A 57229-nucleotide genomic window follows, 5' to 3' on the forward strand; every position below is an offset into this window, starting at 1 on the left:
TGTTGACCTCGCCGATGCCCTGACTCTGCTCGCTGGCCGATGCGGTGATGTCGCCAATCACGCGGTTGACGCGGCCCACCGAGTCGACGATCTCCGTCATGGTGGTGCCGGCGTCCCCCACCAGGCGCGCACCGGCCTCCACCTTCTCCACGCTGGTGTCGATCAGGGTCTTGATTTCCTTGGCGGCAGCGGCGGAGCGCTGCGCCAGGTTGCGCACTTCGCTGGCCACCACCGCAAAGCCGCGGCCCTGTTCACCCGCACGTGCGGCCTCCACCGCGGCATTGAGCGCGAGGATGTTGGTCTGGAATGCGATGCCGTCGATCACGCCGATGATGTCGGCGATCTTCTTGCTGCTGTCGTTGATGGAGCCCATCGTCTTGACCACCTCGGCCACCACCGAGCCGCCACGGCGCGCCACGTCGGCCGCACTCGATGAGAGCTGCTGAGCCGAGCTGGCCGCACCCGAGCTCTGCGACACATTGCTGGTGAGCTGTTCCATGGAGGCCGCGGTCTGCTGCAGACTGCTGGCCGTTTGCTCGGTGCGGGTGCTCAGGTCTTGCGTGCCGGTGGCGATCTCGCTGGACGCGGTGGCGATCGATTCCGACGAGTCTTTCACACCAGCGATCACGCGGGCGAGCGACTGGTCGGCCTTGCGCAGGTCGGCCACGAGATCGGCGAATTCGTCGCGGCTGCTGGCGGTCTGCACGGTGCCCAGGTGGCCGGCGGCAATGGCCTGCGCAGCGCGTGAGGCGTGCTTCATGCTGGCGGCCATGCTGAGGTAGATGCCCACATACAGGTACACCGAGACGAGCACACCCAGCGTGAGCACGATCAGCAGGAGGTTGCGGTTGAGTGCCGCACTGCTGCCGCGCTCGACCAGCAGCTCGTCGAGCACCACGCGGTTCTGCTCCACCAGGGCCCAGGCGGCATCGATGGTCGGACCCGATGCGGTGAAAACGTCCTGCTGCGACACGGTCACCGCCTCCACGCCGGTGAAGTTTTTGCGGATGAAGCCCAGCAGTTCCTTGGAGCTGGCCTTGAGCGCGTCGAACCGTGCGCTCAAGGCTTTCTCCACCACCGGGTTGGCCAGCATCGACTGGCCCAACAAGGTTTCAACCGAGCCGAAGGTGTCGTTCAGCCGTGCGTCGGTCACTTCATAGAACACCTTGTCCTTGGGCGAGACTGCACCACGGTTCACGTTCATGGTGGCGTAGGCCGCGATGCGCACCGCGATGCCGGCGGTGGATGGTGTGTTGTTCGCCAGCGGGTAGCCGAGGTAGAAGATGTCGGCGTCGGGGTCCTGCGCCAGACCGGACTTGTTGCCCATGTCGCGCATGAAAGCGTAGAGCCGACCGTATTCCGGCGCGTGGGCCGAGAAGGCTTTCTGCGGGAACTCGGCGTCGGCGGGCAGCACGTTGATCTTGGCCTGCAGCTCCTTCCAGCCGTTCTGCAGACCTGCGAACTCCTTCGTCATGTCGAAGAAGGGCAGGGCGTCCTTGACCTGCTGGTCGATCTTGGCGAGCTGCCGATCCACCGCGGCGGCCTGCTTCTTGAAGCCCTCCAGGGCCGCCGGGTCGCCCGGTGTGCCGGTGATGGTGACGCGCCGGCTCTCGATCAGCACCTTGTTCCACTCGACCAGGTCGGCCATCAGTGCCACGGCGACACGTTTGGACTCGATCGCGCTCACCCGTGCGTTGAGGTACTGCGCGGCGGCCAGGCCCAGGACCAGCAACAGCAGCAGCGTGGGCACACCGGCGAGCAAAAATTTCGGGCCCAGTCGCAGGCGGGCCATCAGGGCGGAGGCGGGGGCAAAGAAGGCATTCATGGATGTTCGGGCACAAAAGGTTGTGTGACTTGCAACCGTTTGATCTGACAAGCAGGGCCAGGCGGTTGCCTCTCAAGGCAGACCCCTTGTTTGTCGGCCATTGGCGCCCGAACTGAAGCGCTGAAAAGCGCCGGAATTCCCCCCAACGTCCTTCAGGCGGTGTGGGCGGGGTCCGCGAAGCAGACCATGGGCAGCGCGTCTTCGAAGCCCGCGAGCGCGCCGTCGATGCTCTGGATGAAGTCGCTCGGGGGGCCCTGGCGTGCCAGCAGGCGGAAGGCCTGGTACATGATGCCGTTGGAGCTGCGCACCACCGTGTCGAACAGGTCCGTCGGAAAACCGGTGCCGGTGCGCAGCAAGGGGTTGATGCCGCCCTGATCGAAGTCATCCAGCGCTTCGCTGTACGCGTCGTTGATCGCCAGCAGCGGCTGGACCAGACCGGCCAGGCCCGGTTCGTTCGCGAGGCGCTCCTTCAGGTCGTGCACCATGCGCCCGGTGGTGGGCAACTTGAGCGCACCGTTCACATCGAGCATGGCGTCGAATTCGCCATCGGCGGCGGCGTAGGCGTACCAGGCCGCGCGCACCATCGCGTCGTACTGCACCTGCAGCATCGCGCAGGCCGCGTTCTGTGCGCCAGTGGCAAACAGGATGCGCAGCGCATAGGCGTGCTCGATGCACAGCTCGCAGGCAAAGGTGGTGGCCAGCGCGCGGTGGCTGTCGCTGCGCTCGGGCATGCGTTCGATGCGCTCGCCCAGTTGCAGGGCAAAGGCTTCGGACTGTTCGAGAAGGACTTGTTCGTAGTTCATGCGCGCATGGTAGCGGCCGGCGCTTTCTCCGCGAACCCCAACCCCGTTGCAGGTGTCGCTTCAGTGGCTTGCCCGGTGCCGGCTGCCCCGCAAAATACGGGTTGGACGGGCCGGCTGTTCGGCCCACTGGATGAAGGCATCAGCATGCAGAAAATCGAAGACTGGTCCGCGCGCGACATCGCCGCCCGGGTGGCGCGGCGCGAACTCACCGCCGAAGCGGTGGCGCGCGCCCTGGTGGAGCGCACGCAGGCGCTGGACCCCGCCATCCTCGCCTGGCAGCACTTCGATGCCGAGCAGGTCATGGCCCAGGCGAAGGCACTGGATGGGGCCGGCGCACAAGGCCCGCTGGCCGGCGTGCCGGTGGCGGTGAAGGACTTGATCGACACCGCCGACATGCCCACCACCTACGGCTCGCCGATCTATGCCGGTCACCGCCCTGCGGTGGACGCGGCCGTGGTGGCCAGCTTGCGCGAGGCCGGCGGCGTGGTCATGGGCAAGACCGTGACCACCGAGTTCGCCACCTTCAAGCCGGGTGTCACCCGCAATCCGCGCGCCACTGCGGAGTCGCCGCGCACGCCGGGGGGATCGTCCAGCGGCTCGGCGGCGGCGGTGGCCTGCGGCATGGTGCCGCTGGCCTTCGGCACGCAGACCGCCGCTTCCATTGTCCGACCCGCAGCGTACTGCGGCGTGGTCGGCTACAAGCCCACCTTCGGCCTGCTGCCCATGGCGGGCATCAAGTCGCTCTCGCCCACGCTGGACACCGCCGGCGTGTTCGCCCGCACCGTGGACGACGCTGCGTTCTTCGTGAGCACGCTCTCGCGCATGGAGCTGGCCACGGGTCCCGTCAAGGGCTGGCGCGTCGGAATCTGCCACACGCCGCATTGGGATCTCGCCTCGGACGACGCACGCCGCGCGTTGCAGCTGGCTGCGCGCCACTTCGACAAGCTGGGTGCCCGCGTGGTCGAGGCGGTGGTGCCCGGTGCCTGGGCGGGGCTGGCGCAGGCGCAGATGGACATCATGGGGTTCGAGGCCTGGGCCGCGTTTGCGCCCGAGCGCAACAGCCACGCCAGTCTGTTCAGCCCGGCGTTTGCCGAGGTGCTGGCCAGCGGCGCTGCCGTGAGCGGCGGCCGGTTGGCCGAGGCCCACGCACTCGCCATCCACGCCCGCGGCGAGATCGAGAACCTGCTGCAACAGGTGGACGTGTTGATCGCGCCGAGCGCCACCGGCGAAGCACCGCAGGGGCTGGACGCCACCGGCAACCCGATCTTCAGCCGCATGTGGAGCCTGCTCGGTGTGCCTTGCGTGCACGTGCCCACGGGCGTGGGCGGTCAGGGCATGCCGGTGGGTGTGACGGTGATCGGGCCGCGCTGGCGAGATGCGAAGGCGCTGAGCGCCTCGCTGGCGCTTGAAGCCGCCGTCAGGGGCTGAGGCTCAGACCGCGCCGGTGGGGTGCGTGGGATCGACCCACAGCACCTGCTCGGGCTTCTCCACCGGCGCAATGTCCAGGTTGACCGCCACCGCCTGGCCGTCGCTGCGGCACAGCACGCACTCCAGCACCTCGGTGGCGCTGGCGTTGATCTCCTGGTGTGGCACGAAGGGGGGCACGTAGATGAAATCACCCGGGCCGGCTTCGGCGGTGAATTCGAGGTGATCGCCCCAGCGCATGCGCGCACGGCCCTTCACCACGTAAATCACGCTCTCCAGTGGTCCGTGGTGGTGGGCGCCGGTCTTGGCATCGGGGTGGATGGTCACCGTGCCGGCCCAGAGCTTCTGCGCGCCCACGCGCGCGAAGTTGATCGCGGCCTTGCGGTCCATGCCCGGGGTCGAGGGCACGTTGCCGTCGAGCTGGTTGCCCGGCACCACGCGCACGCCGTCGTGCTTCCAGGCGGGGGTGTGTTCGTGGGGATGGCTGTGGTCGTGGTGGTGTGACATGGCGTGTCTCCGGGGCGATGGAGGGCCCAGTGTGCCACCGCCCCGCATGCCCGAAAATCAGCGCATTGAATCGCCCCGTTGGAGAAACCGTCTTGCCCCTGCCCGCACCCCAGCCCCGCACCCCCATGCACACCCGCCGCGTCGAGTACCGCGGCTTTCACCGTGCCGATGGCCTGTGGGACATCGAGGGCACATTGCACGACAGCAAGCCACACGACTTCGAGATCCAGGGCGAACGCCGGTGGGCAGCCGGTGAGCCCGTGCACCACATGCACCTGCGCGTCACGGTGGACAACACCATGGTGATCCGCGAGATCGCGGTGGCCATGGATGCGCACCCGCACGGCCCCTGTCCCGAGGCCATGGCGCCCATGCAGCGCCTGGTGGGCGAGGTGCTCGGCAAGGGCTGGCGCCACACCATCCAGCGCCACCTCGGCGGCATCCAGGGTTGCACGCATTTGCGCGAGCTGCTGTTCAATCTCGCCACCGCCGCGTTCCAGACGCGCTCGGATTCGTTCGCTGCCCCCGCCGATGGCAGCCCACCGGGGCACCTGGGCCAGTGCCTGGCCTGGGACTTCCACGGTCCAGTGGTGGAGAAGGTGTATCCGGTGTTCTTCCGCTGGCAGCCGCCGGCCGCAGCGTCCAAGCCCTGAGGCCCGGCAAGCGCGTGCAGGCGCGGCCTCAGCCCGGTGCTGCGCGCATGCGGATGAGGGTGGCGCTGTCGACCCACAGACGCAGGCCCAGCGAGCCCGAGCCTGCGCGGATCGGCAGCTTTCTCAGCGCCATCTCCACCGCCTCGACCTGCGGGCAGGCGGCGCAGGCCTGCACCATCCGCGTCATGAGCCGCTCTTGCGTCTCGTAGAACCCGTCGCGCGCCAGCCGCTCCAGCTCGGCCACCAGGGGGTCGTAGTCAAAGACATGGTCCATGCCGTCCCGTTCGATCAGCACCAGCGAGGGGTCGATCCACAAGGTGAGATCGAGCAAGTGCCGATCGGGCACGGTGTCACCCGGGCCGTAGGTGCCGATGCGGGTGTCCAGTGCGAGGTCGCGCAGTTCCACCGTGCTTCGAACGTTCACAGCCGCGCCCTCACTCAATCCACCAGCGCCGCATACGCCAGGGTTCGGAACAGCGCGCGGTAATGCTCCCGCTGGTTCGGCGCCTGCGCCAGAAAGATGCCGAAGAGGTGTTCGGCCGGATCGACGAAGAAGCTGGTGCCGCCGATGCCGCTCCAGTGGTAGGTGCCCACCGAGCCCGGCATGGGCGCCAGCCCGGCAGCCGTGCGCACCGCAAAGCCCAGACCAAAACCGTGACCGGGCGGCAACAACGATGGGTCGTTGCCGGGAATGGGCCCCAGGTGATCCGCCGTCATGAAGTCCACCGTGCGGGGGCCGAGCAGCCGCACCCCGCCGAGCTCGCCCTTGTTGAGCATGAACTGCAGGAAGCGCGCGTAGTCGGCACCGGTGGACATGAGTCCGCCGCCGCCGCTGTGCAGCGCGGGCGCCTCGCGCGGGTCGATCAGGCGCATCGGAATGCCGCCGTCGGGGTCGTGTGCAAAGGGCTCGGCGATGCGGGCGTGATCGGCCGCAGGCACCGCAAACGCGGTGTCTTTCATGCCCAGCGGCCCGAGGATGGTCTTTTCGAGGTGTTCGGCCAGCGTCTGGCCCGTGACCGCTTCAACCAGCCGGCCCAGCACATCGGTGGCGCGGCTGTAGGCCCACACGCTGCCAGGCTCGAACATCAGCGGCAGGGCCGCAAGTGCCTGGCTGAAATCGGCGTTGCTGCGGGCGCGCGAACCGATGTTGGCCTGTCGGTACATCTGCTGCACCGGCGAGTCGCCGAGGAACTCGTAGGTGAGTCCGGCGGTGTGGCGCAGCAGGTCCTGCACCGTGGCGGCGCGCTGCACGGCGCGCTGCGTCACGCCACCCGGTGTCTGCACCAGCAGTTGCTGGTTTGCAAACTCGCTCAGGTGCAGGTGCACCGGATCGGCCAGTTTGAGGCGGCCCTGTTCGATCAGCATCATCACCGCCACCGAGACGATCGGCTTGGTCATCGAGTAGATGCGGAACACCGCGTCGCGCTTCATGGGAGCGTCGTGCGCCGGGTCGAGCTTGCCGATGGATTCCATGAGGGCGATGCGGCCGTGCCGCGCCAGCACCAGCACCGCGCCGGGCAGGCGGCCACCGTCCACATCGGACTGGAACACGCTCACCAGGTGGCGCATGCGCTCGGGGCACAGGCCCAGGTCGGCCAGCTCGGCCGCAGGCAGGGGCGCGCGCATCTCAGGCTCCGTAGCGTTGGCGCGCCAGCGCGGCGCCCTGTGCGAGCGCTTCGAGCTTGGCCATGGCCACTTCGCGGCTCATGGGCGCGAGACCGCAGTTGGTGCAGGCGATCAGGTGCTGTTTGGGCACGTACTTGAGCGCGAGGCCGATGGTGTCGGCCACCTGCTCGGGCGTTTCGATCACGTCGCTGGCCACATCGATCACACCCACCATCACGTCCTTGCCTTCGAGCAGTTGCATCAGCTCGGGCGGCACGTGCGAGTGGAAACACTCCAGGCTCACCTGCTGGATGCTGCTTTTGGCGAGTGCCGGGAACACCTGCTCGTACTGGCGCCACTCTTCGCCCAGCGTCTGCTTCCAGTCCACGTTGGCCTTGATGCCGTAGCCGTAGCAGATGTGGACAGCGGTGGTGCAGGTCAGGCCGCGCGCGGCCACTTCGAGTGCGGCCACGCCCCACTCGGCGGCTTCTTTCATGTAGACGTTGAAGGCCGGTTCGTCGAACTGGATGATGTCCACACCATCGGCCTGCAGCGCCAGCGCTTCCTGGTTGAGCAGCTCGGCAAAGGCCATGGCCATCTTCACCTTGTCGCCGTAGTAGCGGTCGGCCACGGTGTCCACGATGGTCATGGGACCGGGCAGGGTGAACTTGAGTTTTTTCTTCGTGTGCTTGCGCGCGAGCTGCGCTTCAAACGCGTGCACGCGGCCTTTGAGGCGCAAGGGCGCCACCACCTGCGGCACCTGCGCGTCGTAGCGGTTGTTGCGGATGCCCATGGTCACCTTGTGTTCGAAGTCGATGCCCTCGACCTGCTCCACAAAGCCGTGCACGAAATGCTGGCGCGCCTGCTCGCCGTCACCGATCACGTCCAGGCCCGCGTCCTCCTGCGCCTTGATCCACAGCAGCGTGGCGTCGGCCTTGGCCTGCTGCAGCTCGGGGCCCTGTGTCTTCCACTGCGGCCAGAGTTTTTCGGTTTCGGCCAGCCAGGCGGGTTTGGGCAGGCTGCCTGCGATCGCGGTGTCGAACATGGTGTCTCCGTTTTTTGTGAACAAGCGGTGAAATCTTAATCAGACGGTCCCGTCTTTGCTGTCACAAGGGCTTGGGAGCGTTCAGGCCTGCGGGGCGCCGGCTTGCAGCGCGGGCGCTGCGCGCGCGAAAGCGTCGAGCTGTTCGCAGGTCGCCATGATGCGTTGCACGTGGGGAATGTCGGGCACCTCGATCTTGAAGATGCGCGTCATGACCACGAGGCTGGCCAGGCAGATGTCGGCGAAGGTGGGCGTGTGGCCGTGGCAGAAGGTGCCGGTCTCGGGCTCGCTGGCCAGGCGCTGCTCCAGCGCCTGCAGGCCGGTGCCGAACCACTGGATCTGCCAGGCGCGCCAGGCCGCTTCGTCAAAGCCACCCACGCTGGTGAGGTACTTCTTCACCCGTGGTGTGATGAGCGGATGGGTGTCGGCCGCGAGCAGGGCTGCGAGCGAGCGCACGCGGGCGCGTCCGTGTGCATCGGCCGGCAGCAAGGCGGGTGTGGGATGGGTCTCCTCGATGAATTCGAGGATGGCCAGCGACTGCGTGATGGGGGTGTGCGGCTGCCCGGGCGCGTGGTCGATCAGCGCGGGAATCGCACCCATCGGGTTGAGCCGGAGGTAGGCCTCGCTGCGTTGTTCGCCCGCTTCCAGGTTGACGTTGATCTCGTGGGGCGTCACGCCCTTGAGGTTGAACGCCACGCGCACGCGGTAGGTGGCCGAGGTGCGCCAGAAGGCGTAGAGATCGAAGCGGGCGGTGTCCGTCATGGTGGGTCCTGCGGGGGGTTGAAAGGGCTCGTCGCACTGTAGCCGCAGTGCAGCATCGAAGCCGCTTCACAGTCCGCTGCGTGACCGTTACCATGCTCACGATCGCGCAGAATGGGCGCCGGACGCAGCACGTGCCTGCCGTCTCTCGCGATACCCGTGCCCCCTCAAAAAAACTTCAGGAGACAAGACATGAAAGCTTTTCACCGCATGAGCTCGGTGGCCCTCGCCATGGGCATGGCCCTGGGCACCAGCGCCGCGCTGGCGCAGACCGCCGCGCCCGCCGCACCCCCTGCACCCGCCTGGAAACAGGGCATGCCCGAGAGCATGGCCACCTCCACGCTGGCCCCGCTCGCCGGCAAGAACACCGCCACCGCAGCGGCCGACATCCCGATCGACAAGATCAAGTTGCCACCCGGCTTCAAGGCCGAGATCTGGGCCACCGGATTGCCGGGCGGCCGTGCCATGGCCCTGGGTGACGAGGGCAAGATCTATGTGGGCACGCGCGGTCTGGGCCGTGTCTACGAGGTGAGCAACAACGGATCCGAGCGCACCGTGCGCACCGTGGTGGACAAGCTGGTGCAGCCCGCGGGTGTGGCATTCAAGGACGGCGCGCTGTACGTGATGGCCATCAACAAGGTGCTGCGATTCGACGGCATCGAGAAGAACCCGGCCGTGGCACCGGTGGACATGACCGAGGCCTTCAAGCTCCCGACCGAACAGCACCACAACTGGAAGTACATCGCCTTCGGTCCGGACGGCAAACTCTACGTGCCCTTCGGTGCGCCGTGCAACATCTGCGCGCTGCCCACGCCCGAGTACGCGCAGATCCGCCGCTACAACCCTGACGGCTCGGGCATGGAAGTGGTGGCCACCGGTGTGCGCAACACCGTGGGGTTTGACTGGCACCCCGCCACCAAGGAACTCTGGTTCAGCAACCACGGCCGCGACTGGATGGGCGACGACACGCCCAACGACACCGTCAACCGCATGCACAAGGTGGGCCTGAACTTCGGCTTCCCTTCGTGCCACCAGGGCAACCTGCCCGACCCCGATGTGAAGAAGGACAACGCCTGCGCCGGTGTCGAACAACCCGTGGCGCTGATGGGCCCGCACGCCGCCAGCATGGGCGTGACCTTCTACACCGGCAACATGTTCCCACCCGAGTACAAGGGCGTCCTGTTCAACGCGCGCAAGGGTTCGTGGAACCGCACCAAGAAGATCGGCTACGACATCGTGATGGTCAAGGCCAGCGCCGATGGCAAGAACAGCCAGGTCGTGCCCTTCATGACCGGTTTCATGAACGAAGCCGACCAGTCGTTCTGGGGCCGTCCCGCCTACATGCTGCAGATGAAGGACGGCTCGATGCTGGTGTCCGACGAGCAGCTCGGTGCGATCTACCGCGTCTCGTACGCGAAGTAAGCCATGGTGAAGATGTCGCTTGCGCGGGGCGCCTCGGCAACGCTCCTCGGGCTGGTTTTCTGGGTCGGCTCGCCGGTGTGGGCGCAAGACATCTCGGCGCGGCTGATGGCCTGCGCGGCCTGCCACGGGGCGGACGGCAACTCCCAGTTGCCCAACATCCCGTCGCTCGCCGGGCAGCCCAAGGTGTTCGTTGAAAACCAGCTCGTGATCATCCGCGAGGGGCTGCGTGAGATACCGGCCATGAAGGGCTTGCTCGATGGCGTGAGCGACGCGGACATCACCGCCATGGCGGTGCACTTTGCCAAGCTGCCGGCGCGCAACGCGCCGCCACCGGGCGACCCTGCGCTCATGGCGCAAGGCAAGGCGCTGGCCGAAGGCATGCGCTGCGGCATCTGCCACCTGCCCGATTACCGCGGACGCGAACAGATGCCCCGCCTGGCCGCCCAGCGCGAGGATTACCTGCTGTATTCGATGCTGCAGTTCAAGAACAACCAGGCCACGGGTCGCGACACCATCATGGCGGCCTCGCTCTACGGCGTGTCGGACAACGACATCAAGGCCCTGGCCCATTTCCTGGCGCGCGTGGCGCCCTGAGGACGGGTTCAGACCGGGGCGTTTTCCCTGTCGCTCAGGGTCACCAGCAGCTGGATCACCTCGGCGCACTCCTCTTCGATGCGCGAGATGCGTTGGGACACCGCCGGTGACAGGGAATTCTGTTCGGTGTGGCGGATCGATTCCGTCTGCTCGAGGATGGCCGACATGCGTTCGAACAACTCCGAGGTGATGTCGTCGGCGCTCGCGTCGGCCGCTGGTTCGGTCAGCGGAGCCGCCGCCACCGGCACCGGCTGCGGCGCACGCTGCACCGTGGGTGGGGCAGGCGGCGTCTTGGGCGGTGGAGGTGGCGCATCCGCAAAGTCTCCGAAGATCTGCGTCGGTGCAAATTCGGTTTCGTGTCCTTGCCAGACGTCGCTGGTGCGTGGCCGGGCGGATTCGGTTTTGCTCGTGAAGTCTCCGTGCGGCGAAAAGCTCAGCTCGATGCTTTCCATCTCCTCGCTCAAGAGCTGGTCGACCCGGTCGCGGATGTCCTGGCGGTTGATCGGCTTGAGGAAGAAGTCCACCACGCCCAGCTCCAAAGCCTGGCGGCGGTAGCTGTCTTCGGTGTGTGAGGTCACCATGATCACCTGCGTGCCCCGCGTGTCCGGGTGGTCCAGCATGCGCTTGACGACCTCGTAACCGCTGAGGTCGGGCATGTCGACGTCGATCAGCATCAGATCGGGCCGGTGCGCATGGAGCTTTTTCAGCGCGTCTTCACCGCGCACCGAGAAATACAGCTGTGCGCAGTCCATCAGCGTGCGCGCCAGGACGTGCACCATGGTCGGATCGTCGTCCACGATCAGCACCCGGCGTCGCTCGGGCGGGGCGTTGGGGGTTGATGGGTTCACAGCATTTCCCGTTGGTTGAAGCCTGATGTTGCGCCTTTGCCCGCCCGGGCAAAGCCGGAAAAGCGGCACACACCGCCCGCAAATCGGCGCATTGGACGGGTGATCGGTGCAACTGGGCGATCGTGCAGCCGCTTTTCCGGGGCTTGGCTGTGGGCCGTGGCAAGACACTGGAGCGTCTTGCCCCAACCGCGCCAGCACCCCATGAACCCAGACCCGCCCGTTCGCCAGAGGACACTTGCCAGCTTCGGTCTGACGGTGGCCATCGTGTGTCTGGGCCTGGTGGTGAGTGCCCTGGCGGCCTGGTCGCTGGCGCGCCGGGCGCAGGCCGACGCCCAGGCCGATTTCTCGCGCCGCAGCGAACAGATCACCACCGAGGTGGCGCAGCGACTGTCGGCGTCGGTGTTCGGTCTCAAGGGCGCGCGTGGGGCCTACGCCGCCAGCGAGCAGGTGGACCGGCAGGAGTTCAAGGCCTTTGTGGGTTCGATGGACCTGCAGCGCGAGTTCCCCGGCAACCGGGGTTTTGGTTGGGTGGACCGGGTGCCGCGCACCGACCTGGACAGCTACCTCGCTCGCGTGCGCGCCAGCGATTCCCCCGGCTTGGTCCTGCGGCGGTTTGGCGAACTGCAGGGGGACGTGTCGTACATCGTTCGCTACATCGAACCCGAGGCGCTCAGCCCGAAGTCGATGGGCGCCGACATGGGCAGCGACCCCCGCTCCCGGGGCGCCATCGAGCACGCCATCGCCAGCGGCGAGACCACGCTGAGCCCGGCCGTGCCGCTGGAGCGCGACGGTCAGACCTCACCCGGTTTCCTCATGTTCGCCCCGGTCTACGCCGGGGGCGTGTTGCCGGCCACACCGTCGGAGCGGCAGGCGCGGCTGCTCGGTGTGCTATACGCACCGCTGATCGTTCGCGACGTGCTGGCCGGCGTCACCGGTGCGGCCGAAGACATGGTCACGTTCGAGCTGTTCGCCGGACAGAACGAGCCCCGTCTCGAGAACTGGATCGCCGGGGTCCACACCATCGCGGGCGGACGTGGTCTGACCGCGACCACCGAGCCCCGGTTCGCCGCACCCGCGGCGTTCAACCAGCAGCTGCGATTCGAGGTCTACGGCCAGTACTTCACCCTGCACACGAGCAGCACCACGGCGTTCGAGCAGTCGGTCCGGCTGTTGCCCGCGTTTGCCCTGCTGCTGCTGGGCATCCTGCTGACGCTCGCGGTGGCGTGGATGTCGACCCAGTCGGTGCGCGCGCGGCTCAAGGCCGAGGCGCTGGCCCGGTCCATGACGATCGACCTGCAGCGCCTGGCGGTGATGGCGCAGCGCACGTCCAACGCGGTGGTGATCACCGACACGCAGCGCCGCATCACCTGGGTCAACGAGGGTTTTGAGCGGGTCACCGGCTACAGCATGAGCGAGGTGGTGGGCCAGCGTCCGGGCAAGTTCCTGCAGTTTGAAGGAACGGACGAGCGCGAACTCACGCGCCTGCGCGCGGCGCTCAACGCGGGTGAGCCCTTCCTCGGGGAGTTGCTCAACCGGGGCAAGGGCGGACGCGAGTACTGGATCGAGCTGGAGATCCAGCAACTCAAATCCGAGACGGGTGAGTTTCTGGGTTTCATGGCGATCGAGAACGACATCACCGAACGCCGCCACAGCGCCGAGGCGCTGCAGTCCAGCCAGGCCTTCCTGGACCGCACCGGACGCATCGGTGGCGTGGGCGGGTGGGCCATGAGCATGAGCACCATGGAGATTCGCTGGACCGATCAGACCTGCCGCATCCACGAACGGGAGCCGGGCCACCGGCCTTCGATGGAGGAGGCCATGTCCTACTTTGACGCCGATGCACGTCACCTGGTGGAGGAAGCTTTCAGGCGGTGCTGGAAGACGGGCGAAGCCTTCGATCTGGAGCTGCCGCTGATCACGGCCCAGGGCCGCGCGATCTGGGTGCGCGCCGTGGGCGAGCGCGATGTGCGCGATGGCGTGGCGCACGGCCTGGTGGGCGCCATGCAGGACATCACCGCCCGCAAGCAGCTGGCGGATGCCATGGAGCGCACCAACGAGTTGCTCACCAACGTGATTGAAAGCCTGCCTTGCGCGCTCAGCGTGATCGACGCCGACGGCTTGCTGCAATTGGCGAACACCGAATTTGGCCGTGTCTTTGGCCTGCCGCCACACCTGTGTCAGCCCGGTGTGACCCGCTTCGAGGACATGGTGCGCTTCAATGCGCAGCGGGGTGACTTTGGGCCCGGCGACCCCGAGCAGCAGGTGCGCGATCTCATCCACGCGGCGGTGACGGCGGGGCGCAAACAGCAGTTCGAGCGCACGATGCCGAATGGCGACGTGATCGAGCTGCGCCGCGGCCAGATGGACAAGGGGGGCTTCGTGACCACCTATGTGGACATCTCCGCGCGGCTGCAGGCCCAGGCCGAGGCGCGCCGCGCCCACGAGATGATGTCCAGCGCGCTGGAAGTCACCGGGGCCGGGCTGGTCATCTTCGATCCGGCGGACCGGCTGGTGTTCTGCAACGACCGGTACCGCGAGCTCTACCACGAGATCGCCGGGCTGCTCAAGCCCGGCGCCTTGTTCGAAGACATCGTGCGCGCCAACCTCGCCCTGCATGAACCGCAGGCGGCGCAAGGGCGGCGCGAAGCGTGGGTCGCCGAGCGGGTGCGCGACCACCGGCTGGGTGGCGAGTGGGAGCGGCGCATTCCCGGCGGTCGCACGTTGCGCGTGGTGGAGCGCGCCCTGCCCGACGGGCATGTGGTGAGCTTTCGCATCGACATCACCGACGTGGTGCGTGCGACCGAAGCGGCTGAGGCCGCCTCGCGCTCCAAGAGCCAGTTCCTGGCCAACATGAGCCACGAGATCCGCACCCCGATGAACGCCATCCTGGGCATGCTCTCGCTGCTGCAGCGCACACCGCTGACCCCGCGCCAGCTCGACTACGCCAACAAGACCGAGAGCGCGGCCCGCTCCCTGCTCGGCCTGCTCAACGACATCCTCGATTTCTCCAAGGTGGAAGCCGGCAAACTGGTGCTCGACCCCCACCCGTTCGGCGTTGACCAGCTCATGCGGGAACTCGCGGTGGTGCTTTCGGCCAGCGTGGGTGACAAAGAGATCGAGGTGCTGTTCGACATCGATCCCGCCGTGCCGCCGGTGCTGTTTGGCGACGCCCTGCGCCTGCGCCAGATCCTGGTGAACCTGGCGGGCAACGCGATCAAGTTCACCCATTTCGGTGAGGTCGTGATTGCGTTGCGCGGTCGCCGCAGCGGCAGCGGTCAGCTGGTGCTCGATGTGGCGGTGCGCGACACCGGCATCGGCATCGCACCCGAAAACCAGGCCCGCATTTTCGAAGGCTTCACGCAAGCCGAGGCCTCCACCACGCGCCGCTTTGGCGGCACCGGTCTGGGGCTGGTGATCTGCCAGCGCCTGGTGGCGCTGATGGGGGGCGAGCTGCGGCTGGAAAGTCAGTTGGGTCGAGGGACGCAGTTCAGTTTTTCCGTCGTGCTGGGCGTGCCCAGGCACGCGGTGGCCGATGCGCTGCCCGCAGCGGTCGAGCCGCCACTTCAGGTCCTGATCGTCGACGACAACGACCTGGCCCGCGACACGCTGGCCAGCATGGCGCGCGCCAACGGCTGGCGGGTTCAGGCTGTCGACAGCGGTGAGGCCGCCATCGAATGCCTGAGCCGGGCCCGTGAGCAGGGCCAGCGCTTTGACGCGGTCTTCATGGACTGGCACATGCCCGGCCTGGACGGTTGGGAATCGGCGCGCCGCCTGCGGGTGGCGCCGCTGCGCGACGCCATGGACCTGCTGATCATGGTCACCGCCCACGGCCGCGAACTCATGGAGAGCAAGAACTTCAGCGAAAAGAGCCTGCTCGACGGCTATTTGATCAAGCCCGTCACCGGCTCGATGCTGGTGGACGCCTTGCAGACGGCGCGCGCCGAGCGGGACGGTGTCGCTGTGCCGGTGGTCTCGGCGCCTCACCAAGGGGTGTTGCAGGACATGCGCATTCTGCTGGTCGAAGACAACGAAACCAACCAGCAGGTGGCCTGCGAGTTGCTGGCCGGCGAGGGCGCCCGCATCACCGTGGCGGGCAACGGCCGCATCGCGGTCGATCTGCTGGCGGCCGACAGCACGGCGTTCGAGCTGGTGCTCATGGACGTGCAGATGCCGGTGATGGACGGTCACACCGCCACACGGTGCATCCGCGACGAGCTGGGCTTGCGCACACTGCCCGTGATCGCCATGACCGCCAACGCCATGGCCAGCGACCGGGAGGCCTGTCTGCAAGCGGGCATGAACGACCACGTGGGCAAGCCGTTCGATCTGGCCCAGCTGCTGCGCACCATCCGCCAGCACGTGGCGCACAGCGCCGACCTGCCTTCCGCCAGACCCGGTGAACAGTCGGTGCCGCCTGCGGTGCCGGTGCCCGCGGCCGCGCTGGCGCTGGCCGCCGGGCAGGGCGTGGAGCTGCAGCTCGCGCTGGGCCGGCTGGGTGGCAGCCCCAAGGCCTACGCCCGTTTTCTGGAGCGCTTCATCGACGATCTGCCCCGTCAAATGACCGAGCTCCAGACCAGTGTGGCTGCGGGTGATTTCCAGTCCGGGGCGCGCGTGGCCCACACACTCAAAGGGCTGGCCGGCACGCTGGGCATGTCCCCACTGGTGGAGCACAGTTTCCGGGCCGAGAAGGCGCTGGCCGCGGCGCGCCAGGCGTCGCATGTCGAGGACGCGCTGAAGCCGCTGATGGACTTCGGCACCAGCGGTCTGGAGGCGCTGTTGGCGGCACTGCGCGACACCTCGCCCGAACCCAGGGCCGCGCTGGCGACCCCGCAGCAGACCCTGAGCGACCTGCACATCCTGGTGGTGGACGACAGCGACATCCAGCTGGCCGTGACGCGCCACCAGCTGGAACGACTGGGTGCACAAACCAGCGCGGCCGAGTCGGGCGCACAGGCGCTGGCGGACCTGCGGCGCTGGCCCGAGCGCTTCGACGCTGTGCTGATGGATGTGCAGATGCCGGGCATGGACGGGCTCGAGACCACGCGGCGCATCCGCCGCGAGCTGGCGCTGGCGGCCCTGCCGGTGATCGCACTGAGCGCCGGAACGCAGGCCGAGGACCGCGAGCAGGCGATGGCGGCCGGCATGAACGACTACCTGGACAAGCAGCTCGATCCCCAGCGCCTGCAGCGCGTGTTGCGCGAGCAGATCGGGCGTGCGCGCGGCACCGGGCTGGTGGGACTCGACGACCCGGCATCGCCGGCGCGCGCGCCGCTGGTTGAAGAGCCCCGCCCGGGACCGTGGGCTGGTGTGACCTGCCTCGACCACCGCGTTGCGCTGGAGCGCATGGGCGGTGACGAGGCGCTCTTCCTGAGCGCCTTGCGCCGCATGCTGGAGGAGTTCGGGGCGCTGCAGCACGAGCCTGCGCCCACCCACCTGGACGCGGCCGCCCGGGTCTCGCTGGCCGCTCGCATGCACAAGCTTCGGGGCGTTGCCGGTCTGATCGAGGCGCAGCGCTTGAGCACCGTGGCGCGGGGTCTTGAAGAACTGCTGCGCGCCCAGGCCCCCGAGAGCTCGGTGCGCTTGCTGTGGCCACCGCTGCGCGAGGCGCTGGCCGAACTCGACGACGCCACGCGGGGGCTGCGCGCGCCCGTGGCGACGCCGGTCGATGGTCTGGCGAACTCTGAGGTGCCCGCCCTGGATGACGGCGCGTTGGGCGTGTTTCACCAGATGCTGCTCGGTCAGGATCTGGACGCGTTGGCGTTCTTTGCCGGGCACCGGACCGCCCTGGCCCGGCGCCTCGGTGCCGACACGGTGCTGCGGCTGGCGCAGCTGCTCGATGCGCTGGCGTTCGAAGCGGCGGCCGACCTCATCGCGCATGGCAGCACGGTGTGAGCGCCGCCCGCGCGGTGTGACGAAACGGAACAACCCCGCGTCAGGGAAAGTCCGGGCGTGTGGGTGCTGCGCCGGCAGGCCATGATCGTGCGGCCATCCACCCTCACCAGGAGACAGCCATGCCGCCCGCCACCCCGCCACAGCCGGCCCATGCCCGGGGCGCCGATGCGCCCGCCCTGCTCGAACTCACCATTGGCCAGGCGCTGGTGCAGACCGCCGAATGGTTCGGCGAGCGCGAGGCGCTGGTGGTGCCGCACCAGGGCGTGCGCTGGACCTGGAGCGAACTGCTGCACCGCACCGACGCGCTGGCCGCCGGTCTGCTGGCGCTGGGTCTGCAGCCCGGCGAGCGCGTGGGCATCTGGGCGCCCAACTGCGCCGAGTGGACGCTGATGCAGTTCGCCACGGCGCGCGCCGGACTCATCCTGGTCAACATCAACCCGGCCTACCGGGCCAGCGAACTCGCGTACGCACTCAACAAGGTGGCCTGCACCGCGCTGGTGATGGCGCCCGCGCTCAAGTCCAGCAACTGCATCGACATCCTGCGCAGCCTCGCGCCCGAGCTCGACAGCAGCTCGCCCGGTGAGCTGGTGGCCGAGCAGCTGCCGCACCTGCGCTGGGTGCTGCGCCTGGGCGACGACCACACGCCGGGCATGCTCAACTTCAACGACGTGCCGGTGTGGGCCGGCCCCGAACACCTGAGCCAGCTGGCCAACATCGGCCCCACGCTGTCACCCACCGACCCGATCAACATCCAGTTCACCTCGGGCACCACCGGCTTTCCCAAAGGCGCCACGCTCACGCACCGCAACATCCTGAACAACGGTTACTTCGTGGGCGAGGCAATCCGCCTCAAGCCCGATGACCGGCTGTGCATCCCGGTGCCGCTCTACCACTGCTTCGGCATGGTGATGGGCAACCTGGCCTGCCTCACCCACGGTTGCACCATGGTGTATCCCTCGGAGGCGTTCGACCCGGCCGCCGTGTTGCAGACGGTGCAGGCCGAGCGCTGCACCTCGCTCTACGGCGTGCCCACCATGTTCATCGCGGTGCTGGACCACCCGCAGTTCGCCAGCACCGACCTGGGCAGCCTGCGCACCGGCATCATGGCCGGCTCGCCGTGCCCCATTGAAGTGATGAAGCGCGTGGCCACCACCATGCACATGCGCGAAGTGACCATCGCCTACGGCATGACCGAAACCTCACCCGTGTCCACCCAAAGCGCGGTGGACGACCCGCTGGAGCGCCGCGTGTCCACCGTGGGCCGCGTGCAGCCCCACCTGGAGGTGCAGATCGTGGACACCGACGGCCAGCGCGTGGCGCGTGGCGTGGTGGGTGAACTCTGCACGCGCGGCTATTCGGTGATGCAGGGCTACTGGGCCGACCGCGACAAGACGCGGGAAGCCATCGACGCGGAAGGCTGGATGCACACCGGCGACCTCGCCACCATGGACGACGAGGGCTATGTGAACATCGTCGGGCGCTTGAAGGACATGGTGATCCGCGGCGGCGAGAACGTCTACCCGCGCGAGATCGAGGAGTTCTATTACCGGCACCCGAAGGTGCAGGACGTGCAGGTGGTGGGTGTGCCCGATGCGCGCTATGGCGAGGCGCTGTGCGCCTGCGTGGTGCTCAAGCCCGGGCAAAGCGCCACGGCCGAGGAATTGCAGGCGTTCGCACAGGGGCAGATGGCGCATTACAAGGTGCCGCGCTACATCGAGTTCGTGGACGCTTTTCCCATGACCATCACCGGCAAGATCCAGAAGTTCGTGCTGCGCAAGGCGATGGTGGAGAAGCTGGGCTTGCAGGAAATTGCCACCGCCTGAGGCGCACCGCACGCGACTTGTGTGATCCATTGCCCAAAGCCTCCTTCAACCGGGGGAGATCGGGGCGATGTGGGTTACCTTGTGTGACAAACACAAGCCTGCGAGCGCCCCATGACATTGAACCCCGCCGTTTCGACACACCGCCCGGCACCGCGCCGATGATCCGGCTGGCCCGGACCGAACGCGGCGAGTTTCCGGTCCGTGTGGTGGTGGGGCGCATCCTCTCGGTGGCGCCGCACCCCACGAGCGCAGCCGCACAAGCCGATGGACCGACCGGCCTGGATTGCACGCGGCTCGTCATCGAAGACGATGCCCTGGTCAGTGAGCTGACGCTGGTGCACCTGGAGCCGCTGGACATCCTGCCCCACCGCACCTTGACCATCCTCACCGGTTGTGAGGTGGATCGGGAGTGGCCACTCTATGTGTACAGCCCGAACGACAAAAGCCACCGCCGCTTCGACCAGCACATCGGGTGGTTTCTGAGCAGCCAGGGCACCGGGCTGTTGAGCGACGCAGATCAGCGCGTGATCTGGTCGGCCATCCTGCTGCAGGTCTTGCCCGGCGGAACACGCTGACCGCGGTCTGCCGACGAAAAAAAAGGGGCCTTTCGGCCCCTTTCCATCGGGTTTCACGGGATCACGCCAGATCGAAACGGTCCAGGTTCATGACCTTGTTCCAGGCCGCCACGAAGTCGCGAACGAACTTCGGCTGCGCGTCGGCGCTCGCGTAGACCTCGGCCAGGGCCCGCAGCTGCGAGTTCGACCCGAAGACCAGGTCCACCACCGTCGCCGTGCCCTTGGCCTGGCCGGTGGCGCGGTCGCGGCCTTCCAGCACGCCTGCGGCGCTGGCCGACTTCTGCCAGGTGGTGCCCATGTCGAGCAGGTTGACAAAGAAGTCGTTGGTCAGCGTCTCCGGCCGCTGGGTGAACACGCCGTGGGCCGCTTGCCCCACGTTGGCGTTCAGCGCACGCAGGCCACCCACCAGCACGGTCATCTCGGGTGCGGTCAACGTGAGCAGGTTGGCCTTGTCGAGCAGGCGCTCGGCAGCCGACGACTCAAAGCCCTGGCGCACGTAGTTGCGGAAACCGTCCACCACCGGCTCCAGCGGTGCGAAGGAGTCCACGTCGGTCTGGGCCTGGGTGGCGTCGGTGCGGCCGGGGGTGAAGGGCACGGTCACGTGGTGGCCCGCCTTGTTCGCAGCGGCCTCGACCGCTGCGCAGCCGCCGAGCACGATCAGGTCGGCCAGCGAGATTTTCTTGCCGCCGGTTTGCGCCGCGTTGAACGCCTGCTGCACCGACTCCAGTCTGGCGATCACCTTCGCCAGCTCGGCCGGCTGGTTGACGTCCCAGTCTTTCTGTGGCGCCAGGCGGATGCGCGCGCCGTTGGCACCGCCGCGCTTGTCGGAGCCACGGAAGGTGGACGCCGAGGCCCATGCGGTGGACACCAGTTGCGGGATCGACAGACCCGAGGCCAGCAGTTGGGCCTTCAGCGCCGCCACGTCCTGTTCGTTGACCAGCGGGTGGTCAACGGCGGGCACCGGGTCTTGCCAGATCAGCTCTTCCTGGGGCACCAGCGGGCCGAGGTAGCGGGCGCGCGGGCCCATGTCGCGGTGCGTGAGCTTGAACCAGGCGCGTGCAAACGCGTCCGCCAGCTTTTGCGGGTTGGCCATGAAATCGCGCGAGATCTTTTCATAGACGGGGTCCATGCGCATGGCCATGTCGGCCGTGGTCATGGTGGTGGCCTGGCGCTTGGTCGGGTCGTGTGCGTCGGGTGCAGTGGCCGCGTCGGGATTCTTCGCCCGCCACTGGTGCGCGCCGGCGGGGCTTTTGGTCAGCTCCCACTCGTTGCCGAACAGGGTTTCGAAATAGCTGTTGTCCCAGGTGGTGGGCGTCGGGGTCCACGGGCCTTCGATGCCGCTGGTGATGGCGTGGGCCCCCTTGCCGCTGCCAAAGCTGTTCTTCCAGCCCAGACCCTGCTCTTCAATGCCGGCGCCTTCGGGCTCGGCGCCCACGTACTTGCCGGGATCGGCCGCGCCGTGGGATTTGCCGAAGGTGTGGCCGCCGGCGGTGAGCGCCACGGTTTCTTCGTCGTTCATCGCCATGCGGGCGAAGGTCTCGCGCACGTCGCGCGCCGAGCCCAGCGGGTCCGGGTTGCCGTTGGGGCCTTCGGGGTTCACGTAGATCAGGCCCATCTGCACGGCACCCAGCGGTTGTTCGAGCACGCGGTCGCCGGTGTAGCGCTTGTCGCCCATCCACTCGGACTCGGGACCCCAGTACACCTCTTCGGGTTCCCACACGTCGGCGCGGCCACCGGCGAATCCGAAGGTCTTGAGACCCATGGAGTCCAGGGCCACGTTGCCCGCGAGGACCATGAGGTCGGCCCACGAGAGCTTGCTGCCGTACTTCTGCTTGATCGGCCACAGCAGGCGGCGCGCCTTGTCCAGGTTGCCGTTGTCGGGCCAGCTGTTGAGCGGTGCAAACCGCTGCATGCCGGCGCCAGCGCCACCGCGCCCGTCGGCGATGCGGTAGGTGCCGGCGCTGTGCCAGGCCATCCGGATGAAGAAGGGACCGTAGTGGCCGTAGTCGGCCGGCCACCAGTCTTGCGAGTCGGTCATCAGGGCATGCAGGTCCTTGACGACGGCGTCGAGATCGAGGCTCTTGAAGGCTTCGGCGTAGTCAAACGCTTCGTCCATCGGATCGGCCAGCGGGGAATTCTGGGTGAGCAGCTTCACATTGAGCTGGTTGGGCCACCAGGTGGCGTTGGTCGCCGTGCCGGCGATGGCATTTTTGGGAGCGCCGCCAGAGAAGGGGCATTGGGCTTCGGACATGTTGATCTCCTGGTTGGGGCGATGGGTGAGGGGTCACTGTAGTGTTTGCACCCTTATGGATCAACGCAATTTTGGCAATGAAAGCCATAGCGCTGGCGGGCGAGTGCCCGCGTCACCTCAGCGCATGTGCAGCGCAGACACCGCGGACAGGCTGTGCTGGTGGCCGCTGGTGGCGGTGCGCGTGGTCAGCGGTTGGCGCGAGGTGAGGCCGCAGAGTCGCAAGGTCTCCGGGTCTTTGGCGCCGTTGAAAAACGCTTGCAGCGCGAGGCGGAACACCAGCTCTTCGGGTGCGGCTTCGCTGAACAGCGTCATGCACGAGAAAAACTTCAGGTCGTCGGGTGCGCCCAGGATCTGGCTGGCCGATTTCTGGGTGTGGCGCAACACGGCGGTGGTGCACTCGCGCAGGCGCGGACCGAGCACGGGGTGTTTCTGGAAGGCCCGCGCTTCGTCCAGGCATTCGAGACCGAAGAACTGGGCCCGCTGGCTGCAGCCCAGGCCGCGGTGCTGCGGGAACACGAACCAGATCCAGTGGCTTTGTTTCTGGCCCGCCTTGAGCTCGTTCAGTGCCTGGTCGTACACCGGGGCTTGAGCATCGAGAAAGCGTTGGAGGTTCATGTGGTGGCACGGCGCTGATGCGGAGTGCCAAAACTATCACGCACGCGTGTCACCACCCACCACAGGTGGGGGATGCGCGAACTTGTGGCGTTGTCAGTCGGCCATCAAGGCCGGCAACGACAGTGTGCTGGTCACGTCGGGCTGGGCGGGGGGCAGCAGCCGCAAGCCGGCCTCGGTGGCCCAGCGCTGAAGATCGCCGCTGGTCTGGCTGCGCGTGATCACGCGGTTGGTGGCGTCGAGCAGTGCGGTCTGGCCCTGCAGCGCCACGAAGCCGAGGTTGATGCCCAGCGAGCGCTGGAAGTCGGTGAGCTGCACCGGGCTGGCGGGTTGCAGCAGACGTCGGGCGTCCACGGCGGTGCTGGTCATGAGCATGGCGTCCACACGACCGGTGTCGAGCGCAGCCCAGGCGTCTTCGCGCTGCCCCATTGACACCATGCTGGTGTGCAGGTAACCGCCCCGGTACATGGAAATCAAGGTGCCTTCGAGCGTGCCGGCGACCGCGCCCACCTTGCGCCCGCGCAGGTCGGCGAGGGTGCGCACAGGGGCTTGCCCGGGGCGTTGCACGATGGACAGTGCCGTGCCCTGGTAAGGGCGGCTGGCCACCAGCGTGCCCAGCGGCACGAAGGGTCGGTCACGCTGTCGTTTGGCCCCGGGGTAATCGGGCGTCTTGAAGCGCTCGCGCGTGGGGGCGCCGAGGTCGCTGGCCAGCAGCGGGAAGCCGCTCACCAGATCGCAGATGCCGGCCGAGAGCAGGGCGTTGACCTCGTGGGTCAGCATCGTCTCTTTCTCCACCTCGGATTCGAACGGCACCACGCGCAGCTCGCGTCCGAGGTCGCTGGCAATCGCCCGCGCCAGCAGCACGTCAAAGCCGGCCACCTGGCCTTTGGTGCGGTAGGAGAGCGGCGCGTTGTCTTCGCTCATGCACACGGTCAGTGGCTCGGCGGCGTGAGCTGTGGTCGCTGCCAGGCACAGCAAAAGACCGGACAGGTAGCGGTTCATCTCAGGGTTCCTTGCCGCCACGTGAGCCCACGTAGGCCCAGAGCACTTGCACCGCCTGCATGTCCAGCGCGTCCTTGAACGAGGGCATGTTGCCCTTGCCGTTGACCACCGATTGCACGAAGCGGTCGGGCTGGTCCTGCGGGAAACGGCGCAGGTCGTAGACGGTGGTGCCGGAGGTCACCATGTTGCGCCCGTGGCATTGCGCGCAGGTACGCTGGTATTGCTCGCGGCCTTTTTCAATGGCCGCCAGGTCGAAGGTTGGCGGTGGGTTGGTCTGTGCGTGCGCGGCCCCGATCAGGGCCGCGCCGCACAACCACATCAGCGGTTGTCGCATCTTCAGTTGAGTGAGAAGGTCCAGAGCGATCCGCCGCCAGGGGTTTGCGACATGCGCTCGTCACCCAGCAGTGCCCACACGCCACCGGCGCCCGAGACCACGCTCACGTACTGCTTGCCTTTGTGTTCCCAGGTCACGGGCAGGCCGATGATGCCGGAGCCGGTCTGGAACTCCCACAGCTTCTTGCCGTTGCGCGCGTCCACCGCCATGAACTCACCCGTGGCCGCGCCGGTGAACACCAGGTTGCCGGCGGTGGACAGCGTGCCGGCCATGCTCGGCTGGCCCGGCCAGGCCATCTGCCACTTGCTCTTGCCGGTCATGGGGTCGATGGCGCTCAGGTAACCATGTGGCTGGTCCTTGGGCATGTTCACGCCGCGGAAGTTCACACCCAGGTACCACTCGCCCTTTTTGTATTCGGGCTTGGCCAGCTGATAGGGCCAGCTGATGTTGAGGGTGTTGGCGTAGGCCAGACCTGTGGCCGGGTTCCACGACATCGGGGTCCAGTTCTTCCCGCCGAGCACGGAAGGAAAGATCTCGACGTCTTCACCGGCGCGCGCCTTCTTGTCGATCTCCGAGAGCACCGGGCGGCCGGTCTTGAGGTCGATGCGGTCGGCCCAGTTGACCTTGACGTAGGGGTTGGCGGCGAGCAGTTCGCCGGTGGCCCGGTCGAGCACGTAGAAGAAGCCGTTGCGGTTGGCCTGGGTGAGCACCTTGCGGTCTTTGCCGCCGATCTTCATGTCCACCAGCATGCCGACTTCGGTGGCGTCGTAGTCGTAGGGATCGTTGGGCGAGAACTGGTAATGCCAGGCCAGCTCACCGGTTTTGGGCCGGATGGCCAGCACGGTGTTGATGTACAGGTTGTCGCCCAGGCGGGCGTTGGGATTCCATGGGCCGCCGTTGCCGGTGCCCCAGTACACGAGGTCGAGCTCGGGATCGTAGGCACCCGTCAGCCAGGTGGGTGCACCGCCCTTGAGGTGGGTGTCGCCGGGCCAGGTGTCACCACCCTTTTCGCCGGGGGCAGCGGTGGTGAAGAAGCGCCAGAGTTTCTTGCCCGTGGCCGGGTCCCAGGCGTCGATGAAGCCGCGCGTGCCGTACTCGCCACCGGCAATGCCGGTCAGCACCACACCGTTGGCGATCAGCGGGGCGCTCGTCATGGCCTGACCATCGAGGTAGTCGGCGGCCTTGCTCTTCCAGAGCTGCTTGCCGGTCTTGAGGTCGAGTGCGATCACGTGGGCGTCCAGCGTGCTGCGGTAGAGCTTGCCGTCGAAGATCGCGGCGCCACGGTTCAGGATGCCGCAGCAGGCCATCTTGAAGACGTCCTGCGGCAATTCGATCTCCTGCTTCCAGATCTGCCGGCCGGTGAGCGGATTGAGCGCCACGGTGGCGTTGTGCGTGGTGATGTACATCACCCCGTCGTGCACGATGGGCTGCGACTCCTGGCTCTGCGGGTTGTTCAGGCTGTAGGCCCAGGTGGGGGTCAGCTTGGCGGCGTTGCTGGTGTTGATCTGCTTGAGGGGGCTGTAACGCTGGTTGTTGTAGCCCATGCCGTAGGTCAGCACGTCGCCGGGTGTGAGGTTGTCCTTCTGCAGATCGGCGAGGCTTTGCGCCTGCACACCGCCCATGAGGGAGGCCATCATCAAACCGCTCATGATCTGGCGTTTCAGGTTCATGTCGTTGTCTCCAGTGTTGTGGTCGGAAGTCGTTTGTCACCGTGGGTGAGCCTGTGCATCGTCAACCGTTTTTCCAATGCTCACCACTTCGGGTTTTCCCACCCGGACAAGTGTTCTGACGTGGAACAGTTTCAGTGGCCGCCGCGCCACTCGCCCAGGCGGCGGTACAGCAGGCCGCGCGACACGCCCAGCTGGCGCGCCGCGCGCGAGACGTTGCCGTCGCAGGCGGCCAGCGTGGCTTCGATCAGCGCGCGGTTGGCGTGGTCCAGGGTCGGGATGGCGAGTGTGCCGGTGGCCGTGGGCAGCTCGGTTTCGGGCAAGGGCGCGGGCGGCGCTTCGATGGCGCCCGCCCGCGGGTTGTCCGTGCGCGCCTGGATCCACAGGGTGAGGCCGTTGGGGCACTGTCGAGGCTGGGCCTGCCCCCGGTGGGAGAGCGCCAGCAGGTCTTCCAGACCGAGGCCGAACAGGGCCTCGGCATCGGTGGGCCGGGCGGGCACGCGCTCGGTGCCGAGCAGGCTGGCGCCGGTCTGGTTGAGCCAGGCCACGCGGCCCTGGCCGTCCACCGCCGCCAGGCCTTCCAGTGGGGTGTGCAGCAGCGCCGGGCTCGACTGAAAGCGCAGCAACAGCAGCGCCGCCGACTGCGCTTCAAACAGGCGGTTTTCAATCGCGGTGGCGTAGAGCCGCACCATGGCAGCGGCGTCGAAGCGGAAGGCCTCGCCTTCGATGGAGAGATCCAGCACACCGGCCAGATCGCCGCGCGCATTGCGGATGGGCGCAGCCGCGCACTGCATGACCGAGACGCCGGTGAAGAAGTGCTCGGCGCCCCGCACCACGCAGGCCTCGCCGGTGCGGGTCACCACGCTGGGCGCGGTGGTGCCCATGTGGTGCTCGTCGAGGTTGAGGCCCACGCGCGTCACGTGCGGCATGAGCCGGCCTTCGCCGCGCGCGGTGGGCGTGGCCTGGATCAGCACGCCGTCAGGGCCGGTGAGCAGGGCCTTGCACGGCGTGCCGGCCAGTGCGGCATCGAGCTGCTGGAGATCGTGGCTGGCGGCTTGCAACAGCAGGCGGTTGCGTGCCAGCGCACTCGCGATGCGCGCCTTGGTCACCGGCTCCAGGTGGACCGGCTCGCAGGGGCGGCGGTTGGCCACGGTGCAGCGCATCCACGACTGGATCACCAGCTCCGGGACCAGCCCCGAGGGGCGCTGGCCTTCGTCAAAAAACATCTCGCGCGCCAGCGCCACACGCTGCTCGGGCGTGGCGAAAAACAAACCGGCCGTGCGCGTTTGCGCCGACGGGCCGGATGTGGACGGGAGTTTGGAGGGATGTGGCATGCGGGGTGTGGTGCGAATGTGTACCGACGCAGCGCACCTGCGGCCTAGGGAAAGTACTGAGCGGCTGTCGCGCCCGTGCGGCGTCTACGATGGTCTGATCCCCCGCTACCCCAGATCAACGAGACAACATGAACCAACCGCTCAGTGCCAGTGCCCAAGCCTTTCTGAAGTCCCGCGACCAGTTGCTCGCCTGGCGCGGTGACCCCGCTGCGGCCAGCGCGCAGTTTCGCTGGCCCGAGCTGACCGACTTCAACTGGGCGATCGACCATTTCGACACCATGGCCGTCGCCAACCACGCCACCGCGCTGTGGATCGTGGATGCCGACGGCACCGAGGAGCGGTTCTCGTTTGCGCAACTCTCGCAACGCTCCAGCCAGGTGGCCAACTTCCTGCGTGCGCAAGGCGTGCAACGTGGCGACCGCGTGCTCATGGTGCTGGGCAACGAGAGCGCGTTGTGGGAGACCATGCTGGCGTCCATCAAGCTGGGCGCGGTGCTGATCCCGGCCACGTCGCTCCTCACGCCCGACGACCTGCGCGACCGCATTGCGCGCGGCGGTGTGAAGCATGTGGTCGTGGGCGCTGTCCAGGTCCCCAAGTTCGACGCGATCGAGGGGGCTTTCTCGCGCATCTGCGTGGGCGCGCCGCAACCGGGCTGGGTGGATTTCGCCGGATCGAAAGACGCGCCCACCGCGTTCGATCCACAGGGCACGACCCGCGCCACCGACCCGATGCTGCTGTACTTCACCTCGGGCACCACCTCGCAGCCCAAGCTGGTGCTGCACACGCACCAGAGTTATCCGGTGGGCCATTTGTCCACCATGTACTGGCTCGGCTTGAGGGCGGGTGACATGCACCTGAACATCTCGTCGCCCGGCTGGGCCAAGCACGCCTGGAGCTGCTTCTTTGCACCCTGGAACGCAGGTGCCTGCGTCTTCATCTACAACACGCCGCGTTTCAGTTCGCAGGGCCTGCTGGCCGTGCTGGAGCGTTGCCGCGTCACCAGCCTGTGCGCGCCGCCCACGGTGTGGCGCATGCTGATCCAGGAAGACCTGGCCGCGTGGCATGGTCGGCTCGCGCTGCGCGAAGTCATTGGCGCGGGCGAGCCGCTGAACCCGGAAATCATCGAGCAGATCCGCAAGGCCTGGGGGCTCACGCTGCGCGACGGTTACGGCCAGACCGAGACCACCGCGCAAGTGGGCAACGCGCCGGGCCTGCCGCTCAAACCTGGCTCCATGGGCTTGCCGCTGCCGGGTTACAAGATCACGCTGCTGGACGCCGATGGCCATGAGGCCGACGAAGGCGAGGTCTGCATCGACCTGCGCGAACGCCCGCTGGGCCTGATGGTGGGCTACCTCGATGCGCCCGAGAAAAACGCCGAGGTCATGCGGGACGGCCACTACCACACAGGCGATACCGCGGCTCGCGACGCCGACGGCTACCTCACCTTCGTCGGCCGCGCCGACGACGTGTTCAAGGCCTCGGGCTACCGGATCAGCCCGTTCGAGCTGGAGAGTGCGCTGATCGAACACGAGGCGGTGGTGGAAGTGGCCGTGGTGCCGTGCCCGGACCCGGTGCGCACCGCTGTGCCCAAGGCCTACCTGTTGCTTGCACCCGGCTTCACCGCCGGGCCGGCGCTGGCCGAAGCGATCTTCGCGTTCGCGCGCCAGCAGCTCGCGCCCTACAAACGCGTGCGCCGCATCGAGTTCGTGACCGAATTGCCCAAGACCATCTCGGGCAAGATCCGCCGCGTTCAACTGCGTGCGCAAGAGGTCGAGCGGCAAGCGGCGGGCGCGCGTGGCGCCGGTGAATTCCGGGAAAGTGATTTCCCGAACCTGCGCCAGGACGACTGAGTCGCGGGCACTGCGATGGTGCAGGGCACCGCGCAGCCCGATGAGCGGCGCACTGGCTGGACCAAGTGCGTCGGCTCACCCTACTGGGGTGGGTAGCATCTGGAAACACAATTTCCTTGCCACGCCGTCAGGGTCGGGCGCCAGAGGCGCTCGCCACCGACGCCCTTTCTGGAGCAGACCACCCCATGAAATCCACCACCGCCTCCGGCATCTCGCGCCGCCGTTTCAGTGGCTTTGTTGCCGGCGTGGCTGCTCTTGGCGCGCCCAGCCTGCGTGCGCAGTCGGCCAACCGCATCCTGCTGGGCCAGTCGGCCGCCTTCACCGGCGCGGCCGCGCAACTGGGCATTCAGTTTCACGCCGGCGCCAAGCTGTTTTTTGACCAGCTCAATGGCCAGGGTGGCGTGAACAACCAACGCGTGGAAATCCTGCAGCTCGACGACGGTTACGAGCCCGACCGATGCGCGGAGAACACCAACAAGCTGATCGCCGCCGACGTGTTTGCCCTGTTCGGCTACATCGGCACGCCCACCAGTGTGGCGGCGCTGCCGCTGGCGTTCAAGTCCGAGGTGCCTTTCTTCGCCCCGTTCACCGGTGCCATGGGCCTGCGCCAGCCGTTCAACCGGCTCGCCTTCCATTTGCGCGCCTCCTACAACGACGAGACCGAGCTCATCGTGCGCCAGCTCACCAACCTGGGTCTGAAGAAGATCGCGGTGTTCCATCAGAACGACGCTTACGGCAAGGCGGGTCTTGACGGCACGCTGCTCGCGCTCAAGTCGCGCAACCTGGTGCCGGTGGCCACGGCCACGGTGGAGCGCAATTCGGTGGACGTGGCACAAGCGGTGGCCACCATCAACGCGGCCAAGCCCGACGCGGTGGTGCAGATCAGCGCTTACAAGTCGTGCGCTGCCTACATCCGCGCGGCCAAGGCGGCGGGTTACGGCGGCACCTTCTACAACGTCTCCTTCGTGGGCACGCAGGCGCTTGCCGACGAACTGGGCAAGGACGGCGCCGGTGTGGTGGTGTCGCAGGTGATGCCCACGCCGTACGCCGCTTCCAAACCGATCTCGCGCGAGTTTCAGGAAGCCATTGCCAAGGGCGGCAACAAGGTGCAGGCCAACTTCTCCAGCATGGAAGGTTTCCTGGCCGCGCGGCTCTTCACCGAAGGTCTGCGCCGCGCGGGTTCGCGCATCACGCGCGACAGCTTCATCAGCGGGCTCGAGTCGATCGGAACGACCTCCATCGGCGGGTACTCGGTGTCGCTGAGCCCGACCAACCACGTGGCTTCGCGTTACGCCGAGCTGTCCATGCTCACGGGGGACGGACGCGTGCGCACCTGAGCTGCCGGCCACGCAAAGACAAACGCCAGCTGACGCTGGCGTTTTTTTTCGGCGGTGTTGCCCGTGTCAGCCCTGCTGGCAGAGGGCGTTGGGCCGCTCCCAGCCGGAGCCGTCGCGAGGCCACTCGACGAGCACACCTTCGTCGGTGTGGGCCACGACGCGGCCGTCGGTGCGGTCCAGGCTGCCTTGGTGCAGGCGGTTGACACGAACGCCGGCCTGAAAGCGGGGCGTCTGGAACAGGGTTTGGAACAACTTCAACATGGGAACTCACTAAGGGTTAACCCGTATTTTAGTGCAGAGGTGATTCAAGTGCTTGAGTCATCAGAATCGCTAATGAAGCATCAGGGGCGCCGACCCTGGTGTCGAAGCTGGGGTCCTCCTCGCGGTGCTGATCCAGCATTCCCGGCCACCACGGGCCTTGGCTCGAACCCGACTGGGTCACCGGTTGGTGGGTCCGGAGCCCCGTCGGCGCGCGGGCACGGCGGTGCCTGCGCTGCGTTCAGCCGGTGGTGGTCAGGGTCTGGATCAGGCAGGCACCCGGCCGCCACGGGATCGCCAATCCGCAGCCGCGCGGCCAGCGGCACCGATCGGCTGCGCCGCGCCGCAAATGTCGCCTGCGGCAGGCTCTGCGTGTGTGTGATGGAGCGTCTGGCGATCCGCGAAAGCCTGCGCCCGCGCAGACGTCCTTTGAAGCACGGAACACACTTCGAAACACCATCAAACCCCGCGCCTCGCACCGTTAACCAAGACAATCAGCGCCATGAAAGTCAACATCCACGATCTGGGCTACGAGCCCACCGACCTGCACGTCACCATTTCCGAGCTGATGGTGGCCACCGCCGACCAGTCCGACGACATGCTCGACCGGACCATCACCGAGGTGCTCAAGACCCTGCGCGACCGCATGAACATGGACGTCGTGTTCTGCTCCGAGTTTGTCGACGGGCGCCGCGTGTTTCGCCAGGTGGCCACCGGGGGTGCACACCAGACCGTGTCCGTGGGTGCTTTGGACGAACTCGAACAAAGCTGGTGCCAGCGCGTGGTGGACGGGCGCCTGCCGCGCTTCATGGCCGATGCCCGCGCCGACCCGGTGGCCAGTGCGCTGATGGACCAGTTGCCGTTTTCCATCGGCACCCACATCAGCACGCCGATCGTGCTGAAGAACGGCGAGGTCTACGGCACCCTGTGCAGCTTCTCCTTCAGTCCGCAGGACAACCCGAATCCGGAAGACCTCAAGACGCTGGAGATGACGGCCAAGCTCACCGCGATGCGGCTGGACGGGCGCAACGTGATGCCCGCCCCGCGCGACGTCCCGGCCTGGGACCTCAAGCCCAAGTGACCACAGACCCGTGTCCAGGCGAGGCCTCGTCCTGCAAAAAAGTCGCCCCGCCGCGCGGTCTTTTGGCCGATACTGAAACGCTGAGCCGCGTCCGCAGACCCTGCGAAGCTGGTTGGCGCGGCCGCTGATCGCCCTCCCTGTGTCCCCTCCGGAACGAGACGCCATGGACAACACGACAGCCTCCCACGAACCCACCGATGGGCTCAGCACGCCCTACGATCGAGCGCCCTGTGGGCTGGTCAGCATCGACGCAGAGCTGCGTGTGGTTCACATGAACCAGACCTTGATCGGGTGGCTGGCGCTGGACCCCGCCGAGTTCACCGGCGGTCGGCCCAACAAGCCCACCGACTTCCTGAGCCTGGTGCAGCAGAACGACCCGCACCCCCGCGCCTTGCTGGGTTCGCACCTGGCGCTGCTCTCGCGCGGCGCTCACTGCGCCCCTCTGGAGATCGACATCCCTGGCCCCGGCGACCGGGTGTTCAGGGTCGAGGTGGGGATCGAACCGGTGCTCGATGCGAAGGGCGCTTTTGCCTGCGCCAGTGCGGTGGTGCTGGACGCGACGGGGCGCAGCATGGCCGAGCGCCGGGTCGCCGAGCTCCAGCGTGAGCTCGAACAACGCGTGACCCGGCGCACCAACCAGCTGGTGGCGGCCAACAAGGACATCGACGTTTTCTCGCACAGCGTGTCGCACGACCTGCGTGCGCCCTTGCGCCACATCTCCAGTTTCGTGGCGCTCACACAGGAACGTCTGGGCCCCGGAGCGGACAGCCAGTTGCTGCAATACCAGACCTCGATCGCCAAGGCCAGCAAGCGCATGGGCCTGATGATCGAGGGCCTGCTGGAATACGCCCGCATGGGGCGCGTGTCGCTGGCGCGCCAGCAGGTGCCCCTGAGTCCGCTGGTGCATGGCGTGGTGCGGCACCTGCGGGCCGAGCATCCGGCTCGCGCGATCGAGTGGGTGATCGACGACGACCTGCCGCAGGTGCGCGGCGATGCGATTCTGCTGGCCGAGGTCTTGCGCAACCTGCTGGAGAACGCGGTGAACTTCACGCGCGCCAGGCCGGCGGCCCGCATCGAGATCGGCCAGTGGATCGACAGCACCGGTGAGCGCGTGGTGTTCGTGCGCGACAACGGCGTGGGCTTTGACCTGGAGCACGCGCCGAACCTGTTCGCCTTGTTCCAGCGGCAGCACCACTCCATGGACTTCGAGGGCATCGGCACCGGTCTGGCCCTCGCGCAGCGCATCGTCGAGCGCCACGGCGGGCGCATCTGGTGCGACGAAGCCTCCAGCGAGGGCTGCACTTTCGCCATCAGCCTGCCGGCGCAGGTGATCGACCCCGAGAGCGAGTTCGGTCGGCTGCCCTCCTGAGGGCCGCGCGGCCTGCGCTCAGAAGCGCCGCGTGAGCTCCACGCCGGCGGAAAGCGAACGGCCCAGGCCGGGTTCGAAGAAGCGGCTGTTCCCATCGTTGACGATCACCGAGCCCGCGTGCTTCCTGTCGGTGAGGTTGTCGATGCGAATGAATTCGCGCCACGTCCATGCGCCGGTGGTTTGTTCGAAGCGCGCACCGATGCTGAAGAGTGTGTGAGCCGCCGCCGCATCGCTGTTGAGGTCGTTGACGAACACGCGGCCGGTGTGACGCGCTTCGAGTGTGAACACACTGCCCGCGGCCCAACTGCCCGCGAGGTTGGGTGCCCACGCAATCTGTGCAAACAGCTGCTGCCCTGGAATACCCGGCATCGCATTGCCGGCAGGCACCAGCACCTGGGGGTTGACGCCCGGGCACTGGGTGACGGTGCAGGTGAGGAAACTGTCCCGGTAGCGGGCTTTGATGTAGGTGTAGGCGGTGGTCAGGGTGACCGTGTCCAGGCCGTACTCCGCGGAGAGTTCAACGCCTTGGCGTTTGGTGCGTCCCGCGTTCTGGAAGGTCGAGCGGCCACCCGTGTTGTTCTGCACAACGATCTCGTTGTCGGTGCGGATGTCGAACACGGTAGCGTTCCACAGACCGGCGCCGTTGCGTCCCCGCAAGCCCACTTCGGCGCTCGTGCTGCGGGCCGCATTCAGCGCGGTGTTGAAGCCTGCGGCGCCATTGCTTTGGTAGGCCACTTCGTTGAGTGTGGGGATCTCCAGCCCTTTGCCGACATTGGCAAAGGCCTGCAATCCAGGCGAGAGTTGCCAGCGCGCGCCGATCACCGGCAACGTGGCGCCAAAACTTTTCTCGCCGCTGTCGTTGCCGTTGGCGCCTGTGATGAACCGGTCGCTGGAGGTGTAGTCGGTGTTCACGCGCCGAACGCCCGCACTCAGCGTGATTCGTTCGCTGCTCCATTCGCCTTGCACGTAAGGGTCAAGCGTGGTGGCGCGGTTGGTCTCGTCGCGGCGCAGCGCACCCTGTACGCCCAGCGTGGTGCCGACGAAGTTCTGGTAGCCCTTGCGCTCGTCGGTCTGCCGGTCAGATGCCAGGCCTGCGCTCAGGTTCACGCGGCCGCTGGCCGCCTCGCCGCTCCAGCGCCAGCGCCCGTTCCAGCCCCAGTAGCTGCGGTCGAGGTCGATGACGCCGCCCGAGCTGGTGATGCCTTGTGCGCCGGTGGGAATGGATTGGTATTGCACCACCTGGCGTGTACCGCCATAGCCCATCAGCTCGAGCTTGTGGCCCCCTCCCAGCGCTTGGTCCCACGCCAGCCCGAGCTGACTTTGTGACACCGATTTGCGTGTGTTGAATTGCGTGGCCGAGAAGGTGGTCGCTTCATCGCTGGCTTCAAACTCGGTACGCGACAGACCCAACGGATCCAGCGCAAAGCTGCGTTGCTGGTTGAACAGGATCACGGTTCGCCCGCCGTCGTGAGCCCGCGAGAGTTTCACATTGGCGCTGGTGCGGTCGGCGGCTGACTGCGGGCGTGCGCCGTCGGTGGCGAACTTGCCCACGTCCAGCGTGTAAGACCAGCCGGGGGCTTCGGTCGTGCCGGTCTGGCCAGTGACCTGGGTCGAGAATCGCCACAGACCGTTGGCGCCCATGGCTGCGCCCACCCGCAGTTCACCAGGGCGCCCGCCGTCCTGCGTGTAGGCCAGGATGGCGCCGCCGCTGGAGGCGCCATACAGGGCCGCAAACGGCCCGCGCACGACCTCGATGCGGTCGGCGCTGCCCAGCGGGAAGTTGGCCGCCTGGCCCGAGCCGTCGGGCGCGCTGGCCGGGATGCCGTCCACAAACAGGCGCACGCCGCGCACACCAAACGTGGAGCGCGCGCCATAGCCGCGGATGGAAACCTGCAGGTCCTGAGCGTAGTTCTCGCGGTTGCGGATCACCAGACCCGGCACGCGCCCCAGACCCTCGGAGAGGTTGATCTGCAACTGGCCGGCGCGCAACTCGCTGCCATCGACCACGTCCACGGTGGCTGCGCCGCGCCAGCGCTGGTCGGCCGAGCCGCTGCCGGTGATGACCACCGGTGCGAGTGCACCGCCATCGGATTCCGGCGGTTGCGGGGTGGTCTGGGCGTGAAGCCACGCGGGCAGCACGGCGAGGGGGAAAAGAACCAGGGAGCGCACTTGCATGGTGTGACGGTGTTTTGGCGGTCGGGGAGGTCAGGGCGCTTGCACGCTGATCTGCAGCGAGGAATACCAGGCGGCGAGATCCTCGATCTCGGCGTCGGTCAGGGGTTTGGCAATCACACCCATCACCTCGTGCGCCCGCTTGCCGCTGCGGTAGTTCTTGAGTTGCTCCACGAGGTAGATGGCGGGCTGGCCGGCGAGGTGGGGTGCGTTGGGCATCATCGACATGCCGGTGGGGCCGTGGCAGACCGCGCAGGCCGCGTTGGCTTTGGCGCGGCCGACCACAGCGTCGGCGGCGTGTGTGGCGCCAACGCTCAATGCGGCGGCGGCCATCAGGATGGAAATTCGCATGGGAGAGGTCCGTTCAAGCGTGAAACTGCGCAGGCGGCCCGCAAGGGCCGCCTGCGCGAGGGATCGGGACAGATCCCGGTCGGATGCCGAGATCAGTTCGGCGAGTAGGTGACGCGGTAGATCGCGCCGACGTAGTCGTCGGAGATCAGCAGCGAGCCGTCTTTCATGGGCGCCACATCCACCGGGCGGCCCTTGTACACACCGTTGCTGTCCAGCCAACCTTCGGCAAACACCTCGGACTTGCCGGCCGTGCCGTTGGCGTTGAGCGGGATGAAGTTGATCAGCGCGCCGGTGGCCTGGCTGCGGTTCCACGAGCCGTGCGAGGCCACGAAGATGCCGCCCTGGTACTTGGCCGGGAATTGCTTGCCGTTGTAGAAGGTCATGCCGAGCTGGGCCTGGTGGGCCGGGAACTCCACCTGCGGGAAGACCGCGTTCGCGGGTTCCTTCATGTCCTTGAGGTCGGGCGCTGCGGCCGTGCCTGCCACCTTGAACTTGCCGTTCCAGTACGGGTAGCCGAAGTGCTCGCCGACCTTGGTGGCGCGGTTGAGTTCACCCGGTGGCACATCGTCGCCCAGGCCGTCGGTCTGGTTGTCCGTCCACCACACCGACTTGTCCTTGGGGTTGATGTCCATGCCGACCGAGTTGCGCATGCCGCGCGAGAACACCTCGCGCTTGGAGCCGTCGAAGGCGTTCATGCGCACGATGCCGCCAATGCCGATCTTGTCGTACAGGTCGACCTTGCCGGCGGGCTGCACGTTGTGGGGCTGGCCCAGGGTCACATAGAGCATGCCGTCGTCGGCCACACGGCAGGTGCGAGCGCCGTGGTTGAACGACTCCTCTTCCACCGGAATCAGGCCGCCCTGGGGCACCACCTCGATCACGGCCACGTCCGGGCCTTCGTAGAAGAACTCGGCGGCGGGGAAGTTGAGCACGCGGTTGTGTTCGACCACGACGAGGAAACCGTCCTTGGTCCAGCACACGCCGTTGGGCACCTTGAAGTTGATCGACGGTGCAAAGGGCTTGACCTCGTCAGCCGTGCCGTCGCCGTTGCGGTCGGTCACGGCCCACACGCGGGTTTTGCGGGTGCCCACGAAGAGCATGTTGGTGCTGGGGGCCACCGCCATATGGCGCGCGTCGGGCACCACGGCGTAGAGCTCGATCTTGAAGCCCGGCGGCAGCTTCACGGCCTTGAGGTTGGCCCGGATCGCATCGGCATTTTTGCCTTCTTGCGGCACAGGCGGGATGTTCAGGTCGACGCCTGAAACCTTCATCTGCTTGAGCGTGGACAGGTTGTCCTTGCCTGCCTGGGCCAGGGCGCCCGTGACCATGCCGCAGGCCATCAAGGCCAGCAACAGTTTGCTGCTTTTCATGTTTGTCTCCTCTGTGGGTTTTGGAATCCCGAAAAGATCGTTTCGGGAAAATCATTCTGAAGGGAAACATGAAATGCAGGCAAGCCGCGCGCGCGGTGGGGGTTTTGGTGTTGCGCCGCTCAGAATGCCGGTGCGACGTGCTAACGCATGCCCTCGAACCCCTTCGAGGTGGCTGGCGGTGGTTCAGTCTGGCACCACCGCCGTCACTTCAATCTCGACCTTCGCCCGCGCCTCCACCAGCGCGCTCACTTCCACGCAGGTCATGGCCGGGAAGTGCTTGCCCATGACCTCGCGGTAGGCCTCGCCGAGTTCGCGCAGGCGGTTGTTGTACTCCTCCCGGTCGGTGATGTACCAGGTCATGCGCACCATGTGCTGCGGCCCGGCGTCGGCGCAGGTCAGCACGTCTCGGATGTTGAGCAGCGCTTGCCGCGTCTGTGCGATGAAGTCGTCGCTCTCGAATTGCTGGGCGCTGTTCCAGCCGATCTGGCCGCCGACGAAGACGTGGGTGCCGCGTGCGGCGATGCCGTTGGCATAGCCCCTGGGAGTGGCCCAGCCGGGCGGTTGCAGGTGTTTCATCTGGGTTGTCTCAGTGCTGTTGGATGGCTTGCTGTCTGAGCGCAAAGCGCTGCAGCTTGCCGGTTTCGGTGCGTGGGAGCTGGGTCACAAAGACCACCTCGCGCGGGTACTTGTAGGGCGCCAGGCTGTGCTTCACGTGGTCTTGAAGCACCTTTACCTGCGCGGCGTCGGCAACCTGGCCCGGCTTGAGCACCACGAAGGCCTGCACGATCTGGCCGCGCTCCTCGTCGGGCTTGCCCACCACGCCGCACTCGGCCACGGCCGGGTGCTCCAGCAGGGCGGCTTCCACCTCGGGGCCGGCCACGTTGTAGCCGGCGGTGATGATCATGTCGTCGGTGCGGGCCTGGTAGAAAAAGTAGCCGTCGGCGTCCATGCGGAAGGCGTCACCAGGGTGGTTCCAGCCGCCTTTCACATAGTTCGTCTGGCGCTCGTCGCCCAGGTAGCGGCAACCGGTGGGGCCGATCACGGCGAGCTTGCCCACTTCGCCCACGGGCAGCGGCTCCCCGGCGTCGTTCACGACCCGCGCCTGGTAGCCCGGCACCACCTGGCCGATGGCACCTCGGCGCACCGACTCGGGCGGCGACGAGATGAAGATGTGGAACATCTCGGTGGCGCCAATGCCGTCGAGCATTTCAAGGCCGGTGGCTTCTTTCCAGAGCTGGCGCGTGGCGTCCGGCAGACCTTCGCCAGCGCTGACGCTGATGCGCAGCTTGCCGATGCCGTGCACTTGGGCGAAGGCCGCCATCTGGCGGTAGAAGGTGGGTGCGGTGTAGCAAATGGTGGCGCCCACGCGGATCATGAGCTGCACCATGCCCTCGGGCGTGTAAGGCACCGAAGGGAAATACACCGAGGCGCCCGCCCACATGGGAAACACCAGCAGACCACCCAGGCCGAAGGTGAAGGCCAGCGGCGGCGAGCCCATGACGATGTCGTCAGCCGTGGCGCGCAACACGTGGCGCGGCCAGGTTTCGCAGGCGGCGAGCACGTCGCGGTGGGTGTGCACGGCGGCCTTGGGCGTGCCGGTGGTGCCGGAGGTGAAGGCGAGCAGTGCAGCGTCGGTGGCGGCGGTGGGGCAGGGCGCGCTGTGCACGCATTGGCGACGCGCCATGGCCTCTAGCGAGTTGGGTGCGTCTGCGTCGGCGGTGTTGAACACCAGCATCGCCATGCCGGCGGTCGATGGGTCGGCGGCGAGCGCGATCTTGAGTTCGTCCTGCAGTTTCACGTCGCACAGCGCGAGCACCGGCTGCGCCTTGTCGAGGATGGCGCCCAACTCTCGGGCGCGCAGCAGTGGCATGGTGGCGACCGCGACCAGCCCGGCCTGCACCGTGGCCAGCCAGGCCAGCGCCATGGCCACCGAGTTGCCGCCGCGCAGCAGCACGCGGTTGCCTGGCACCAGGCCCAGTTCCACCGTGAAGGCGTTGGCCAAGCGGTTCACCTCAAGCTGGGCCTGCGCATAGGTCAGGGTGCGATCGTCGCTGCGAAACAGCGGACGGTCGCCGTGGCCCGCCGCGAAGGCGCGATCAAACAGCGTCTGCACGGCGTTGACCTGAGCCGGGAACTGCAGCTCGGGGCGGTCAAAGCGCAGCTCGGGCCACTGCTCGGGCGGCGGCAGGCGGTCGTGCACGAAGGGGTCGACCTGGGCGGAAGGGACGGCGATGGGTTTCATTTCAAGGTCGCTTTTCCAAGGATCAGCAACTGCACCTCACTGGCGCCCTCGTAGATGCGCAGCGAGCGGATGTCGCGGTAGAGGCTCTCCACCTTCTGGCCCACCTGCACGCCACGCCCGCCGAACATCTGCAGTGCCATGTCGATCACGCGCTGCGCGTTCTCGGTGGCGGTGAGCTTGGCGGCGGCGGCCGCCGTGGTGTAAGCCGGTGTGCCCATGCCCTGGGTGGTGCTGCAGTCGCGCTGCCAGGCCGCGCGGTAGGTGAGCAGGGCGGCGGCGTCGACGAGGGCGCTCATCTCGCCCAGGCGGGCCTGCGTGAGCTGGAAGTCGGCCAGGGTCTGGCCGAACATCTTGCGGTGCTTGGCCTGCGCCACGGCCTCGGCCAACGCGCGGCGCGCCATGCCCAGCGCGGCGGCCGCCACCGAGGCGCGGAAGATGTCCAGCGTCTGCATGGCGAGCTTGAAACCGCCGTGCAGCGGGCCGACCATGGCGTCGCTGCCGAGCGCACAGTCGGCCAACCGCAGCGTGGCCAGCGGGTGCGGCGCCATCACGTGGATGTGTTCGCTGCTGTCCAGTCCGGGGGCTCCCGCGTCAACGATGAAGGCGCTGATGCCGCGCGCACCGGCCTGCGGGTCGGTCTTGGCGAACACCACATAAAAGTCGGCCAGGTCGCCGTTGCTGATCCAGGTCTTGGTGCCGTTGAGCAGCCAGCCGCTGGTGGTCTGCACGGCCTGTGTGGCCATGGCCGCCACATCGGAGCCGGCGTCGGGCTCGCTGAGCGCGAAGGCCGCGATCTTCTGGCCGCTGGCCACGGCGTTGAGGTATTTCGCCTGCTGCGCCGGTGTGCCGGCGAGCGTGATCACGCCGCTGCCCAGACCCTGCATGGCGAACGCGAAGTCGGCCAGGGGCGAATGAAAGGCGAGCGTCTCGCGCAGGATCACCAGCGAGCGCGAATCCAGCGCGGGCAACTCGCCGCCGTGCGCGGCCGGCACGCAGTAGCGCAACCAGCCCGCATCACCCAGGCGCGCCACCCAGTCTTTGCACGCAGCGCGGTCGTCGCTCTCGTTCACGTCTTGCAGCGCGGCCCAGTCGGCCAGACGCGGCGCCATGGCGCGGTGGTGCGCGTCGAAGAAGGGCAGTTCCCACTGCGATTGCGGTGGGTGCATGCCGTGGGGGTGTTCGAAGGCGACCATGTTCAGTCTCCCTGGAACTCTGGGCGTTGTTTGGCCGCGAACGCTTCGTAGGCGCGCTTGAAATCCTGCGTCTGCATGCAGATGGCCTGTGCCTGCGCTTCGGCCTCGATCGCCTGGTCCAGCGTCATGGCCCACTCCTGGTGCAGCATGGTCTTGGTCATGCCGTGTGCGAAGGTGGGGCCTTGCGCGAGCTGGGCGGCGAGCTGGTGCGCGGCGGTCAGCAGCGCGGCGTTCTCGTGCAGCGCGTTGAAGAAGCCCCAGGCGTGGCCCTCTTGCGCGGTCATGGCGCGGCCGGTGAACAGCAGTTCGCTGGCGCGGCCCTGGCCGATCATGCGCGGCAGCAGCGCGCAGGCACCCATGTCGGCACCGGCGAGGCCCACGCGGGTGAACAGGAAGGCCACCGTGGCTTGGGGCGTGCCCAGGCGCAGGTCGGAAGCCAGCGCCATCATGGCGCCGGCGCCGGCGCACACGCCATCCAGCGCGGCCACGATGGGCTGCGGGCAGGCGCGCATGGCGCTCACCAGCGCACCCGTCATGCGGGTGAAGGCCAGCAGCTCGGGCATGGTCATCCGGGTGAGCGGGCCGATGATCTCGTGCACGTCACCGCCCGAGCAGAAGTTGTCGCCCGCGCCGGTGAGCACCACGGCCTTGATGTCGGTGCTTTTCTGCAGCGCCAGGAACCAGTCGCGCAGCTCGGCGTACGACTCGAAGGTCAGCGGGTTCTTGCGCTCGGGCCGGTTGAGTGTGACGGTGGCCACGCCGCCGTTCACGCTGAGCGCGAAGTGGCTGGGGCGGGCATCGGCCATGGCGGTGTACTGGCCGCGCATGGGGTTGTGGTCGGGGATGGGGTGTTTCATGCTTCGATGCGCTGGTTGATATCGAGTTGATGCGCTTTCACCTTGCCCAGCAGCTTGTGCAGGCTCTCCAGGTCGCGCGGGCTCAGGCCTTCAAAGGCGTCCACGATCCAGGCCTCGTGCTGGCGCGCCATCTCGGCGAAGGTGGTGCGGCCAAGATCGGTGAGCGCCACGCGAAAGGCACGGCGGTCGCCGTCGACGTCCAGCCGCTCCACCAGGCCTTCGTTGACGAGCTGGTCGGTGATGCCGGTCACGTTGCCACCGGTGACCATGAGCCGGTGAGACAGCTCCTTCATCTTCAAACCCTCGGGATGGCGCTCCAGCTGGGCCATGAGGTCGAAGCGCGGCAGCGTGGTGTCGAACTGCTCGCGCAGGCCGGCGCGCACGCGCTTTTCGATCAGCTGCGAGCAGGTCAGCAGGCGCAGCCACAGGCGCAGCTCGTGCGCGTGTTCGCTGTGGGCGCGGGCTTCAAGATCCAGCGGAGAGGTGTTCATGGTGTGTTCGCGTTGAGGGCTTGCTGGCGCGCGGTCTCGCGGTAGAGCTGGTCGCGCCCGCTCTCGTAGGGGTGCGGCCACCGCAGCGCACGGGTCTGCAGCTTGGCGGCTTCGTGCAGCGTCCAGGCCGGGTCGGCCAGGTGCGGGCGGGCCACGGCGCAGAGGTCGGCGCGGCCGGCGGCGATGATGCTGTTGGCGTGGTCGGCTTCTTGAATAGCTCCCACCGCCATGGTGAGGATGCCGGCCTCGTTGCGCACGCGGTCGGCGAACGGGGTCTGGTACATGCGGCCGTAGACCGGCTTGGCCTGGCGCGTGGTCTGGCCCGAGGACACGTCGATCACGTCGCAGCCGGCGGCCTTGAACAGCCGGGCGATGGCCACCGCGTCGTCGGGTGTGTTGCCACCGGGTGCCCAGTCGTGCGCGGAGATGCGCACGCTCATGGGCCTCTCAGTCGGCCACGCGGCGCGCAGGGCGGTGAAGACCTCCAGCGGATAGCGGCAGCGGTTCTCCAGTGAACCGCCGTACTCGTCGGTGCGCAGGTTGGTCAGCGGGCAGATGAAGGCCGAGAGCAGGTAGCCGTGGGCCGCGTGCAGTTCGAGCCAGTCGAAGCCGGCGGCGGCGGCGCGCTGCGTCGATTCGACGAAGGCCGCCATGAGTGCGTCCATGTCGGCGCGGGTCATGGCGCGGGGCACCTGGTTCTGTTCGCCATAGGGCACGGCGCTGGCCGAGATCAGGGGCCAGTTGCCGCTCTCCAGCGGTTCGTCGATGCGCTCCCACCCCAGTTGCGTGGAACCCTTGGGGCCGCTGTGGCCGAGCTGGATGCCGATATGGGCATGGCTGGCATGGGCGAAGTCCACGATGCGCTTGAACCCGGCTTGCTGCGCGTCGTTCCACAGGCCGGGGCAGCCGGGTGTGATGCGGCCCTCGGGCGTGGGGCTGGTCATCTCCACCATCACCAGCGCGGCACCGCCGAGCGCGCGCGCGCCCAGGTGCACCAGGTGGTAGTCGCCCACCGCACCGTCCACCGCGCTGTATTGCGCCATGGGCGAGACGACGATGCGGTTCTTCAGCGTGAGGCCGCGCACCGTGAGCGGCAGCAGCATGGGCGGTGTGGGGTGTTTTTTTGCCGGCGTGCCGGGCTTGGCCTGTGCTTCCAGCCAGGCCTCATAGCCTTCCAGCCAGGCCGGATCGCGCAGGCGCAAATTCTCGTGGCTGATGCGCTGGCTGCGCGTGAGCAGCGAGTAGGCGAACTGCTCGACCTCCATGCCGGTGTAGCGGTCCACGTTCTCGAACCACTCGGTGGAGTTGCGCGCGGCGTTCTGGATCTTGAGCACTTCCACGCTGCGGCGCGCCTCGTAGCCCTGCAACACCTCGGCCACATCGGCGTTGGCGTGGCGCGTGAATTCGTTGGCCAGGTCGATCGCGTCTTCGAGCGCGAGCTTGGTGCCGCTGCCGATGGAGAAGTGGGCGGTGTGGGCAGCGTCGCCCATGAGCACGACGGGTATCTGGCGACCTGCCACCTCGATTCGGTGTACCCATGTTTTGCAGATCACGCGAGGAAAGCGGATCCAGTTGGCCGAGCCGCGCAGGTGCTGCGCGTTGCTGATGAGCGCGTGGCCCTCCAGCCGCTCGGCGAACAGCTTCTCGCAAAACGCCACGCCTTCTGCCTGCTCCATCTGGTCGATGCCGTGTGCCTTCCACACCGCTTCGGGTGTTTCCACGATGAAGGTCGAGGTCTCGCCGTCGAACTTGTAGGCGTGCGCCTGGAACCAGCCGTGCTCGGTCTGCACGAAATCGAAGGTGAAGGCGTCAAAGGTCTTCTTGGTGCCGAGCCAGACAAAGCGGCATTCGCGCGTGTCGATGTCGGGTTGGAAGGTCTCGGCGTAGCGGGTGCGGATGCGGCTGTTGAGGCCGTCGCTGGCGATCACGAGATCGGCGTTGTACTGGGCGGCTAGGGCCTGGTCGTCGGCCACGTCGGTCTCGAACACCAGATTCACACCGAGGGCGAGGCAACGGTCCTGCAGGATGTTGAGCAGCTTCTTGCGGCCGATGCCGCAGAAGCCGTGGCCGCCTGAGCGCACGCGCCCGCCCTTGTAGAAGACCTCGATGTCGTCCCAGTGGTTGAAGGCTTCGCCGATCAGCGAGGCCGACTCCGGGTCGGCCTCGCGCAGGTTGCCCAGCGTCTGGTCGGAGAGCACGACGCCCCAGCCGAAGGTGTCAAAGGGTCGGTTGCGTTCGACCACCGTCACGGTGAGCGAGGGATCGCGTCGCTTCATCAGCAGGGCGAAGTAAAGGCCGGCCGGGCCCCCGCCGATGCACAGGATGCGTTGGAGTGCCGAGTCTGGAGTGTTCATGCCTAATTAGTTTAGACTTGAAATATTCAGCATCAATCGGGTTTACCCGCATCGCCGACGTACCCCAGTCGGTATGGAGTACGCTGGTGCAACAACGAAACCCATTCAAGGAGACAACATGTCCCTGTACCGATTCAAATCCCGCGAAACCGGCGACCTGGTGATGCTGGAGCAGCACGGCAAGCGTCTCCTCGAAATTCTTGGCAAGGACCCCTCGGGCCCCGGCCTGGTGATGCACCAGCAGATGCCCGCCGCCATGCAATCGATCCGCGACGCCATCGTGACCGAAGAGGCCGATCAGAAGAAGCAGATCGAGGAAGCCGCGGCCCGCGGCGACGTGGCGCCGGTGTTCGATTCGGTGAGCCTGCGCATGCGCAGCGCGCCATTCATCGAGATGCTGGAGCGCTGCGAAAAAGCCGGGGTCGATATCGTCTGGGGGGTCTAGAAGAAGCACTCCCCGCTAGGAAAGAAGCGCCCCCCGCGCGGCTTCGCCGCTCCCCCCTCTCTCGCCTTCGGCGGGAGGGGGGCGACACCTGGGGCCGGCGGAGCCGGACCCTCGGTGTCCCTGGGGTGGGGCACGCGCGCCGGAGCGCTTGTGTGTGTCGACAGTGGGTGGCGATGCTCTGCTCCGAAGCGCGATGGCCGAACCCAGGATGCCGCGGAACCGGCTCCGCCGGGCCGCAGGCATCGCCCCCTTCAGGGGGGCGCGCGAAGCGCGGCAGGGGTCAGTCGACTTTTGCGCCGGACGCCTTCACCACCGGCGCCCACTTCGCAATCTCGGCTTCGATCAGCTTGCTGAATTCCTGCGGCGTGTTGCCGCTGGGGATCGCGCCCTGGCCCAGCAGGCGTTCCTTCACCGCGGGCAGACCCAGTGCCTTGGCGGTTTCCTGTTGCAGGCGGTTCACCACCTCCGGCGGCGTGCCGGCGGGCGCGAGCAGGCCGAACCAGGAGCTGGCTTCAAAGCCGGCGAGTGCGCCGGCCTCGGCCACGGTGGGGGTGTCGGGCAGGGCGCTGGAGCGCACGGCACTGGTCACGGCAAAGGCCTTCAAGCCGCCCGATTGGATGTGCGGCATGGCCGAGGGCAGGTTGTCGAACATCACGTCCACCGCACCCACCAGCAGGTCGGTGATGGCCGGGCCGGAGCCGCGGTAGGGGATGTGCGTCATGAAGATGCCGGTGCGCGACTTGAACAGCTCGCCCGCCAGGTGGATGGACGTGCCGTTGCCGCTGGAGGCCATGTTGAGTTTGCCGGGGCGGGACTTGGCGTACTTCACGAAGTCGGCCACGTTGTTGATGCCCAGTTCCTGCGCGCGCTTGGTGTTCATCACCATCACGTTGGGCACGCCGGCCACCAGCGTGATGGGGGCAAAGTCTTTCTGCGGGTCGTAGGGCAGCTTGGAGTACAGCGACTTGTTGATGCCGTGCGTGCCCACGGTGCCCATGAGCAGGGTGTAGCCGTCGTTGGGTGACTTGGCCACCAGGTCGGCGCCGATGTTGCCGCCTGCGCCCGCGCGGTTGTCCACCACCACGGGCTGCCCCAGCACCTTGCTCAGTTCGGGCGCGAGCGTGCGCGCCAGGATGTCGGTGGTGCCGCCGGGTGCAAACGGCACCACGATGCGGATCGGTTTGCTGGGCCATGCAGCTTGCGCGGCCACCAGAGAGGGGAGGGCGGTGGCAGCGGCAGCGAGGGCAATGAGGGTGCGGCGGGAAAGCTTCATGGTTGTCTCCTGTTGTGGTTGTGCTGGTCAATGTAGCGGCTTCGGGCGCTGCGCAGTGCCTGTGGGCGACACACGCATGGCCCAAACAAATACAGCCCGCGCGGGCGGGCTGTATTCAGGGTTGCGCAAGGCTCAGTCGGCGAACTGGCCGGCGGCGTCGATCGCGGTCTTGAGCTTGGTGATCTCGTTGGCCACAAACGCCTTGTGACCGGCGGGGGTCACGCGGTTGTCGTTCACGACGATGGCGCCCAGATCTTCCTGGCTCTTGATGAACTCGGGGTCCTTCAGGGCCACTTGCAGCGCGTCGTTGAGCTTCTTGGTCACGTCGGCTGGCGTGCCCTTCGGTGCGTACAGGCCGTGCCAGATGGTCAGGTTGAAGCCCTTCAGGCCCATTTCCTGCAGCGACGGGTAGTCCTTGAGCAGCTTGTGGTTGTCCAGGCGCTTGGCGGTCGTCACGGCGAAGGCCTTCACGCGGCCGCCCTCGATCTGCGAGGTGGTGTTGGTGGTCTGGTCACACATCACGTCGACCTGCCCGCCGATCAGGTCGTTCATGGCCGGGCCGGTGCCGCGGTAGGCAATGGTGGTCATGGACTTGTCGAGCTTCACCGCCGATTGCCACATCAGACCGCAGATGTGCGAAGCGGAACCCAGGCCGGCGTGCGCCAGGTTGAGCTTGCCGCCGTTGGCGCGGATGTAGGCCTCGAAGTCGCGGTACGTGTTGGCGTTGAGCTTGTTGGTGCCCAGCAGCGTCATCGGCACGTCGTTGATCATGCCGAGGTACTCAAAGTCTTCGAGCGGCTTGAACTGCTGTTTGCGGTACAGGCTGGTGGTGGCGGCCATGCCGATGTGCCACACGAGCAGGGTGTAGCCGTCCGGGTTGGCGCGGGCCACCTTGGTGCCGGCGATCGTGCCACCAGCGCCGGCTGCGTTTTCCACCACGATGTTGGCGCCGCCCAGGGGCTTGCGCATGGCTTCGGCCAGACGACGGGCCACCAGATCGGTTGGGCCGCCGGCGGCGAAGGGCACCACGAAAGTGATGGGCTTGGCCGGGAAGGCCTGAGCAAAGGCGCCGACCGAGACGGTGGCTGCCAGAGCGACGGCGAGCAGTTTTTTCATGGGATCTCCAACGGGGGTTAAGTACCCACGATGGTATCCCCCATGCGACAGCAGGAAATCGCGGAAATTACTTAGCCCGGTGCATGGGAAAACCCTTTGCTGCGCCGCAGCGAGAAGCGCTGGGGACGACTTCGGTACTACTGGTAGCTGCGCGCGTCCTCAATGACCTTGCCGTCGTTGGGGAGGCTGCCGGGTGGCACGAGCTGCACATCGCTGCGCAGCTTTGTGACGTCGCGCACGGCCACCGCGATCAAGTCGCGCAAGCTGTCGTCTGCCTCGCTGGCCTCGACCTTCAGGCACATCTGGTCGTTGGCCATTTCACCGCTGACCACCAGGCGCGCCTTGTGCACCTGGGGGAAACGCCGCGCGATGTCGGCCACCTGGGCGGCGTGCACAAACATGCCCCGCACTTTGGTGGTCTGGTCGGCACGGCCCATCCAGCCCTTGATGCGCGGTGCGGTGCGGCCGGTCGGGCAGGTGCCCGGCAAGATGGCCGACAGATCGCCGGTACCGAAGCGGATCAGCGGGTACCCGGCGTTGAGCGTGGTCACCACCAGCTCGCCGACCTCGCCCTCGGGCACCGGGTCGCCCGTGCCCGGGCGCACGATCTCCACGATCACCCCTTCATCGAGCACCAGGCCCTGGCGCGCCTGGGTCTCGTAAGCCACCAGCCCCAGATCGGCCGTGGCGTACGTCTGGTACACGGCCACGCCCTGCTCCTGGAACCAGGCGGTGAGGCTGGGCGGGCAGGCTTCGCCACCCACCGACGCCTTGGTGAGGCTGCGGATGTCGGTGCCTGTCTCCTTGGCTTTTTCCAGCAGGATGCGCAGGAAGCTCGGCGTGCCGGTGTACGCGTTGGGTTGGAGGTCCACCATCGCGTCAAGCTGTTGCTCGGTCTGGCCGGTGCCGGCGGGGAACACGGTGCAACCCACGGCGTGGGCGCCCGACTCCAGGATGAAGGCGCCGGGGGTCATGTGATAGCTGAAGCTGTTGTGCACGAGTTCACCCGCGCGAAACCCCGCCGCGAACAGCGCGCGACCCGAGCGCCAGTAGTCGCGCACCGTGCCTTCGGGTTCGTAGATCGGACCCGGGCTGGCAAACACACGCGACATGGCCGGACCACGCACCAGCGCGGCAAAACCACCGAACGCATCGCCACCTTGCGCACGCGAGGCTTTCTGGCGCTCCAGCAGCTCGCTCTTGCGTGTGACGGGCAGGCGGGCCAGCGCAGCACGGCTGCCGATGCTGGCGGCGTCCACGCCTTTGAGGATCTCGGCCAACGCCGGGCTGTGGCGCTGTGCGTGCGCGATCTGCGCAGGCAGCGCGGCCATCTGGGCCGCTTCGCGCTCGGCGGGCGCTCGGGTTTCGAGGTGGTCGAAGTGGTCGTTCATGGTGTTCCGGTGCGAGATGGAAAAAAGGTGGGTCAAGCCAGCCAGCGTTTTCTGCGCTTGTAGCTTTTCACATCCTTGAAGCTCTTGCGCTCGCCTCCACCCATGCCCAGGTAAAACTCTTTCACGTCTTCGTTGTTGCGCAGGTCGGCGGCCAGGCCATCCATCACGATGCGCCCGCTCTCCATGATGTAGCCGTAGTCCGCGTACTTCAGCGCCATGTTGGTGTTCTGCTCGGCCAGCAAGAAGGTGACTTTCTCCTTCTGGTTGAGGTCTTTGACGATTTCGAACACCTCTTCGACGATCTGCGGCGCCAGGCCCATGGAGGGTTCGTCGAGCAGCATTACGCTGGGGTTGGTCATGAGGGCGCGGCCGATGGCGCACATCTGCTGCTCACCGCCAGAGGTGTAGGCCGCCTGGCTGGTGCGCCGGGTCTTCAGGCGGGGGAAGTAGTTGTAGACCTTCTCCAGGTTGCGCGCAATCTCGGCCTTGTCCTTGCGGGTGTAGGAGCCGGTCATGAGGTTCTCTTCGATGGTGAGGTGGGCAAAGCAATGCCGCCCTTCCATGACCTGCACCACACCGCGGTGCACGAGGTCGGAGGTGCTCAGGTTCTCGATGCGCTCACCCCGCAGCTCGATGCTGCCCTTGGTCACTTCGCCGCGTTCGGCCTTGAGCAGGTTGGAGATGGCGCGCAAGGTGGTCGTCTTGCCCGCGCCATTGCCACCGAGCACGGCGGCGATCTTGCCCTCGGGCACATTGAGCGAGACGCCCTTGAGCACGAGGATGACGTGGTTGTAGATGACCTCGATGCCGTTGACGTTGAGGACGTTGCTGGGGATGCTCTCTGGGGTGGTCATGGGAATGTCCTGTGTGGCCAATTCAAAGACGTGCGCGGAGCAGGTCTTTGAATTGGCGGCTCTTGCGAGCCGCCAGGTTCAGCCCGTGATCAGCTCTGGCAGTCGGCGCCGGTGCGGCGGGTCAGTTTTTTCTCGGCGGCGTACTTGTCGGCAGCAGCCTTGACCAAAGGCCGGATGATCTGTTCATCGCCCTGCAGCCAGTCGGACGTCCATTCGAACTTGCTGCCGTTCCAGGTGTGCACGCGGGCCCACGAAGCGCCCATGTGGTCCTGGCAGCTGGTGGAGATCGGGCGCATCACACCCTTGAAGCCCAGTGCGTCCAGTTTGGCCTGGGTGAGGTTCAGGTTCTCGTAACCCCAGCGGGCCTGTTCACCCGTCATGACCTTGCCCTTGCCGAAGCGTTCTTGTGCCGCACGCACGCCTTCGACCGCCAGCATGGCCGCCTGCAGACCGCGCATGTAAAGCACCTGTCCGACCTCGTCCTTCGGCCCCGTGCCATTGCCCTTGCCGTGCACCTTGGTCAGGATTTCCTTGGCGACATCCGCGTTGGGCTCGGCGCCGTGCTGCATCATGATGGCGTTGTAGCCCTTGGCGCCCGCGCCCACGTCTTTCACATCGGGCTCGGCACCGGCCCACCACACGCCGTACATCTTTTCGCGAGGGTAGCCGGTGGCCTGGGCTTCCTTCAGTGCGGTGGAGTTCATCACGCCCCAGCCCCAGTTGAGCACGTAGTCCGGGCGGTCACGGCGGATCTGCAGCCAGGTGGCCTTCTGCTCCACACCCGGGTGCGTCACCGGGAGCAAACTGAGCGTGAAACCATGCATGGCCGCGCGTTCCTGCAGCAGCGGGATCGGTTCCTTGCCGAACGGGCTGTCGTGGTAGACCAGCGCGATCTTTTTGCCCTTGAGCTTGTCCAGACCACCCTCTTTTTTGGCGATGTGCTGGATGAGCGTGTCGGCGGCCACCCAGTAGGTGCCCGAGAGCGGGAAGTTCCACTTGAAGACGCCACCGTCCGCGGACTCGCTGCGGCCATAGCCGGCGGTGATCAGCGGGATCTTGTCGCCCGGGGCCTTTTCGGTCAGCGCGAAGGTGATGCCGGTGGACAGCGGCTGGAACACCGTGGCGCCACCGTTCTTGCCTTTGAGGCGTTCGTAGCACTCCACGCCGCGGTCGGTGGCGTAGCCGGTTTCGCACTCCTCAAACGACACCTTCACGCCGTTGATGCCACCGCGCTCGTTGACCAGCTTGAGGTAGTCCACGTAGCCGTTGGCGAACGGCACACCGTTGGGCGCGTAGGCGCCGGTGCGGTACACCAGCACCGGGAAGAACTGTTCCTTGGCTTGCGCCATGGCACTCGGCGCCACCAGTGCGGCAGACAAGCCGGCGCAGGCGATCGACACGGACAGAACCAGATTTCGCAGCTTCATTTCGTTGTCTCCTAATAAGAATCAAACACAGATCAAATCAACACTCACGATGACCCTTGGATGCCGGACGGCTTGCGCCGCTGCGGCCTCAGTGCGGAAAGGGCCAGAGCCGCAACTTCTGTTTGGCGATGCTCCAGAGCTTGGCCAGACCGTGGGGCTCCACGATCAGGAACCAGACGATGAGCGCGCCGAAAACCATGAACTCGGTGTGGGACACCGCGGCGGTGGAAATCTCCACACCGAAGAGTCCGCCCACCGCAGGCAGGAACTGGTTGAGGAAAATGGGCAGAACGACGATGAAGGCCGCGCCGAAAAAGCTGCCCATGATCGAGCCCATGCCGCCGATGATCACCATGAAGAGCAGCTGGAAGCTGCGGTCGATGGAGAAGGCGGCTGGCTCCCACGAGCCCAGGTGCACGAAGCCCCACAGGCCCCCGGCCACGCCGATGATGAAGGAGCTGACCGCGAACGCGCTCAGCTTGGCGTACATGGGGCGGATGCCGATGACGGCGGCGGCCACATCCATGTCGCGGATGGCCATCCATTCGCGTCCGATGGCCGAGCGCACCAGGTTTTTGGCCAGCAGTGCGAACACCACCAGGAAACCCAGGCAGAAGAGGTACTTCTCCATCGGGGTGTTGATGGTCCAGCCCAGCACGGAGAGGTTGGAGACCGAGACCGAGCCCGAGGCGGTGTTGTTGGTGAACCAGCCGATGCGCAGGAACGCCCAGTCGCAGAAGAACTGCGCGGCCAGCGTGGCCACGGCCAGATAGAGGCCCTTCACGCGCAGGCTGGGAATGCCGAAGAAGATGCCCACCAGCGTGGCGAAGAAACCGCCCGAGAGCAGGGCGATGATCAGCGGCATGCCGTCGATGCGCACGTAGGTGTTGTAGGCCATGTAGGCGCCCACGGCCATGAAGGCGCCCGAGCCCAGGCTGATCTGTCCGCAGTAGCCCACCAGGATGTTCACCCCCAGGGCGGCCAGCGCCAGGATCAGGAAGGGGATGAGGATGGCGCGGAACATGTACTCATCCACCAGCAGCGGCACGCCGATGAAGGCAAACGCGATGAAGGCCAGGATGACCCAGCGGTCCTGTGCGATCGGGAAGATCTGCTGGTCGGCGCGGTAGGAGGTCTTGAATTGACCGTTTTCACGATAGAACATGGTGTTTTCAATCAGTTGGGGTCAGAGCACATTGGCTGCGCAAATCGTGATCTGACCCACAAGGTATTCGGACTCAGACGCGGTCGATGATCTTCTCGCCGAACAGCCCTTGCGGCCTGAACAGCAGGAACACCAGCGCGAGCACATACGCAAACCAGATCTCGATGCCCCCGCCCACGTAGGGGCCGAGGTAGACCTCGGAGAGCTTCTCGCCCACGCCGATGATCAGCCCGCCGATGATGGCGCCGGGCACCGAGGTGAGGCCGCCCAGGATGATCACGGGCAGGGCGCGCAGGGCCACGGTGGTGAGCGAGAACTGCACGCCCAGCTTGGAGCCCCAGATGATCCCGGCCACCAGCGCGGTGATGCCGGCAACGAACCAGACAATCACCCAGATGCGGTTGAGCGGAATGCCGATGGATTGCGCGGCCTGGTGGTCGTCGGCCACCGCGCGCAGCGCCCGCCCGGTGCCGGTCTTCTGGAAGAACAGCGAGAGCACGGCCACCAGCAAGGCCGCCACACAGGCTGCGTACACGTCTTCGAGGTTGACCAGCACACCGCCCTCAAAGATGCCCTCGAACAGGAAGATCGGGTCCTTGGGCATGCCCACGTCGATCTGGTAGATGTCGGAGCCGAAGATGGTCTGGCCCAGGCCGTCGAGGAAGTACGTGATGCCCAGCGTGGCCATGAGCAGCGTCACGCCTTCCTGGTTGACCAGGTGGCGCAGCACCAGGCGCTCGATCAGCCAGGCCAGCACGAACATGAGTGCGCCGGCCATGAGGAAGGCGATCAGGTTGCCCAGGAACTTGTCCTCGATGCCCAGCCACCCTGGCACCCAGCCCGAGAAACGCGCCATGGCCAGGGCTGCGAACAGCACCATGGCGCCCTGTGCGAAGTTGAAGACGCCCGAGGCCTTGTAGATGAGCACGAAGCCCAGCGCCACCAACGAATAGAGCATGCCGGCCATGAGACCGCCGAGAAGAGCTTCAAGAAAGAATGCCATGGTGGTTCTCGATCAGTGACTGGTTCCGAGGTAGGCGCTGATCACCTCCTCGTTGTTGCGGACTTCTTCGGGCGTGCCGTCACCGATTTTTTTGCCGTAGTCCAGCACCACCACACGGTCGGAGATGTCCATCACCACGCCCATGTCGTGCTCGATCAGCACGATGGTGGTGCCGAACTCGTCGTTCACGTCCAGGATGAAGCGGCTCATGTCCTGCTTTTCTTCCAGGTTCATGCCGGCCATGGGCTCGTCGAGCAGCAGCATCTGTGGCTCCATGGCCAGTGCCCGGCCCAGGTCCACGCGTTTTTGCAGACCGTAGGGCAGGGTGCCCACCGGCGTTTTGCGGAAGGCCTGGATTTCCAGGAAGTCGATGATGTGTTCGACGAACTCGCGGTTCGCCTCTTCTTCCTTTTGCGCACCACCGATGCCGAAGGGATTGCGAAAGGCCTGTGCAAACAGGTTGCTTTTGATGCGCAGGTTGCGCCCGGTCATGATGTTGTCGATCACGCTCATGCCCTTGAACAGCGCCAGGTTCTGGAAGGTGCGCGCGATGCCCATCTCGGCCACCTGGCGGCTGTTCATGTGCTTGAAGGTCTGGCCGCGAAAGCTGATCGAGCCCTCTTGCGGCTGGTACACGCCGTTGATGCAGTTGAGCATGGAGCTCTTGCCCGCACCGTTGGGCCCGATGATGGCGCGCACCTCGTGCTGGCGCACGTTGAAGCTGATGTCGGTGAGCGCTTTCACGCCGCCGAAGCGAAGACTGATGTTGTGGACGTCGAGGATGACGTCGCCGATTTTTTTGCTCATGGGATGGGGTTCTGGCTTCGGTTCGATCGTCGATGTCAGGCCGCGGCTTTCACCGGCGCAAATGTCTTGGCATCACCCAGCTTCAGCGTCGCGCTGACCGAGCCGCTGCGCCCGTCTTCGAACTTCACCTGGGTCTCGATGTACTGCTCGGTCTTGCCGCTGTAGAGCGCGTCGACCAGCGCGGCATAACGCTCGCTGATGAAGCCCCGGCGCACCTTGTTCGTTCGGGTGAGTTCGCCATCGTCGGCGTCCAGCTCCTTGTGCAGCACGAGGAAGCGGCTGATCTGGCTGCCGGCGAGCAGCTCGTCGCGGCTCAGGTCGGCGTTGACCTTCTCCACGCAGTCGCGGATGAGTTCGTACACCTCCGGCTTCTGCGCCAGATCGGTGTAGCCGGCATAGGAAAGATTGCGCCGCTCTGCCCAGTTGCCCACGGCCTCGAAGTCGATATTGAGCATCACGCACACGCGCTCGCGCTTGTCGCCCAGTGCCACGGCTTCCTTGATGTACGAGAAGAACTTGAGCTTGTTCTCCACGTACTTGGGCGCGAACATGGCGCCATCGTGCACGCCACCCATGATGCGGCCCACGTCTTTCACGCGGTCGATGATCTTGAGGTGGCCCGAGGCATCGATGAAGCCGGCGTCGCTCGTGTGGTACCAGCCGTCGGGCGTGAGCACCTCGGCGGTGGCGCTCGGGTTTTTGTAGTAGCCCTTGAGCAGGCCGGGCGACTTCACGAGGATTTCGCCGCTCTCGCTCAGCTTGATTTCCACGCCCTCGCAGGGCACGCCCACGGTGTCGGCGCGCGCCTCGTGGTCGGGCTGCAGGCACACGAACACCGCGGTCTCGGTGGAGCCGTAGAGCTGCTTGAGGTTGATGCCGATGGAGCGGTAGAAGCTGAAGAGGTCGGGGCCGATGGCTTCACCGGCGGTGTAGGCCACGCGCACGCGGCTCATGCCGAGGTTGTTGCGCAGCGGGCCGTAGACCAGCCAGTCACCGAGCTTGTATTTGAGGGCGTCCACCAGCCCGATGGGCTTGCCGTCCATGCGGGTGGGGCCCACGCGGCGGGCCACGTCCATGAAGTAATGGAACATGCCGCGCTTGAGCGAGCCCGCGTCTTCCATGCGGATCATCACGCTCGTGAGCAGACCTTCGAACACGCGCGGAGGTGCGAAGTAATAGGTGGGGCCGACTTCTTTCAGATCGATGGTGACCGTGGCGCCCGACTCGGGGCAGTTCACGACGTAGCCGGCCACCAGCCACTGCGCATAGGAAAAGATGTTCTGCCCGATCCAGGCGGGCGGCATGTAGGCCAGCACCTCATCGGCGGGGGTGAGCTTGTCGAAACGCGCGCCCACGTCGGCGCGGTTGATCAGCGTGTGGTGGGTGTGCACCACCCCCTTGGGGTTGCCGGTGGTGCCGCTGGTGAAAAACATGGCGGCCACGTCGCCGGGTTGGCACGCCGCCACCTGCTCGCGAAACAACTGCGGATGGGCCTTTGCGTGCACCTGACCGGCCGCAATGAGCTCTTCAATCCCACCCAGGCCGGGCTGGTCGTAATTGCGCAGGCCACGCGGGTCGTCGTAGTAGATGTTGGAGAGCTGCGGGCACTGCCCGCGGATTTCCAGCATCTTGTCGACCTGCTCCTGGTCTTCCACCACACAAAACCGGACGTCGGCGTTGTTGATCGGGAAAACGCATTCACCCCCCACCGCGTCCTGGTAGAGCGGGATGGGGATGGCACCGAGCGATTGCGCCGCCAGCATGGTGGCGTAGAGGCGGGGCCGGTTGGCGCCGATCACCACCATGTGTTCACCGCGGCGCAGACCGGCCTGGTGCAAACCGCACGACAGCGCTTCGACCAGCCGGGCCATGTCGGCCCAGGTGGTGGTCTGCCAGATGCCGTATTCCTTCTCGCGCATCGCCGGGGCGCCGGGGCGGCGCTGGGCGTGGTCCAGCAACAGCTGGGGGAACGTCGTTTGCATGTTGTGTCTCCTGGAGCCGATCGGTTCGCCGGCGTCTGACGTGTCCCGCACAGGACACCGTTTGATGGAGGCCATCGTAGGACTTCGTTTGACGCCATGTTGTCCGTACGACGACAATCGCGGGTGAATCCTGTTAGGACTTTCCCCTACAGGCTGGCGCCTGGACACCGACATGAGCCCCTTCACGCCCCACCGCTCCGGCAACGATCTGCGCGACCGCGCCCGTGCGCCCACCGAAGCCGAACTGGCCGAGATTCCCTGGCTTGAGCGGCTGTCTGCGGTGGAGCGGGCCCGGGCCGAAGACGCCCTGCTGGTGGGCGACGCCGACGCGGGCGACTTCATCTGCCGTTTCGGCCGGCCGGTGACGTACTGGTTCGGTCTGGTGGACGGCCTGCTCAAAATGAGCAACGACGATTCACAAGGCCCGGTGGTCACCTTCACCGGTGTGGCGCCGGGCGGGTGGTTCGGCGAAGGCACCGTGCTCAAGCACGAGCAGTACCGCTACAACATCCAGGCCCTGCGCAAGAGCCGCGTGGCCGGCCTGCCGGTGGAGACGTTCGACTGGCTGCTCGACCACTCGATCGGCTTCAACCGGTTTGTGATGCACCAGCTCAACGAGCGCCTGGGTCAATTCATCGCGGCGCGCGAGATCGACCGCCTGAACAGCCCCGACCTGCGCGTGGCGCGCAACCTGGCGTCGTTGTTCCACCCCTTGCTCTCGCCCAACGTGGGTGGCGTGCTGCGCATCACCCAGCAGGAACTGGCTTATCTGGTGGGCCTGTCGCGCCAGCGCACCAACGAGGCCCTGACCACGCTGGCCGCCAAAGGCTGGATCCGCGTGGAATACGGCGGTTTGCGTGTGCTGGATCTGGCCGCGCTTCGTTCGGGTGTACTTGATGAGGGATGATCGACCCATGACCACCGACAAACCCGCCCGCACGCTCAAGCTCACCCCGGGCGCAGCACAGAAAAAACCCGCCGACCCGTTCGCCCCGCGGCGAGCGCCGGTGCGCCCGCCCGGGCCGGCCCGCGCCAAGAGCGTGTCGGCCTCCGCCCCCAAGCCGCCGCGTGAACCTTCGAAGCCCTACGGCGCGCAGCGAGGTGGCCCCGAAGGTGATCGCAACGAACGCCCGCGCCACAGCGCAGACCGCCCACGCTCGGGCGCAGCCGCCGTCCCGCGCGGCGACGACCGTGGCTGGAGCGAACGCCCGGCGCCGCGCCGCGCCGACGACCGTTTTGCAGCGCCTGAGCGCCCACAGCGCAGCGCGCCAGCCGCACCGCGCCCGCCCCAGCACCGGCCCGACCTGGCCCGCGTGGGCAACGTGCGCGGCGAGATCCGCCTGAACAAACGCATGGCCGACCTCGGCCTGTGCTCGCGACGTGAGGCCGACGAATGGATCGCGCGCGGCTGGGTGATGGTCAACGGTGAACCCGCCGTGATGGGCATGCCGGTGGCGCCCGACGCGCAGGTCGAGGTGCTGCCGCAGGCGCGCCACCAGCAGGCCGGGCAGGTCACCATCCTGCTCAACAAGCCGGTGGGCTATGTGAGTGGCCAGCCCGAAGATGGGCACGAGGCCGCGGCCACGCTGATCGGCGCGCCCAGCCAGTGGCGCGGCGACGCCAAGAACCCGGCCGATGGCCGCCGTTTTGCGCCCGAGCACACACGCGGTCTGGCCCCGGCAGGTCGACTCGACATCGACTCCACCGGCCTGCTCGTGCTCACGCAGGACGGCCGTGTGGCGCGCACGCTGATCGGCGAGAGCAGCGGCGTGGAAAAAGAATACCTGGTGCGCGTGCAGTTCGCGCCCAACGGCCCGATGGGCGCAGGGGTGATTGCCGAGAACGTGCAGGCCATCTTTCCGCCGCAC

The 57229-nt window shown here is 66.8% G+C and carries 47 protein-coding genes (1 of these 47 cut by a window edge); 14 read left to right on the forward strand and 33 right to left on the reverse strand.

What is annotated here, in order from left to right; genetic code table 11:
* Both Q1W68_RS17335 and Q1W68_RS17340 read right to left on the reverse strand, forming a co-directional pair.
* Window positions 1-1825 (reverse strand): methyl-accepting chemotaxis protein (locus Q1W68_RS17335; protein ID WP_300717176.1); only part of this gene is annotated, 1825 nt, incomplete at its 3' end.
* Between the two features lie 152 nt (window positions 1826-1977).
* The gene (locus tag Q1W68_RS17340; protein WP_300650963.1) at window positions 1978-2628 is read right to left on the reverse strand and encodes a hypothetical protein; all 651 of its coding nucleotides are present in this window, start codon (window positions 2626-2628) and stop codon (window positions 1978-1980) included.
* A 144-nt stretch (window positions 2629-2772) separates the two neighbouring features.
* Here Q1W68_RS17340 and Q1W68_RS17345 point away from each other — a divergent pair, with 144 nt between their 5' ends.
* Window positions 2773-4056 carry an amidase gene (locus Q1W68_RS17345; protein WP_300650960.1) on the forward strand — a complete coding sequence of 428 codons (1284 nt, stop codon included), beginning with the start codon at window positions 2773-2775 and terminating at the stop codon, window positions 4054-4056.
* Window positions 4057-4059: 3 nt separating this feature from the next.
* Here Q1W68_RS17345 and Q1W68_RS17350 read toward each other — a convergent pair whose 3' ends face one another.
* Entirely contained in the window at window positions 4060-4560 is a 501-nt protein-coding gene (locus Q1W68_RS17350; RefSeq protein WP_300658535.1) for a cupin domain-containing protein, read from the reverse strand.
* Window positions 4561-4685: 125 nt separating this feature from the next.
* Between Q1W68_RS17350 and Q1W68_RS17355 the strand changes: the two genes are divergently transcribed.
* Window positions 4686-5213 (forward strand): DUF2889 domain-containing protein, encoded by a 528-nt coding sequence (locus tag Q1W68_RS17355; RefSeq protein ID WP_366146720.1) that lies wholly within the window; start codon window positions 4686-4688, stop codon window positions 5211-5213.
* A 28-nt stretch (window positions 5214-5241) separates the two neighbouring features.
* Here Q1W68_RS17355 and Q1W68_RS17360 read toward each other — a convergent pair whose 3' ends face one another.
* The 4 genes from Q1W68_RS17360 to maiA all read right to left on the reverse strand — a co-directional run bounded on the left by Q1W68_RS17360 (window position 5242) and on the right by maiA (window position 8622).
* On the reverse strand, window positions 5242-5637 hold the full coding sequence (locus tag Q1W68_RS17360; protein ID WP_300650955.1) for a dihydroneopterin aldolase: 396 nt from the start codon (window positions 5635-5637) through the stop codon (window positions 5242-5244).
* A gap of 14 nt (window positions 5638-5651) precedes the next feature.
* Entirely contained in the window at window positions 5652-6839 is a 1188-nt protein-coding gene (locus Q1W68_RS17365) for a serine hydrolase domain-containing protein (RefSeq protein ID WP_300650953.1), read from the reverse strand.
* Window position 6840: 1 nt separating this feature from the next.
* The gene (locus Q1W68_RS17370; RefSeq protein WP_300650952.1) at window positions 6841-7863 is read right to left on the reverse strand and encodes a methionine synthase; all 1023 of its coding nucleotides are present in this window, start codon (window positions 7861-7863) and stop codon (window positions 6841-6843) included.
* Between the two features lie 81 nt (window positions 7864-7944).
* On the reverse strand, window positions 7945-8622 hold the full coding sequence (maiA, locus tag Q1W68_RS17375) for a maleylacetoacetate isomerase (RefSeq protein ID WP_300650949.1): 678 nt from the start codon (window positions 8620-8622) through the stop codon (window positions 7945-7947).
* 189 nt (window positions 8623-8811) lie between these two features.
* Here maiA and Q1W68_RS17380 point away from each other — a divergent pair, with 189 nt between their 5' ends.
* Entirely contained in the window at window positions 8812-10041 is a 1230-nt protein-coding gene (locus Q1W68_RS17380; RefSeq protein WP_300717177.1) for a PQQ-dependent sugar dehydrogenase, read from the forward strand.
* Between the two features lie 3 nt (window positions 10042-10044).
* Window positions 10045-10635, forward strand: a complete 591-nt coding sequence (locus tag Q1W68_RS17385; RefSeq protein ID WP_300658165.1) for a c-type cytochrome — start codon at window positions 10045-10047, stop codon at window positions 10633-10635.
* A gap of 8 nt (window positions 10636-10643) precedes the next feature.
* Here the strand turns inward: Q1W68_RS17385 and Q1W68_RS17390 are convergent, their stop codons facing one another.
* Window positions 10644-11483: a response regulator gene (locus Q1W68_RS17390; RefSeq protein WP_300654765.1), complete on the reverse strand. Its 840-nt coding sequence runs from the start codon at window positions 11481-11483 to the stop codon at window positions 10644-10646.
* Between the two features lie 201 nt (window positions 11484-11684).
* Between Q1W68_RS17390 and Q1W68_RS17395 the strand changes: the two genes are divergently transcribed.
* From Q1W68_RS17395 to Q1W68_RS17405, 3 genes are all read left to right on the forward strand, one after another.
* Window positions 11685-17375: a response regulator gene (locus Q1W68_RS17395; protein WP_300658166.1), complete on the forward strand. Its 5691-nt coding sequence runs from the start codon at window positions 11685-11687 to the stop codon at window positions 17373-17375.
* 119 nt (window positions 17376-17494) lie between these two features.
* Entirely contained in the window at window positions 17495-19198 is a 1704-nt protein-coding gene (locus Q1W68_RS17400; RefSeq protein ID WP_300654759.1) for an AMP-binding protein, read from the forward strand.
* A gap of 83 nt (window positions 19199-19281) precedes the next feature.
* Window positions 19282-19773 carry a hypothetical protein gene (locus tag Q1W68_RS17405; protein WP_300658168.1) on the forward strand — a complete coding sequence of 164 codons (492 nt, stop codon included), beginning with the start codon at window positions 19282-19284 and terminating at the stop codon, window positions 19771-19773.
* A 61-nt stretch (window positions 19774-19834) separates the two neighbouring features.
* Here Q1W68_RS17405 and katG read toward each other — a convergent pair whose 3' ends face one another.
* The 6 genes from katG to Q1W68_RS17435 all read right to left on the reverse strand — a co-directional run bounded on the left by katG (window position 19835) and on the right by Q1W68_RS17435 (window position 26973).
* Window positions 19835-22024, reverse strand: a complete 2190-nt coding sequence (katG, locus tag Q1W68_RS17410; RefSeq protein ID WP_300717178.1) for a catalase/peroxidase HPI — start codon at window positions 22022-22024, stop codon at window positions 19835-19837.
* Between the two features lie 117 nt (window positions 22025-22141).
* The gene (locus Q1W68_RS17415) at window positions 22142-22639 is read right to left on the reverse strand and encodes a DUF1810 domain-containing protein (RefSeq protein WP_366146721.1); all 498 of its coding nucleotides are present in this window, start codon (window positions 22637-22639) and stop codon (window positions 22142-22144) included.
* Between the two features lie 93 nt (window positions 22640-22732).
* Window positions 22733-23638, reverse strand: coding sequence for a transporter substrate-binding domain-containing protein (locus Q1W68_RS17420; RefSeq protein ID WP_300649476.1), 906 nt, complete (start codon window positions 23636-23638; stop codon window positions 22733-22735).
* 1 nt (window position 23639) lies between these two features.
* On the reverse strand, window positions 23640-23972 hold the full coding sequence (locus Q1W68_RS17425; RefSeq protein WP_300649477.1) for a cytochrome c: 333 nt from the start codon (window positions 23970-23972) through the stop codon (window positions 23640-23642).
* Window positions 23973-23974: 2 nt separating this feature from the next.
* Window positions 23975-25642, reverse strand: coding sequence for a PQQ-dependent dehydrogenase, methanol/ethanol family (locus Q1W68_RS17430; protein ID WP_300649478.1), 1668 nt, complete (start codon window positions 25640-25642; stop codon window positions 23975-23977).
* Between the two features lie 131 nt (window positions 25643-25773).
* Window positions 25774-26973 carry a helix-turn-helix domain-containing protein gene (locus tag Q1W68_RS17435; RefSeq protein ID WP_300649479.1) on the reverse strand — a complete coding sequence of 400 codons (1200 nt, stop codon included), beginning with the start codon at window positions 26971-26973 and terminating at the stop codon, window positions 25774-25776.
* 128 nt (window positions 26974-27101) lie between these two features.
* Here Q1W68_RS17435 and Q1W68_RS17440 point away from each other — a divergent pair, with 128 nt between their 5' ends.
* Both Q1W68_RS17440 and Q1W68_RS17445 read left to right on the forward strand, forming a co-directional pair.
* Entirely contained in the window at window positions 27102-28823 is a 1722-nt protein-coding gene (locus Q1W68_RS17440; RefSeq protein WP_300658170.1) for an AMP-binding protein, read from the forward strand.
* Window positions 28824-29008: 185 nt separating this feature from the next.
* Window positions 29009-30160, forward strand: a complete 1152-nt coding sequence (locus Q1W68_RS17445) for an ABC transporter substrate-binding protein (protein WP_300650792.1) — start codon at window positions 29009-29011, stop codon at window positions 30158-30160.
* A gap of 66 nt (window positions 30161-30226) precedes the next feature.
* Here the strand turns inward: Q1W68_RS17445 and Q1W68_RS17450 are convergent, their stop codons facing one another.
* Window positions 30227-30421, reverse strand: a complete 195-nt coding sequence (locus Q1W68_RS17450; protein ID WP_300650794.1) for a hypothetical protein — start codon at window positions 30419-30421, stop codon at window positions 30227-30229.
* A gap of 499 nt (window positions 30422-30920) precedes the next feature.
* On the opposite strand from Q1W68_RS17450, the gene Q1W68_RS17455 reads away from it, so the two are divergent.
* Both Q1W68_RS17455 and Q1W68_RS17460 read left to right on the forward strand, forming a co-directional pair.
* Window positions 30921-31499, forward strand: coding sequence for a GAF domain-containing protein (locus Q1W68_RS17455; RefSeq protein ID WP_300650795.1), 579 nt, complete (start codon window positions 30921-30923; stop codon window positions 31497-31499).
* Window positions 31500-31662: 163 nt separating this feature from the next.
* A complete protein-coding gene (locus tag Q1W68_RS17460; RefSeq protein WP_300650796.1) occupies window positions 31663-32868 on the forward strand; it encodes an ATP-binding protein in 1206 nt (401 codons plus the stop codon).
* A gap of 18 nt (window positions 32869-32886) precedes the next feature.
* On the opposite strand, the gene Q1W68_RS17465 is transcribed toward Q1W68_RS17460, so the two are convergent.
* The 9 genes from Q1W68_RS17465 to Q1W68_RS17505 form a co-directional block, all read right to left on the reverse strand.
* On the reverse strand, window positions 32887-35043 hold the full coding sequence (locus Q1W68_RS17465) for a TonB-dependent receptor (protein WP_300650797.1): 2157 nt from the start codon (window positions 35041-35043) through the stop codon (window positions 32887-32889).
* A 30-nt stretch (window positions 35044-35073) separates the two neighbouring features.
* The gene (locus Q1W68_RS17470) at window positions 35074-35391 is read right to left on the reverse strand and encodes a cytochrome c (RefSeq protein WP_300650800.1); all 318 of its coding nucleotides are present in this window, start codon (window positions 35389-35391) and stop codon (window positions 35074-35076) included.
* Window positions 35392-35483: 92 nt separating this feature from the next.
* Window positions 35484-36761 (reverse strand): PQQ-dependent sugar dehydrogenase, encoded by a 1278-nt coding sequence (locus Q1W68_RS17475; protein WP_300717179.1) that lies wholly within the window; start codon window positions 36759-36761, stop codon window positions 35484-35486.
* Window positions 36762-36944: 183 nt separating this feature from the next.
* The gene (locus Q1W68_RS17480; protein WP_300717180.1) at window positions 36945-37337 is read right to left on the reverse strand and encodes a RidA family protein; all 393 of its coding nucleotides are present in this window, start codon (window positions 37335-37337) and stop codon (window positions 36945-36947) included.
* A 10-nt stretch (window positions 37338-37347) separates the two neighbouring features.
* A complete protein-coding gene (locus Q1W68_RS17485) occupies window positions 37348-39003 on the reverse strand; it encodes an AMP-binding protein (RefSeq protein ID WP_300717181.1) in 1656 nt (551 codons plus the stop codon).
* On the reverse strand, window positions 39000-40196 hold the full coding sequence (locus tag Q1W68_RS17490; protein ID WP_300717182.1) for an acyl-CoA dehydrogenase family protein: 1197 nt from the start codon (window positions 40194-40196) through the stop codon (window positions 39000-39002). Before Q1W68_RS17490 ends, Q1W68_RS17485 begins: the two co-directional genes overlap by 4 nt.
* Window positions 40197-40198: 2 nt before the next feature.
* Complete coding sequence (locus Q1W68_RS17495; RefSeq protein ID WP_300658172.1) at window positions 40199-41053, reverse strand: enoyl-CoA hydratase family protein; 855 nt, start codon at window positions 41051-41053, stop codon at window positions 40199-40201.
* Entirely contained in the window at window positions 41050-41529 is a 480-nt protein-coding gene (locus Q1W68_RS17500) for a MarR family transcriptional regulator (RefSeq protein WP_300717207.1), read from the reverse strand. Before Q1W68_RS17500 ends, Q1W68_RS17495 begins: the two co-directional genes overlap by 4 nt.
* An 11-nt stretch (window positions 41530-41540) precedes the next feature.
* Window positions 41541-43898: a bifunctional salicylyl-CoA 5-hydroxylase/oxidoreductase gene (locus Q1W68_RS17505; protein WP_300717183.1), complete on the reverse strand. Its 2358-nt coding sequence runs from the start codon at window positions 43896-43898 to the stop codon at window positions 41541-41543.
* A 118-nt stretch (window positions 43899-44016) separates the two neighbouring features.
* Here Q1W68_RS17505 and Q1W68_RS17510 point away from each other — a divergent pair, with 118 nt between their 5' ends.
* On the forward strand, window positions 44017-44343 hold the full coding sequence (locus tag Q1W68_RS17510; RefSeq protein ID WP_300650814.1) for a DUF1840 domain-containing protein: 327 nt from the start codon (window positions 44017-44019) through the stop codon (window positions 44341-44343).
* Window positions 44344-44623: 280 nt separating this feature from the next.
* Here Q1W68_RS17510 and Q1W68_RS17515 read toward each other — a convergent pair whose 3' ends face one another.
* The 9 genes from Q1W68_RS17515 to Q1W68_RS17555 all read right to left on the reverse strand — a co-directional run bounded on the left by Q1W68_RS17515 (window position 44624) and on the right by Q1W68_RS17555 (window position 55361).
* Entirely contained in the window at window positions 44624-45616 is a 993-nt protein-coding gene (locus tag Q1W68_RS17515; protein ID WP_300717184.1) for a tripartite tricarboxylate transporter substrate binding protein, read from the reverse strand.
* Window positions 45617-45748: 132 nt separating this feature from the next.
* A complete protein-coding gene (locus Q1W68_RS17520; protein WP_300717185.1) occupies window positions 45749-46732 on the reverse strand; it encodes a tripartite tricarboxylate transporter substrate-binding protein in 984 nt (327 codons plus the stop codon).
* A gap of 137 nt (window positions 46733-46869) precedes the next feature.
* Window positions 46870-48123: an AMP-binding protein gene (locus Q1W68_RS17525; protein WP_300650819.1), complete on the reverse strand. Its 1254-nt coding sequence runs from the start codon at window positions 48121-48123 to the stop codon at window positions 46870-46872.
* Window positions 48124-48155: 32 nt separating this feature from the next.
* Window positions 48156-48977, reverse strand: coding sequence for an ABC transporter ATP-binding protein (locus Q1W68_RS17530; protein ID WP_300650820.1), 822 nt, complete (start codon window positions 48975-48977; stop codon window positions 48156-48158).
* Between the two features lie 89 nt (window positions 48978-49066).
* A complete protein-coding gene (locus Q1W68_RS17535) occupies window positions 49067-50404 on the reverse strand; it encodes an ABC transporter substrate-binding protein (protein WP_300658176.1) in 1338 nt (445 codons plus the stop codon).
* 88 nt (window positions 50405-50492) lie between these two features.
* Entirely contained in the window at window positions 50493-51569 is a 1077-nt protein-coding gene (locus Q1W68_RS17540; protein ID WP_300717186.1) for a branched-chain amino acid ABC transporter permease, read from the reverse strand.
* Window positions 51570-51642: 73 nt separating this feature from the next.
* Window positions 51643-52572 (reverse strand): branched-chain amino acid ABC transporter permease, encoded by a 930-nt coding sequence (locus tag Q1W68_RS17545; protein WP_300717187.1) that lies wholly within the window; start codon window positions 52570-52572, stop codon window positions 51643-51645.
* Window positions 52573-52584: 12 nt separating this feature from the next.
* Complete coding sequence (locus Q1W68_RS17550) at window positions 52585-53379, reverse strand: ABC transporter ATP-binding protein (RefSeq protein ID WP_300717188.1); 795 nt, start codon at window positions 53377-53379, stop codon at window positions 52585-52587.
* 35 nt (window positions 53380-53414) lie between these two features.
* The gene (locus tag Q1W68_RS17555) at window positions 53415-55361 is read right to left on the reverse strand and encodes an AMP-binding protein (RefSeq protein ID WP_300717189.1); all 1947 of its coding nucleotides are present in this window, start codon (window positions 55359-55361) and stop codon (window positions 53415-53417) included.
* A gap of 172 nt (window positions 55362-55533) precedes the next feature.
* Between Q1W68_RS17555 and Q1W68_RS17560 the strand changes: the two genes are divergently transcribed.
* Both Q1W68_RS17560 and Q1W68_RS17565 read left to right on the forward strand, forming a co-directional pair.
* The gene (locus tag Q1W68_RS17560; protein ID WP_300650331.1) at window positions 55534-56268 is read left to right on the forward strand and encodes a Crp/Fnr family transcriptional regulator; all 735 of its coding nucleotides are present in this window, start codon (window positions 55534-55536) and stop codon (window positions 56266-56268) included.
* A 7-nt stretch (window positions 56269-56275) separates the two neighbouring features.
* Window positions 56276-57229: the 5' portion of a pseudouridine synthase gene (locus tag Q1W68_RS17565; RefSeq protein WP_366146722.1), read on the forward strand. 249 nt of this gene lie beyond the right edge of the window; only the first 954 of its 1203 coding nucleotides appear in the window; it begins with the start codon at window positions 56276-56278; its stop codon lies off the right edge, out of view.

This window comes from Hydrogenophaga sp. (assembly GCF_030158645.1).
Classification (GTDB): domain Bacteria; phylum Pseudomonadota; class Gammaproteobacteria; order Burkholderiales; family Burkholderiaceae_C; genus Hydrogenophaga.

Excerpts from the sequence above, each read along its gene's own strand:
- Q1W68_RS17350 (WP_300658535.1), bottom strand. The coding sequence starts at position 4,560 with ATGTCACACCACCACGACCACAGCCATCCCCACGAACACACCCCCGCC.
- maiA (WP_300650949.1), bottom strand. The coding sequence starts at position 8,622 with ATGACGGACACCGCCCGCTTCGATCTCTACGCCTTCTGGCGCACCTCG.
- Q1W68_RS17460 (WP_300650796.1), top strand. The coding sequence starts at position 31,663 with ATGGACAACACGACAGCCTCCCACGAACCCACCGATGGGCTCAGCACG.
- Q1W68_RS17400 (WP_300654759.1), top strand. The coding sequence starts at position 17,495 with ATGCCGCCCGCCACCCCGCCACAGCCGGCCCATGCCCGGGGCGCCGAT.
- Q1W68_RS17490 (WP_300717182.1), bottom strand. The coding sequence starts at position 40,196 with ATGGTCGCCTTCGAACACCCCCACGGCATGCACCCACCGCAATCGCAG.
- Q1W68_RS17430 (WP_300649478.1), bottom strand. The coding sequence starts at position 25,642 with ATGAACCTGAAACGCCAGATCATGAGCGGTTTGATGATGGCCTCCCTC.
- Q1W68_RS17355 (WP_366146720.1), top strand. The coding sequence starts at position 4,686 with ATGCACACCCGCCGCGTCGAGTACCGCGGCTTTCACCGTGCCGATGGC.
- Q1W68_RS17385 (WP_300658165.1), top strand. The coding sequence starts at position 10,045 with ATGGTGAAGATGTCGCTTGCGCGGGGCGCCTCGGCAACGCTCCTCGGG.
- Q1W68_RS17480 (WP_300717180.1), bottom strand. The coding sequence starts at position 37,337 with ATGAAACACCTGCAACCGCCCGGCTGGGCCACTCCCAGGGGCTATGCC.
- Q1W68_RS17420 (WP_300649476.1), bottom strand. The coding sequence starts at position 23,638 with ATGAACCGCTACCTGTCCGGTCTTTTGCTGTGCCTGGCAGCGACCACA.
- Q1W68_RS17560 (WP_300650331.1), top strand. The coding sequence starts at position 55,534 with ATGAGCCCCTTCACGCCCCACCGCTCCGGCAACGATCTGCGCGACCGC.
- Q1W68_RS17550 (WP_300717188.1), bottom strand. The coding sequence starts at position 53,379 with ATGAGCAAAAAAATCGGCGACGTCATCCTCGACGTCCACAACATCAGT.
- Q1W68_RS17440 (WP_300658170.1), top strand. The coding sequence starts at position 27,102 with ATGAACCAACCGCTCAGTGCCAGTGCCCAAGCCTTTCTGAAGTCCCGC.
- Q1W68_RS17535 (WP_300658176.1), bottom strand. The coding sequence starts at position 50,404 with ATGAAGCTGCGAAATCTGGTTCTGTCCGTGTCGATCGCCTGCGCCGGC.
- Q1W68_RS17380 (WP_300717177.1), top strand. The coding sequence starts at position 8,812 with ATGAAAGCTTTTCACCGCATGAGCTCGGTGGCCCTCGCCATGGGCATG.
- Q1W68_RS17455 (WP_300650795.1), top strand. The coding sequence starts at position 30,921 with ATGAAAGTCAACATCCACGATCTGGGCTACGAGCCCACCGACCTGCAC.
- Q1W68_RS17365 (WP_300650953.1), bottom strand. The coding sequence starts at position 6,839 with ATGCGCGCGCCCCTGCCTGCGGCCGAGCTGGCCGACCTGGGCCTGTGC.
- Q1W68_RS17510 (WP_300650814.1), top strand. The coding sequence starts at position 44,017 with ATGTCCCTGTACCGATTCAAATCCCGCGAAACCGGCGACCTGGTGATG.
- Q1W68_RS17415 (WP_366146721.1), bottom strand. The coding sequence starts at position 22,639 with ATGAACCTCCAACGCTTTCTCGATGCTCAAGCCCCGGTGTACGACCAG.
- Q1W68_RS17435 (WP_300649479.1), bottom strand. The coding sequence starts at position 26,973 with ATGCCACATCCCTCCAAACTCCCGTCCACATCCGGCCCGTCGGCGCAA.
- Q1W68_RS17525 (WP_300650819.1), bottom strand. The coding sequence starts at position 48,123 with ATGAACGACCACTTCGACCACCTCGAAACCCGAGCGCCCGCCGAGCGC.
- Q1W68_RS17470 (WP_300650800.1), bottom strand. The coding sequence starts at position 35,391 with ATGCGAATTTCCATCCTGATGGCCGCCGCCGCATTGAGCGTTGGCGCC.
- Q1W68_RS17340 (WP_300650963.1), bottom strand. The coding sequence starts at position 2,628 with ATGAACTACGAACAAGTCCTTCTCGAACAGTCCGAAGCCTTTGCCCTG.
- Q1W68_RS17545 (WP_300717187.1), bottom strand. The coding sequence starts at position 52,572 with ATGGCATTCTTTCTTGAAGCTCTTCTCGGCGGTCTCATGGCCGGCATG.
- Q1W68_RS17540 (WP_300717186.1), bottom strand. The coding sequence starts at position 51,569 with ATGTTCTATCGTGAAAACGGTCAATTCAAGACCTCCTACCGCGCCGAC.
- Q1W68_RS17465 (WP_300650797.1), bottom strand. The coding sequence starts at position 35,043 with ATGCAAGTGCGCTCCCTGGTTCTTTTCCCCCTCGCCGTGCTGCCCGCG.
- Q1W68_RS17395 (WP_300658166.1), top strand. The coding sequence starts at position 11,685 with ATGAACCCAGACCCGCCCGTTCGCCAGAGGACACTTGCCAGCTTCGGT.
- Q1W68_RS17515 (WP_300717184.1), bottom strand. The coding sequence starts at position 45,616 with ATGAAGCTTTCCCGCCGCACCCTCATTGCCCTCGCTGCCGCTGCCACC.
- Q1W68_RS17445 (WP_300650792.1), top strand. The coding sequence starts at position 29,009 with ATGAAATCCACCACCGCCTCCGGCATCTCGCGCCGCCGTTTCAGTGGC.
- katG (WP_300717178.1), bottom strand. The coding sequence starts at position 22,024 with ATGTCCGAAGCCCAATGCCCCTTCTCTGGCGGCGCTCCCAAAAATGCC.
- Q1W68_RS17370 (WP_300650952.1), bottom strand. The coding sequence starts at position 7,863 with ATGTTCGACACCGCGATCGCAGGCAGCCTGCCCAAACCCGCCTGGCTG.
- Q1W68_RS17485 (WP_300717181.1), bottom strand. The coding sequence starts at position 39,003 with ATGAAACCCATCGCCGTCCCTTCCGCCCAGGTCGACCCCTTCGTGCAC.
- Q1W68_RS17475 (WP_300717179.1), bottom strand. The coding sequence starts at position 36,761 with ATGAAAAGCAGCAAACTGTTGCTGGCCTTGATGGCCTGCGGCATGGTC.
- Q1W68_RS17520 (WP_300717185.1), bottom strand. The coding sequence starts at position 46,732 with ATGAAAAAACTGCTCGCCGTCGCTCTGGCAGCCACCGTCTCGGTCGGC.
- Q1W68_RS17425 (WP_300649477.1), bottom strand. The coding sequence starts at position 23,972 with ATGCGACAACCGCTGATGTGGTTGTGCGGCGCGGCCCTGATCGGGGCC.
- Q1W68_RS17530 (WP_300650820.1), bottom strand. The coding sequence starts at position 48,977 with ATGACCACCCCAGAGAGCATCCCCAGCAACGTCCTCAACGTCAACGGC.
- Q1W68_RS17450 (WP_300650794.1), bottom strand. The coding sequence starts at position 30,421 with ATGTTGAAGTTGTTCCAAACCCTGTTCCAGACGCCCCGCTTTCAGGCC.
- Q1W68_RS17495 (WP_300658172.1), bottom strand. The coding sequence starts at position 41,053 with ATGAAACACCCCATCCCCGACCACAACCCCATGCGCGGCCAGTACACC.
- Q1W68_RS17345 (WP_300650960.1), top strand. The coding sequence starts at position 2,773 with ATGCAGAAAATCGAAGACTGGTCCGCGCGCGACATCGCCGCCCGGGTG.
- Q1W68_RS17555 (WP_300717189.1), bottom strand. The coding sequence starts at position 55,361 with ATGCAAACGACGTTCCCCCAGCTGTTGCTGGACCACGCCCAGCGCCGC.
- Q1W68_RS17505 (WP_300717183.1), bottom strand. The coding sequence starts at position 43,898 with ATGAACACTCCAGACTCGGCACTCCAACGCATCCTGTGCATCGGCGGG.